We start from the raw sequence: 55,507 nt of genomic DNA, 5'->3' as shown, positions 1-55,507 counted from the left end.
GGAGACTGCTGCCGTGCTGCTGCGGATGTCGACCCTGTTCCTCCGGACCCTTCGGGACGACCCGGCCGACGCCGAGGTCGCCAGCCACCGCCTGCTCGCGCGGGCCGGCTACATCCGGCGGGCGGCCCCCGGCGGGTTCACCTGGCTGCCGCTGGGCTTCCGCGTCTTCCGCAACGTCGAGCGGATCATCCGCGAGGAGATGGACGCGATGGGCGCGCAGGAGGTGCACTTCCCGTCGCTGCTGCCCAAGGAGCCCTACGAGGCCACCGGGCGCTGGACCGAGTACGGCGACAACCTCTTCCGGCTCAAGGACCGTCGCGGCGTCGACCACCTGCTCGGCCCCACGCACGAGGAGATGTTCACGCTCCTGGTGAAGGACCTGTACTCGTCCTACAAGGACCTGCCGCTCTCGCTCTACCAGATCCAGACCAAGTTCCGGGACGAGGCGCGTCCCCGGGCCGGGCTGCTGCGCGGCCGCGAGTTCACCATGAAGGACAGCTACTCCTTCGACGTCGACGACGCCGGGCTGGACACGTCCTACGCCGCGCACCGCGACGCCTACATCAAGATCTTCGACCGGCTCGGCCTGGAGTACGCCATCGTCTCGGCGATGTCGGGCGCCATGGGCGGCTCCAAGAGCGAGGAGTTCCTGCACCCGACCGAGATCGGCGAGGACACCTTCGTCCGCTCGGCCGGTGGCTACGCGGCCAACGTCGAGGCGGTCACCACCGTCGTCCCCGACGGGATCCCGCTGGAGGGCCTGCCCGAGGCGCACGTCGAGGACACCCCCGACACCCCGACCATCGAGACGCTGGTCGCCGTCGCGCAGGAGATGTTCCCCGAGGCCGGCTACACCGCGGCCTCGACGCTGAAGAACGTCGTCGTCACCCTCGTGCACCCCGACGGCACCCGCGAGCCGCTGGTCGTCGGCATCCCCGGCGACCGGGACGTCGACGCCAAGCGCCTCGAGGCGCAGGTGGCCCCGGCGGAGGTCGAGCCGTTCACCGAGTTCGACCGGCACCCGGCGCTGGTCAAGGGCTACATCGGGCCGCAGGTGCTCGGCAGCGGGAGCGAGTCGGGCATCCGTTACCTCGTCGACCCGCGGGTGGTCACCGGCAGCCGCTGGATCACCGGCGCGAACGCACCCGGCAAGCACGTGTTCGACCTGGTCGCCGGCCGCGACTTCACCTGGGACGGCGTCATCGAGGCCGCCGAGGTGCTGGCCGGCGACCCCGCGCCCGACGGCTCCGGCCCGCTGGAGCTCGCCCGCGGTGTGGAGCTGGGCCACATCTTCCAGCTCGGCCGCAAGTACGCCGAGGCGCTGGACCTCAAGGTGCTCGACGAGAACGGCAAGCTGGTCACCGTCACGATGGGCTCCTACGGCATCGGCGTCTCCCGTGCCGTCGCCGCGATCGCCGAGTCGACGCACGACGAGCTCGGGCTGGTCTGGCCACGGGAGGTCGCCCCGGCCGACGTGCACATCGTGGCCACCGGCAAGGACGCCGCCGTCTTCGAGGCCGCCGAGTCGCTGGCGGCCCAGCTCGTCGCCGGCGGCCTCACCGTGCTCTACGACGACCGGCCGAAGGTCTCGCCCGGCGTGAAGTTCAAGGACGCCGAGCTGCTCGGCATGCCGACGATCGTCACCGTCGGCCGCGGCCTGGCCGAGGGCGTCCTGGAGCTGCGGGACCGGGCCACGGGGGAGCGCGAGGAGATCCCCGTCGACGACGCCACCGCCCGCGTGCTGGCCGCCGTCCGCAGCTGACCCCCAGCCACGATCAGGGAACCTGATCATGGCGCGTCCTCCCTCACGGTGTGCGGTGGGGGAGGACGCGCTGCGGCGAGGGTGGACGGCGTCCGGCGGCCGTGGTCGGTGCGCCCGCGCGGCCCGACCCGGCTGCGTGACCGCCCCGTCCGGGCGTCTGGCATCATGGTCGGTCGAACACGGCGTCGGCGGCCCTCTCACCGGTGACGTGCGTGTCCCTGGCTCCGCCCCGGCGTACCCCCACACGTCGCCCGGCGAGCACCCGAAACGCGTTCGAGGAGAACACCACACACCGTGGCCACCAAGATCAAGCTCATGCGCCTGGGCAAGATGCGCGCGCCGTACTACCGCATCGTCGTCGCCGACGCCCGCACCAAGCGTGACGGCCGCTCGATCGAGACGATCGGCAAGTACCACCCGAAGGAGGACCCCTCCTTCATCGAGGTCGACTCCGAGCGGGCGCAGTACTGGCTGGGCGTCGGCGCGCAGCCGACGGAGGCCGTCGCCGCCATCTTCCGGGTGACCGGTGACTGGCAGAAGTTCAAGGGCGAGCCGGCCCCGGCCCCCATGAAGGTCGCTGCCCCGAAGCCGGACAAGAAGGCCCTGTACGAGGAGGCCGTCCGCGCGGGTATGGAGGAGCCGGCCGCCGGCGCCACCACCCCCAAGAAGAAGGCCGCCCCCAAGGCCGAGGCTCCGAAGGCGGACGCCCCTGCGGCCGACGCCCCCGCAGCCGACGCCGCTCCGGCCGACGCCGCTCCGGCCGAGACGCCGGCCGAGTAAGACGTGCTCGAAGAAGCGCTCGAGCACCTGGTCAGGGGCATCGTCGACAACCCCGACGACGTCACCGTCGACCTGCTCACCAACCGCCGCGGCAAGACCCTCGAGATCCGCGTCCACCCGGACGACCTCGGCAAGGTCATCGGCCGCGGCGGGCGCACCGCCAAGGCGCTGCGCCAGGTGATGACCGGGGTCGGCGGACGAGGCCTGCGGGTCGACGTCGTCGACACCGACGGGCGCTGAGCACCGGCTCCTTTGAGCACCCAGAACGAACCCACCGACACCGTGGTGGTCGGCCGCATCGGCCGGCCCCACGGTGTCCGTGGTCTGGCCACCGTCGAGGTGCGCACCGACGACCCGGAGGGGCGCTTCGCCCCCGGGGCGGTGCTGCTGACCGATCCGGCGGAGCGCGGCCCGCTGACCGTCGTCGACCGGCGGTGGCACAGCGGCACGCTGCTGCTCCAGCTCGCCTCACCGGACGGCGCCGTCTTCGACGTCCGCGAGGCCGTCGACGAGCTGCGCAACACCCTGCTGCTGGTCCGGGTCGCCGACCTGCCCGAGCTCGACGACCCCGACTCCTACTACGACCACCAGCTCGTCGGCCTGGCCGCCCGGCTCCCGGACGGCACGGTGATCGGTGAGGTGACCGCGGTCCGCCACGAGGCGCAGGACCTGCTGGTCGTCCGCCGCGTCGAGGGCGGGGACGCGCTGATCCCGTTCGTCACCGCGATCGTGCCGACCGTCGACGTCGCCGGCGGGTTCGTGGTGGTCGACCCGCCCGAGGGGCTGCTCGACCTGTGAGTCACGCCTTCCGGATCGACGTCGTCACGATCTTCCCGGAGTACCTGGCGCCGCTGCGCCAGTCGCTGCTGGGCAAGGCCGTCGAGCGGGGCCTGGTCGAGGTCGGCGTGCACGACCTCCGGCAGTGGACCGACGACGTCCACCGCACCGTCGACGACGCCCCGTACGGCGGTGGCCCCGGCATGGTGATGAAGCCCGAGCCGTGGGGCCGCGCTCTGGAGGCCGTCCGCCCACCCGGCACCCGGCTCGTGGTGCCGACCCCCGCCGGTCGGCCGTTCACCCACGCGATGGCGGTGGAGTGGTCGGCCGAGCCCGGGCTGGTCTTCGCCTGCGGGCGCTACGAGGGCATCGACCAGCGGGTCGCCGACTGGGCGGCCGAGGCCGGGCCGGTCTCCGAGGTCTCGATCGGCGACTACGTGCTCGCCGGCGGTGAGGCCGCCGTCCTGGTGATGACCGAGGCGGTCACCCGGCTCATCCCCGGGGTGCTGGGCAACCGCGAGTCCGCGGAGTACGACTCGCACGCCGACGGTCTGCTCGAGGGCCCCTCCTACACCCGGCCGGCGAACTGGCGGGGCCACGAGGTGCCCCCCGTCCTGCTGTCGGGGGACCACGCCGCCATCGACCGCTGGCGGCGCGCCGAGTCCCTGCGCCGCACGGCGGCCCGCCGCCCCGACCTGCTGGCCGCCCTGCCGGACGACGCGCTCACCGACGCCGAGCGGGCGTCGCTGGCCGGTGGCTGACCGGCCGGTCCAGCGGACGACGGCGCGCGTCGTCGTCCTGGACCCGGAGGGGCGGGTGCTGCTGCTCGGCGCCCGGCTGCCCGATCCCTCCGTGCCGCCCGGCGAGGTGCTGTTCTGGTACACGCCCGGTGGGGGAGTGGAGGACGGCGAGACGCTCCGCGCGGCCGCCGTCCGGGAGCTCGCCGAGGAGATCGGGCTGCACGTCGAGGGGTCCGCGCTCGAGGGGCCGGTGTGGCTGCGGCGGCACGTCGGGCCGTTCGGCGAGCAGGTGTTCGACACCCGCGAGACGTTCTTCGTGCTGCGCGACGTCGTCCACGAGGTCGTCCCCGGTGCGCTCACCGAGCTGGAGCTGCTGGCCGACGAACCGCACCGGTGGTGGACGACCGGCGAGCTGGCGGCGGGGGGAGCCTTCGTCCCGGCCGAGCTCGCCGCCCTGGTGGCGGAGCTGCGGGCGGGGCCGTGGACGGGGCCGCCGCGCATCGTCGCGTGACGATGTGGCACAGTAGAGAGTCGCTGCTGACCGACGGCACCGCTGTCGGGAGCTCCGCACCGGAGCCGCAGCCCCCCGGAACGGACAGCCGGGGCGTTCCGCTGTCCGAACCGAGAACGAGCCACCTGAGACTGAGGACTGCCGAGATGAACACCCTGGACGCACTCGACGCCGACTCGTTGCGCGACGACATCCCCTCGTTCCGCCCGGGTGACACCGTCAAGGTGCACGTCCGCGTCATCGAGGGCAACCGCTCGCGCATCCAGGTCTTCCAGGGTGTCGTCATCCGCCGTCAGGGCGGCGGCATCCGCGAGACCTTCACCGTGCGCAAGGTCAGCTTCGGTGTCGGGGTCGAGCGCACCTTCCCGGTGCACACCCCCGTCGTGGAGAAGATCGAGGTGCTGACCCGCGGTGACGTGCGTCGCGCGAAGCTCTACTACCTCCGCGAGCTGCGCGGCAAGGCCGCCAAGATCAAGGAGAAGCGCGAGACCGTCGCGCGCTGACCTCCCCGCGAGGACACGCCTGCAGCCGGGCCGACCGGCTGGAACTCGGCGGGTCCCCCGGGCCGTACGCTGGCTCCTGATGAGCAGCGACCGGCCCGGGGGGCCCGCCGACGTCGTCCCGGGCGAACCCGACGAGCCCGATCGGACCCCCGCCGCCTCACCCGGCTCCGAGAGGCCCGGGCGCCGGCACCGGAGGGCGAAGGACCCGAAGAAGGGTTCGCTCCTGCGGGAGCTGCCGGTCCTCCTGCTGATCGCCTTCGTGCTCGCGCTGGTGGTCAAGACCTTCTTCGTGCAGGCCTTCTTCATCCCCTCCGGATCGATGGAGCAGACGCTGCACGGCTGCACCGGCTGCACCGGCGACCGGGTGCTGGTCAACAAGGTGCCGTACTGGTTCGGGGAGCCCGAGCCCGGTGACATCGTCGTCTTCCGCGGCCCGGACACCTGGACGCCGGAGATCTCGGTCGAGGAGCCCGGCAACTGGTTCACCGGCGCGCTGCTGTGGCTGGGCCGCACGATCGGCGTCGCGCCGCCCAGCGAGGACGACTTCGTCAAGCGCGTCATCGCCACCGAGGGGCAGACCGTCCAGTGCTGCGACGTCGAGGGCCGGGTCACCGTCGACGGCGAACCGCTCGATGAGCCCTACATCTTCGAGGACATGCCCATCGAGAGCCGGCCGTTCGGCCCGGTGACCGTTTCCGAGGGCCGGCTGTGGGTCATGGGGGACCACCGCTCCGCGTCGGCGGACTCGCGTTCGCACGTGGGTGACGAGTACGCCGGCACCATCGCCGTCGACGACGTCATCGGCAAGGCCGCGGTCATCGTCTGGCCGCTGGACCGGTTCGGGTTGCTCGACTCCCCGGACATCCAGGGCGTCGAGGCGTCGGGAGCGGCGCCCCCGGTCCCCGATGACGGGGTGAGCCCGGTGGGCGCGGTGGCGGTGCTGCCCTACGCCGTCGGACTGGCCGGTGCCGTGCCCCTCACCGCGTGGCGCCGGCGGGCGCGCGCCGTCCCACCGTCCTCCTGATGGTCGTGGCGTTGCAGGAGTGATTCGGGCGCCTTTCACCATCGGCGCGGGCAATCGCACAAGAATTGCCGGGAAAGCATTCAAGCAACCGTTTTCCCCTTCCGATGGAGTGATTGCACGTTCCCGGAAGTGAAACGGAGTCAGTTGTGTCTGCACCCATGGCGAGCACCGCGCGCGGCATCACCCGCGTGCTCCTCCTCGCCGACGCGCCCGTCCTGCGTCGCGGGCTGGTGAGCATGATCAACGAGACCGCCGGCATGCAGGCCGTCGGCACTCCCGGCGAGCTGCGGCGGGCCCTCACCCTGGTCGAGACCGCCCGCCCGGACGCCGTCGTGGTGGAGCTGGGCTCCGGCCGGGCGGCCACGCTGAACGCCTGCCGTGATCTGCGCCGCCGCTTCCCCCGGGTCGCGATCGTCGCGCTGGCCACCTCCGAGGACCCGGCCGTGGTCAACGAGGCCCTGGCAGCCGGCATCCGTGGCTACCTGATGATCAACACGTCCCCGACGCTGCTCGGCTGGGCGATCCTCGCCGCCCGCGCCGGGCGCACCGTGGTCGATCCGCAGATCCGCCGCGTGGAGCCCTCCGCCGTGCCGGCCGCCAAGCCGTTCGCCCCCGAGGTGCCGCTGACCCGCCGCGAGCAGGACGTCCTGGACGAGCTGCTGCAGGGCCAGTCGAACCGGCAGATCGGCCGCAACCTCTTCATCAGCGAGGACACGGTCAAGTCCCACGTCAAGGCCATCCTGCGCAAGCTGGGCGCCCGCGACCGGGCGCACGCCGTCTCGCTGGTCCTCTCCAACCGCGGTCCGGGCTGCGGCTGCGGCGCGCACCCGGCGGCCGCATCCCCCGAGGAGACGGCCGACGTCTGACCGGCTCCTCTCCGGCCCCGCAGGCCGGCTCCCGTTCCCGGGAGTCGGCCTGCGGCGCGTCCGGGGGGCGGCGGCGGTGTCGGCCCGCCGTCGTAGTGTCGTGCGGCGATGGCCGCACCTCCCACCCACACCCGATCCGCGCCGGTGGTCCGCGTCCGGCGCACCCTCGCCGACGACCGGCCCGACGCGCTCTGGGACATGGAGCGCGCGCTGCGCCGGCGGGGGTTCGAGGCGGTCGCCGGGGCCGACGAGGCCGGGCGGGGTGCCTGCGCCGGCCCGCTGGTCGCCGCGGCATGCATCCTGCCCGCGGGACGACGGGGCCGGGTGCCGGGGCTGGCCGACTCCAAGCTGCTCACGGCGGCCGCCCGGGAGCGCGCCTACGACGAGATCCTCGACCGGGCGGTCGCGTGGTCGGTCGTCGTCCTGCCGGTCGAGGACCTCGACGCCCGGGGTATGCACGTGACCAACATCGAGGCGCTGCGCCGAGCGGTGTGCACGCTGGACCCCGGCCCGGACTACGTGCTGACCGACGGCTTCCCCGTGCCGGGCCTCGCCCGCCCGGGGCTGGCCGTCTGGAAGGGCGACCGGGTGGCCGCCTGCGTGGCCGCGGCCTCGGTGCTGGCCAAGGTGACCCGCGACCGGATCATGCTCGAGCTGCACGAGCGCTGGCCGGAGTACGACTTCGCCGGCCACAAGGGCTACATCACCGACGTGCACACCGCCGCGCTGGACCGCCACGGGCCCTGCCCCGAGCACCGGATGCGCTTCGTCAACGTGCGCAGCGCTCGCGACGCGCACGCCGAGCGGACCACCCACCTGACCGGTTCCGGTGTCATGGTCGATGATGGGCCCATGCGCCCTGTGTCCTTAGCCCTGACGAGCACCGAGGACCGATGAGCACCGAAGACCTCGAGAAGTACGAGACCGAGATGGAGCTGCAGCTCTATCGCGAGTACCGGGACATCGTCCGGCAGTTCACCTACGTGGTGGAGACCGAGCGCCGGTTCTACCTGGCCAACTCCGTGGACCTGCAGGTCCGGGAGGCCGCCGGAGAGGTCTACTTCGAGCTGAAGCTCTCCGACGCCTGGGTGTGGGACATGTACCGGCCCGCCCGGTTCGTGCGCAACGTGCGCGTGCTGACGTTCAAGGACGTCAACGTCGAGGAGCTCGACAAGCCCGATCTCGAGCTCCCGGACGGTCCGCGGCTGCCGTAGCCGTCCACACCCGGCGGTCCCGTCCACAGATCGCCCCAGGGGCTCGGCCCGGCGCCCCCGCGGCGGCACGGTCGGGGGGTGCCTCCCACCACCGAACTCGGCGCCCGCGGTGAACGCATCGCCGTCGCCTACCTGACCGACGCCGGCCTGCGCGTCCTCGACCGCAACTGGCGCTGCCGCGAGGGCGAGATCGATCTCGTCGCGCGGGAAGGTGACGCCCTCGTCTTCTGCGAGGTGAAGACGCGGCGGGGCACGGGCTACGGCCATCCCGTCGAGGCGGTCACCCTCGCCAAGCGGCGCCGGATCCGGACGTTGGCGCAGCGCTGGCTGGCCGTGCACGACCACCACGCCCCCGAGGTGCGCTTCGACGTGGTGGGCGTGCTGGTGCGCCCGGAGCGCCCGGCGGTCGTCACGCACCTGCGCGGGGCGTTCTCGTGACGCTGGCCCGCACGTGGTCGGTCGGGCTCGCCGGCGTCCGCGGCGCGATGGTGGAGGTCGAGGTGGACATCGCCGCCGGGCTGCCCGGTGTGGTGCTCGTCGGGCTGCCCGACGCGGTGGTCCGCCAGTCGGTCGACCGGGTGCGCGCCGCGATCGCGAACGCCGGCGGCGAGTTCCCCGTCCGCCGGGTGACCATCGGTCTCTCGCCCGCGTCGATGCCCAAGCAGGGCAGCGGGTTCGACCTCGCCGTGGCCGCCGGGGTGCTGGCCGCCGCGGGCGCGGTGCCCGCCGGCGCCGTCGACCGGCTGGTGCTCCTCGGCGAGCTGGGCCTGGACGGCTCCGTGCGCTCCATCCGCGGCGTCCTGCCGGCGGTCCTCGCGGCGGCGCGAGCCGGGCACTCGCAGGTCGTCGTCCCGGTGGAGAACGCCGCCGAGGCGGCCCTGGTGGACCGGGTCGAGGTGCTCGCCGTCGCGACCCTCACCCAGCTCGTCGCGCACCTGTTGGGCGCGGCGCTACTGACCCCGCACGTCCGCGGGGCGGCGCCCGCGCAGCCGCCGGTGCCGGAGCTCGGGGACGTCGTCGGCCAGGCCGCCGGCCGCCGGGCCGTGGAGGTCGCCGCCGCCGGCGGGCACCACCTCTACCTCGCCGGGCCGCCCGGTGCCGGCAAGACGATGCTCGCCGAGCGGCTGCCCGGGCTCCTGCCCCCGCTGGACGAGGAGGCGGCGCTCGAGGTCACCGCCATCCACTCCATCGCCGGCACGCTGCCGCCGGAGGCGCCGCTGATCACCCGGCCGACCTTCGAGGCGCCGCACCACTCGGCGACGATGGCGGCGCTGATCGGGGGTGGCTCGGGCCAGATCCGGCCGGGCGCGCTGTGCCGGGCGCACCGCGGGGTCCTGTTCCTCGACGAGGCGCCCGAGTTCCCCCGGGCGGTGCTCGACACGCTGCGCCAACCCCTGGAGCGGGGGCAGGTCACCATCCAGCGGGCCGCGGGCGCGGCCACGTTCCCGTGCCGGGCGCAGCTCGTGCTGGCGGCGAACCCCTGCCCGTGCGCCACCGCCGCGGGGGACACCGCTTGCACCTGCAGCCCGCTGGAGCGGCGGCGGTACCAGGCACGCCTCTCCGGTCCGCTGCTCGACCGCGTCGACCTGCGGGTGGAGCTGCCCCCGGTCACCCGGGCGGCCTGGCTCGACGGGCTCCCCGCGCCGGAGTCCACCGCCGTGGTCGCCGCGCGGGTGGCCCGGGCGCGGACCGCGGCGCGGGCGCGGCTCGCCGGCACCGGGCTCGCGCTCAACAGCGAGGTGCCGGGTCGCCTGCTGCGCGACCGGTTCGCGATCCCGCGGGCGTCGCTCCGGCTGGCCGAGCGGGCGCTCGAGCGCGGCTCCATCTCGGTGCGTGGCTTCGACCGGGTGGTGCGCGTCGCGTGGACGGTCGCCGACCTGGCCGGGCGGGGCGTGCCGTGCACCGACGACGTCGCCGAGGCCCTCGGCATGCGGCTGCAGCGGGCCGTGGCGTGACCACCCTCGAGGAGGACCTGGAGGACGCGGCCGGCGCGCCGCCTGTGGCAGGCGAGGTGCACCCGGGGGTCCGCCGGGCGCGGGCGTGGCTCAGCCGGGCGGTCGAGCCGGGGGTCGTCGACCTCTGGCGCTGGGTCGAGGACGTCGGCCCCGTGGAAGCCACCCGCCGCATCCGCGCGGGAACGGCTCCCGACCGGGTCCGGGCCATCGTGGGCGCCCGGGCGGGGCAGGACGCGACGGCGGCAGATCTGCAGCGCGCGGAGCGGTGCGGCGCCCGGCTGGTGGTGCCGGAGGACGACGAGTGGCCGGCCTTCGCGCTGCACGCGCTGACCATGGCTGCGCTGCAGCAGCCGCACGACCGCACGCGGCAGGCGAAGCGCACGCAGGCGCTCGTGCCGCCACTCGCCCTCTGGGTGCGGGGGACGGCCCGGTTGGCCGAGGTCACCGACCGTTCCGTGGCGGTCGTCGGCTCCCGGGCCTCGACCGCGTACGGCGAGCACGTGGCCGCCGAGCTGGGGCACCAGCTCGCCGCTCGCGGCTGGACGGTGGTCTCCGGGGGCGCCTTCGGGATCGACGCGGCCGCCCACCGCGGTGCGCTCGCGGCGCAGGGGCCGACGATCGCCGTCCTCGCCTCCGGCGTGGACCGCCCGTACCCGGCGGGGAACGGGACGCTGCTCGACCGGGTCGCCGCGAGCGGCCTGCTGGTCAGCGAGTGGCCCCCGGGTGCCGCGCCCCACCAGCACCGGTTCCTGGTCCGCAACCGTCTCATCGCGGCGCTGAGCCGCGGCACGGTCGTGGTGGAGGCGGCGGCCCGGTCGGGCGCGCAGGCGACGGCGAACCGCGCTCGCGACCTCGGGCGACGGGTGCTGGTGGTCCCCGGTCCGGTCACCTCGGCGATGAGCGTGGGCTGCCACGAGCTCCTCCGGGACGAGGAGGGTGGCGCTCGGCTGGTGACCTGCGCTGCGCACGTCATCGAGGAGGTCGGCGGCATCGGTGTCGATCTGGCCGAGGCCGCTCCCCGGCCTGCCTCCCCGCGCGACGGGCTCTCCGACCTCGCCGTGCGGGTGCTCGACGCCTGCCCGGTGCGCAGCGGCGTCAGCCCGGAGCGGCTGGCCCGCACCGCCGGCTGCGACGTGCTCGAGGTGCTGCGCGTGCTGCCGGCACTGGAGGTGGCGGAGCTGGTCCAGCGGACGAGCACGGGCTGGCGGCTGGCCCCGCCGCCGAAGCCGCCCGGCGCGGCGGCTTGACCGGGGCCGGGCGCCGACGGACCGTGCCCCCGTGGCCACGCCGAGCACCGACGAGGTCCGCGCCGGGCTGCCGCCCGCGCTGGCCGAGGCGCTGGCCGGCTACGAGGAGCACCTGACCGGGCAGCGCGACCTCTCGGCGAACACCGTGCGCAGCTACGTCGGCGACGTCGCCCGGCTGCTGGACCACCTCGCCCGGCGCAGCGGCACCCAGCCGCACGACCTCGACCTCGCCACCCTGCGGAGCTGGCTCGCCCAGGGGCGCACCCGCGGGCACGGCCGCTCGACGACCGCTCGCCACGCGTCGGCCGCGCGGTCGTTCACCGCCTGGCTGCGCCGCGCCGCCCTCACCCCCGAGGACGTCGGCCAGCGCCTGGTGAGCCCGAAGGCGCACCGCACCCTCCCCGACGTCCTGGCGCCCGAGCAGGCGCGGGCCCTGGTCGAGACGGCGGCGGGCGCCGAGGAGCCGGTGCACCTCCGCGATGCGGTCGTCCTGGAGCTGCTGTACGCCAGCGGCATCCGGGTCAGCGAGCTCGTCGGCCTGGACGTCGACGACGTCGACCGCGGGCGACGGCTGCTGCGCGTGCTGGGCAAGGGCAGGAAGGAGCGCAGCGTGCCGTACGGCGTGCCCGCCGAGCGGGCGCTGGAGGCCTGGCTGACCCGCGGGCGCCCGGCCCTCGCCCGGCCGGACTCCGGGCCGGCGCTCCTGCTGGGCCTGCGCGGCGGCCGCCTCGACGCGCGGGAGGCCCGGCGGACGGTGCACGCCGCGACGGCCGGCGTCCCGGGGGCGCCGGACATCGGCCCGCACGGGCTGCGGCACTCCGCGGCCACGCACGTCCTCGAGGGCGGCGCGGACCTGCGTTCCGTACAGGAGCTGCTCGGCCACGCTAGCCTCGCGACGACACAGATCTACACGCACGTGACGGTCGAGCGGCTCCGTGCGGTCCACGCCCAGGCGCACCCCCGTGCCTGACGCGCGCGGCCGGGTGGCGGGATCTGCGGACGCAGTCAGGACCACGCGGGACCACGGACGGTGCCCGCGCAGCACGACCGAGGAGCGCCACCGTGTCTGAGGCAACCATCCGTCGCATCGACGAGTCCGGTGAGGACGCCGATGCCCTGCTGGCCGACCTGTGGGCGCGGTACGTCGAGGGCCGGGACGCCGGCCTGCGCGACCGGCTGATCCTCCACTACGCGCCGCTGGTGAAGTACGTCGCCGGCCGGGTGGGCAGCGGTCTGCCCGCGCACGTCGAGCAGGCCGACCTCATCTCCTACGGGACGTTCGGGCTCATCGACGCGATCACCCGCTACGAGCCCACCCGTGAGGTGAAGTTCGAGAGCTACGCGATGGCGCGCATCCGCGGCGCGATCATCGACGAGCTGCGCAACACCGACTGGATCCCGCGGTCCGTGCGCGTCAAGGCCCGGGCCTTCGAGCGCACCGTCGCCGAGCTCGAGAGCAGGCTGCACCGGACGCCGACCGACGAAGAGGTCGCCGACGCCATGGACATGGACGTCGAGGACATCCGGAAGTTCCTGGGCCAGCTCTCGCTGGTCAACGTGGTCGCCCTCGACGAGCTGCTGACCGACGACGAGGGCGGCTCCCCGCGCCTCGGCGACACCCTGCAGGACCCCAGCGCCCTGGACCCGCAGGCGATGGCGGAACACGGCGAGGCCCGGCAGCTGCTGGCCCGCGCGGTCGAGCAGCTGCCCGAGCGGGAGAAGGTCGTCGTCTCCCTCTACTACTTCGAGGGCCTCACGCTCGCGGACATCGGGCGGGTACTCGGCGTGACCGAGAGCCGGATCTGCCAGCTGCACACCAAGGCGGTCCTGCACCTGCGCACCAAGCTCGCCGACATCGCCTGACCGGCAGCGGCGCTCCGCGGGGGGACAGCGGTCAGTTGCCGGCCGGGTCGTCGTCCGGACGGGGGCCCAGCAGCGGCTGAGTGCCCGGCGGGTTGCGGTGCCCCTCCTGCCAGGGCAGCCGGCCGGTGGAGTCGGGCCAGATGAGCTGCAGCGCGTCCACGGTGCCGTGCAGCTGCTCGATCACGGTGAGCCGCGCGGTCTCCTCGACGCGGAGGAAGACCACGGGGGACTCCTCGTCGGTCAGCGCCGCCGTGGCGGTACCCGGCGCGAAGCGGGCACCGCCCCGGACCGCCTCGCCGACCAGGTTCAGGTACTTCTCCGCGGCGGGGAAGGGCAGCCCCACCACGACCACCTCGGGGTGCTCCCACGCCGCGAGGCCCACCGTGTAGGAGTAGCGCGGCTCGCCGGGCGTGCCGCCACCGTGCAGCACCGCCCACCCGAAGGTGTCGATCACCTGGCGCAGGCCCCCCAGCACCTCGTCGGCGTCCTGCTCTCTCTCGACCGGCCCGCTCTCGACCGGTGGGGCCGCGATCGCCGGGGCCTGGGCGTCGGCCGGCTGCACGTCGGTCGTCCCGGCACCGGCCTGCTCGACACCGGTGGGCTCGCCCGAGCCCGGGTTGGCGGCACGCTTGCGTCGGAATCGCACACCTGGACGGTAGCGCCGGGGTGCCGGGTCGCCCGGGATCCCTGCAGGGACGGTGCGTACGACCTGTCACCGCGCGCTGACTCGGTGTGGTGCACCGTGGGCACTGCCGGCAAGGGGGAGCAGTCGCACCCGCGGGGGCCGGAGCAGCGACATGGGGTCGAGGTAGACCTCGCCGCGGCGCGCCCCCCAGTGCAGGCAGGCGGCGACCGGGCACCCGTCGTGGCCGGCCAGCAGCACGCCCAGAGGAGCTCCACGGACGACGGACCGGCCGGCGCCCATCGACGGCGTCACCGGCTCGTACGTCGTCCGGAGCCCCCCGGCGTGGTCGACGCTGACCACGGGCCGCCCGGCGACCATCCCGGCGAACACGACGACCCCGTCGCCGGCCGCCAGCACCGGGGAGCCGGGAGCGGCTGCCAGGTCGACCCCGCGGTGCCCGGGCCCGTACCGGTGCGGAGGTGGCTCGAACGGGCGGGTGACCACCGGCTCCCCGGGCAGGGGAGCGCTCCAGAGCGGCTCCGGTCGGGACGGCCCGGCGGTGGTCGGCGACGCCGTGGCGGGGACGACGCCGGCCAGGACGAGCAGACCGATGAACAGGGCGGCCAGCGGACGGGCGCGTAGGGGCATCCCCCGATGCTGGTCGCGGGCGGCGTGCTGGGGGACGGGCGGCCGGGTCGTGTGGAGGCCCGTACCGGCTGTGGACGGGCCTCCGACCGGCGCGACGAGGGTGCCGGTGGACGACGCGTATGCTGTCCGGTGCGGCCCGTGCGAGCGGGTCGACTTCGCGCGTCCTCTTCCCGCCGATCGGCGGGGCAGTCGCCACCTCGGTCCCGGCCCAGCCGGGTGAGTGGCGCCGCAGGACGTCAGGGCGTGCACCACCCGGTGCCCGCGACAACCGGAATCCGCGCGGCCTCGGTCGCGCGCGAGAGCAGAGAGGCTGCGATATGGCAGTCGTCAGCATGAAGCAGCTGCTCGACAGCGGCGTCCACTTCGGGCACCAGACCCGTCGCTGGAACCCGAAGATGAAGCGCTTCATCTTCACCGAGCGCAACGGCATCTACATCATCGACCTGCAGCAGACGCTCGGGTACATCGACTCGGCGTACGAGTTCGTCAAGCAGACGGTCGCCCACGGCGGCTCGATCCTGTTCGTCGGCACCAAGCGCCAGGCGCAGGAGGTCGTCGCCGAGCAGGCGACGCGGGTCGGCATGCCCTACGTCAACCAGCGCTGGCTGGGCGGCATGCTCACCAACTTCCAGACGGTCCACAAGCGCCTCCAGCGCCTCAAGGAGCTCGAGGACATGGAGCAGACCGGCGTGCTGGTCAGCCTCTCCAAGAAGGAGCAGCTGGTCCTCAGCCGGGAGAAGGCCAAGCTCGAGCGCTCGCTCGGCGGTATCCGCGACATGCAGAAGGTGCCCAGCGCCATCTGGATCGTGGACACCAAGAAGGAACACATCGCCGTCGGCGAGGCCCGCAAGCTCAACATCCCGGTCGTCGCGATCCTCGACACCAACTGCGACCCCGACGAGGTCGACTACAAGATCCCGGGCAACGACGACGCGATCCGCAGCATCACCGTGCTGACCCGGGTCATCGCCGACGCCGTCGCCGAGGGCCTCATGGCCCGCTCCGCCGCGCAGGCGAACGCCGGGCGCGAGGACGGCGAGCCCGCCGTCGGCGCCGGCGAGCCGCTCGCCGACTGGGAGCGCGAGCTGCTCACCGGTGGCACCGCCGACGAGCAGGCCGCCGCCACGCCGCTGCCCGAGACCCCCGCGCAGCCGGCCGACGTCACCGTCGGCGAGGTCGCCCCGGTCGAGGGCGTCCCCGCCACCACCGGTGGCAAGGAGACCCCCGAGGTCTGATCGACCGCCGCCGTCCCCACCGCAACGGCGGTGGGGGCGGCGCTGCCGCGGTTCCCCACATCTTCGACACACCCAGAGGAAGTGACATGGCTGAGTTCACCGCGGCCGACGTCAAGCGTCTCCGCGACGCCACCGGCGCCGGCATGATGGACTGCAAGAAGGCCCTCACCGAGGCCGACGGCGACTACGACAAGGCCGTCGAGCTGCTGCGGGTCAAGGGCGCCAAGGACGTCGGCAAGCGTCTCGAGCGCTCCACCACGAACGGCATCGTCGTCAGCAAGGACGGCGCGCTGCTCGAGCTGGACTGCGAGACCGACTTCGTCGCCAAGAACGCCGACTTCATCGCGCTGGCCGAGCGTCTGCTCCAGATCGGCCTGACGAACAAGGCCTCCGACGCCGAGAGCCTGCTCACCAGCGAGGTCGACGGCCAGACCGTGGCCGCGCTCGTCGAGGGCGAGTCCGCCCGCATCGGCGAGAAGCTGGTCCTGAGCCGGTTCGCCGCGTTCGAGGGCACCACCGCCACCTACCTGCACAAGCGGGCCACCGACCTGCCCCCGGCCATCGGTGTCGCCGTGCAGTACTCCGGTGGCAGCGAGGACGCCGCCCGCAGCCTGGCGATGCACATCGCCGCTGCACGGCCGCGCTACCTCACCCGTGAGGAGGTCCCGGCCGAGGCGGTCGAGACCGAGCGCCGCGTGGCCGAGCAGACCGCGAAGGAGGAGGGCAAGCCCGAGCAGGCGATCTCCAAGATCGTCGAGGGGCGGGTCAACGCCTACTACAAGGACTTCGTCCTCCTCGAGCAGCCGTCGATCACCGAGCCCAAGCGCACGGTCAAGCAGATCGTCGACGAGGCCGGCCTGACCGTGGAGCGCTTCGCGCGCTTCGAGGTCGGCCAGGCGTAACGAGCCGTACAGCAGAGGACCCCGCGTCCCCATTCGGCCCCGGTGCAGGGGCCCGCGCCGAGCGTGGGGGGAGCGGGGTCCTTTGCTGTGCGGACGCCCTCGCTCGGCAGGAGCGGGGCACCCGGATGCGGCAGGATCACTCCACCGACAGCACCCATCGACTCCACCCAGGGATGAACCGTTGACCGACACCACCACCGCGCCGCTGTCCGCCCCCACCGCCTTCCAGCCGGCCGACGGGGACGGCTACAAGCGCGTGCTGCTCAAGCTCTCCGGTGAGTCCTTCGGCGGCGGCAAGGTCGGCGTCGACGCCGACATCGTCAAGGGGATCGCGGAGCAGCTCGCCGAGGTCGTCTCCCGGGGCACCCAGGTCGCCGTCGTCATGGGCGGCGGCAACTTCTTCCGCGGCGCGGAGCTCTCCCAGGCCGGCATGGACCGCACCAAGGCCGACTACATGGGCATGCTCGGCACGGTCATGAACTGCCTGGCGCTGCAGGACTTCTGCGAGAAGGCGGGGCTGGAGACCCGGGTGCAGTCGGCCATCACGATGGGCCAGGTCGCCGAGCCCTACATCCCGCGCAAGGCGATCCGGCACCTGGAGAAGGGCCGGCTGGTCATCTTCGGCGCCGGCGCCGGCATGCCGTACTTCTCCACCGACACCGTCGCCGCCCAGCGGGCGCTGGAGATCGAGTGCCAGGTGCTGCTCATGGGCAAGAACGGTGTCGACGGCGTCTACGACGACGACCCCCGCACCAACCCCGACGCCGTCATGTACGACGACCTCGACTACGCGACCGTGCTGGCCAAGCAGCTCAAGGTCGCCGACGCGACGGCGATCAGCCTCTGCATGGACAACGCGATGCCGATCGTCGTGTTCGACCTGCTGCGCGACGGCAACATCGCCCGCGCGACCGCAGGTGAGAAGATCGGCACGTTGATCAGCCAGCCGGCGTGACGCCGGCTGCACCGATCGGGCACAGACGAGGACGCCGGCGGAACGAGAACCGCCGCAGGAGGGACACCCCGTGATCGACGACACCCTGCTCGACGCCGAGGAGCGGATGGACAAGGCCCTCTCGGTGGCGCGCGAGGACCTGGGCTCGGTCCGCACCGGCCGCGCCACGCCCTCGATGTTCAGCAAGATCATGGTCGACTACTACGGCGCCTACACCCCGGTGCCCCAGATGGCCTCGATCACCGTGCCCGAGGCGCGGATGGCGGTCATCAAGCCCTACGACATGTCGCAGCTGACGGCCATCGAGAGGGCCATCCGCGACAGCGACCTGGGTGTCAACCCGACCAACGACGGCCAGATCCTGCGCGTGGTGTTCCCGCAGCTCACCGAGGAGCGCCGTCGCGACCTGGTGAAGCAGGCCCGCGCCAAGGGCGAGGACGCGAAGGTGGCGCTCCGCAACATCCGCCGCCGCGCGAAGGAGGAGCTCGACCGAATCGCCAAGGACGGCGAGGCCGGCGAGGACGACGTGCGCCGCGCGGAGAAGGAGCTCGACGACCTCACCGCCCAGCACGTCGCGCACGTCGACGAGGCGATGAAGAACAAGGAGACCGAGCTCCTCGAGGTCTGACCTCCACTTCGGCCGCCGCTCCGATGACACCTCCCCCCGCCGACCGCCCGGGCTCCCTGCGCCCGGGGGGTCAGTCCTACCCGCGGGTGGGTGACCGGGGGTCGGGCGGGCGCCGGCGCGACGGCGATACCGGGCCGGTGCCGGTCGCGGCGTCCCGCCCGCTCCCGCCGCTCCCGTCCCGCTCGCCGCTTCCGGTCCCCGACGAACCCGGGCCGAGCCCCGATGCCGCCGACGACGTCCCCACGGCCACGGCCATGCCGCTGCCCGAGGCGGTCGCCCAGCTGCCCACCACGGAGCAGCCGGTGAGCCGCGCCGGCCGGAACCTGCGCGCGGCCATCGGCGTCGGCGTCGGGCTGGTCGCGGTCATCGTCGTGTCACTGTTCGTCTGGCGCCCGGCGTTCCTCGGGGTGCTCGTCGCGGCGATCCTCGTCGCCGTCGTGGAGCTCACCCGCGCCCTGGGCAAGGGCGGGTACTCCGCGCCGCTCGTGCCGCTGCTCGTCGGCGCCTTCGCCATGGAGGCGCTCGCCTGGACGCGCGGCCCCACCGGCCTGCTCACCGGCTTCCTCCTGACCGCCCTGGCGGTGCTCCTGTGGCGACTGGCCGCCGGCCCGGTCGGCTACCGGCGGGACGCGGCCGCCGGCGTCCTGGTCGCGCTCTACGTCCCGCTGCTGGCCGGCTTCGCCGTCCTCCTGCTGGTGCCCGAGGACGGCGCCGTGCGGGTGCTGGCCTTCATCGCCACGGTCATCGCCAGCGACGTCGGGGGTTACGCCGCCGGGGTGCTGTTCGGCAAGCACCCGATGGCGCCCTCGATTAGCCCCAAGAAGTCGTGGGAGGGCATGGCCGGGTCCGTGCTCGCCTGCATGCTGATGGCCACGCCGATCCTGGTGCTCGGCCTCGGCGCACCCTGGTGGGGCGGGCTGGTCTTCGGGGCCGCGATCGCCGTCTCGGCGACCGTGGGGGATCTCGCCGAGTCGCTCATCAAGCGCGACCTCGGCATCAAGGACATGGGGAACCTGCTGCCCGGTCACGGCGGCATCATGGACCGGCTGGACTCGCTGCTTCCGTCCGCGGCGGCGGCCTACCTGCTCCTGGCGGTCCTCGCGCCCGTCTAGGGCTCCCGGTCGACGGACCAGGTCGTCCCCAGCTCCGCGAACCCGCGCCGGGCGTACCAGTGCCGCGGCCAGTCGTCGCCCGCGGCCTCCAGCACGACCAGGTCGCAGCCGGCCTCGGTGGCGAGCTCGAGCACCCGGGCGAGCACCGCGTCGCCGTACCCGCGCCCGCGGGCGTCCGGATCGGTCATCACCGACTCCACGGCCGCGGTGGCGCCGTCCACCCGCAGCTCCGCGGCGGCCACCACCCGGCCGTCCTCCTGCACCACCACGTCGGTCACCGCGACCACCCGGTCGTTGAGCTGCTCCCGGCCGATGAGCTGCCGCACCACCGGGTCCAGCCGGTCGCCGAGGGCGGCGAGGTCGCGGCGCCAGCCCCGGTCCCACAGGCCGTGGACCTCCCGCTGGTCGACCACCTCGGCCCGCACGACCGCGGCCGGCACGGCGAGCGCCGTGGGGCGGCCCATGAGCACGAGCTCCTCGGCGGTCCAGCCGCGGGCGGCGAGCTCGGCGGCGACCGACGCGGCGCCGGGCCAGGTCAGGAGTGCTGCCAGGTGCGGCCACCCGGCGTTGCCACCGACCTCCTCGGCGGAGGCCTCGACGGTCGCCGCGTCGACCGGCCCGGTGAGGACCAGCCGGTTGTTGTCCCGGGAGTGCGGGACGTCCGGGTCCAGCACCGCCACGCCACCCGGTACGTCCCCCACGCCGACGGCCCGCCGGACCGGCACCGAGGCGTAGAGCGCCACCGCGCGGGCGAGGGCGTCGCCCGGTGCGGGCAGCGCGAGCGGCGCCGGCGGCCGGTAGGGGACGACCGCCACGACCGATGACGCCGGCAGCGGGCCGTGGAGGTGCGGGAACAGCGTCCCCGCCGGGTCGTCAGGATGCCCGGGGTCCCACCGCACCGGGTGGGGGAGCCGTGCGGGGTCGACGACGAGCAGCGCCAGGTCACGGCGGCCGGGGAACAGCCGCTGCGCGGGCAGGTGCACCTGCTCCGGCGTCGAGAGGTGCACGAAGCCCTCCGCCGCCGGGGCGATCGCGCCCCTGCCCAGGGCGGCGCGCCACGCGGCCGGCTCGACCAGGTGCACGAGGACGTCGTCGGTCACCCTGCGATCCTCCCTGGGTGCACGAGGACGAGCAGCCCGGCCCCACCGACTGGGGCGCGACGGTCGGCGTGGGCCCGTGGGCGGGGCCGTGGCCGGACGACCCCCGCTACGACCCGCAGCTGCTCGCCGAGGGCGACCGGCGCAACGTCGTCGACCGGTACCGCTACTGGACGGTCGAGGCGATCGTCGCCGACCTCGACCGGCGCCGGCACCCCTTCCACGTCGCCATCGAGAACTTCGGCCACGACCTGAACATCGGCACGGTGGTGCGCACCGCCAACGCCTTCCTCGCCGCCGAGGTGCACGTGGTGGGCCGGCGACGGTGGAACCGTCGCGGCGCCATGGTCACCGACCGGTACCAGCACCTGCGCCACCACGACGACGTCGGCGGGCTGCTGGCGTTCGCGGCGGAGCGGGCGCTCGCCGTCGTCGCCGTCGACAACGGGCCCGGCGCCGTCCCCCTGGAGACCGCCGAGCTGCCGGAGCGCTGCGTGCTGCTGTTCGGCCAGGAGGGGCCGGGGCTCACGGAGGAGGCGCGGGCCGGGGCGGCCCTGACGGTCTCGATCGCCCAGTTCGGCTCGACGCGCTCGATCAACGCCGGCGTCGCCGCGGGCATCGCCATGCACACCTGGGTACGCCGGCACGCCGACCTGGGGGCCGCGCGCTAGTCCTGATCCCCGGTCAGCGGCGGGTCGGGGTCGATGCCGCGGGCGTGCAGCGCCGCCTCGACCGCCTCGCAGACCGTCCGGACGACGGCGACCCGGGCCCACCGCTTGTCGTCGGCGGGGATCACGTGCCACGGCGCCTCGGGGGTGTCGGTGCGCTCGAGCATCTCCTCGACCGCCGCCTCGTACTCGCCGCGCTTCTCCCGGTTGCGCCAGTCCTCGTCGGTGAGCTTCCAGGCCTTGTACGGGTTCGCGCGGCGCGACTCGAAGCGGTGCAGCTGCTCCTCGGGGGAGACGTGCATCCAGAACTTCACCAGCACCGTGCCCTCGGCGGCCAGCGAGGTCTCCAGGTCCACGATCTCCTGGTAGGCCCGGCGCCACGCCTCCTCCTCGGCGAAGCCCTCCACCCGCTCGACCAGCACCCGGCCGTACCAGGAGCGGTCGAGCACGGCCATACCGCCCCAGCCCGGCAGCACCGGCCAGAACCGCCACAGGAAGTGGTGCCGTTTCTCGTCGGGGGTGGGGGCGGCGAACTGCGCCACGCGCACGTGCCGCGGGTCGAGCTCGCCGACCAGCCGCTGGATCGCCCCGCCCTTGCCCGAGGCGTCCCAGCCCTCGAAGAGCACCAGCAGCGGCGGGCCGAGCTCGCCGGGCCCGATCTGGCCGCCGAGCAGCAGGCGCAGGTGCACCAGCCGCTCCTGGGCGGCGGCGAGCTGCTTCTTGGCCCCCTTCTTGTCCAGGTGGAGGCTCAGGTCGACGTCGTCCAGCCTGCTCATGCACCCGGAGACTGCCAGGGATCCGGCCCGTCCGCGTGAGTTGCCTCTCCGGACCGGGTCCCCGGCCCGGGGGAGTGGGACGATGGGGAGCGCCATGACTGCCCTCCCCCTGGTCTTCGACGCCCCCCGCCGCGGCAAGCCCCCGCGCCACCTCGCCGACCTCACCCGCGAGGAGGCCCGCGCGGCGGTGGTCGAGCTCGGCCAGCCGGCCTTCCGCGCCGACCAGCTCGCCCGGCACTTCTACCGCGGGGTCACCGACCCGGCCGAGATGACCGACATCCCGGCCGCCGTCCGCGAGACGCTGCGCGAGGCGCTGCTGCCCGGCCTGCTCACCGTGGTCCGCCACCAGACGGCGGACAACGGCCGCACCCGCAAGACCCTCTGGCGGCTGCACGACGGCGCCCTGGTGGAGAGCGTGCTCATGCGCTACCCCGACCGCGCCACCGTCTGCATCTCCAGCCAGGCCGGCTGCGGCATGGCCTGCCCGTTCTGCGCCACCGGCCAGGCCGGCCTGACCCGCAACCTGTCCGCCGCCGAGATCATCGGGCAGGCGGTGGCGGCGTCGGCGGCGATGGCGAACGGCGAGATCGCCGGCGGGCCCGGGCGGCTCTCCAACGTGGTCTTCATGGGCATGGGGGAGCCGCTGGCCAACTACGCCCGCGTGCGGGCCACCCTCGACGCGCTGCTCGGCGCCGCCCCCTACGGGCTGGGCCTCTCGCAGCGGTCGGTGACGGTCTCCACCGTCGGCCTGGTGCCGGCCATCCGGCGGCTCACCGAAGAGGGGCGCAACGTCACCCTCGCGGTGAGCCTGCACGCCCCCGACGACGAGCTGCGCGACACCCTGGTGCCGATCAACACGCGCTGGAAGGTCGGCGAGGTCGTCGACGCCGCCGACGCCTACGCGCAGCGCACCGGGCGCCGCTACTCGGTGGAGTACGCGCTCATCCGCGACGTCAACGACCAGCCGTTCCGCGCCGACCTGCTCGGCAAGCTGCTGGCCGGGAAGCTCGCGCACGTGAACCTCATCCCGCTCAACCCCACGCCGGGCAGCCCCTGGGACGCCAGCCCGCTCCCCGCCCAGCGGGAGTTCGTCGCCCGGCTGCGGGCGGCCGGCGTCGCCACCACGGTGCGCGACACCCGCGGGCAGGACATCGACGGCGCCTGCGGGCAGCTCGCCGCCGCCGACCGGGTCGAGGGCGTGCCCGCGGTGGCGCTGCCCACGCCGTCCGCCGAGGCGCCTGTCCCGCTCGGCGCGGAGGCCGACCAGGCGTGAGCACGGCGCCGCGCGAGGCCGAGGCGCACGAGCACACCCACGCCGACGTCTCCGGTGGCTGGCTGCGGGCCGCCGTCTTCGGGGCCATGGACGGCCTGGTCACCAACACTGCGCTCGTCGCCGGCGTCGCGGGCGGGGGTGCCGCCCCCCGTGCCATCGTGCTGGCCGGTGTCGCCAGCCTCGTCGCCGGCGCGGTGTCGATGGCGCTCGGCGAGTACACCTCGGTGAAGACGCAGAACGAGCAGCTCGACCTCGAGGTCGAGAAGGAGCGGCGCGAGCTGACCCGCAACCCCGCCGGCGAGCTCGCGGAGCTGACCGCGATGCTGCAGGACCGCGGGGTGGACGCCCGGCTGGCCCGGCAGGTCGCCGTCCAGCTCTCGGCGGACCCGGAGGTCGCGCTGCGGTTGCACGTGCTGGCCGAGCTCGGCGTGAGCACCGACGACCGGCCCTCGCCACGGGTCGCCGCGGTCTCGTCGTTCCTGACCTTCGGCACCGGTGCCGTGCTGCCGTTGCTGCCGTACTTCCTCGGCGTGCCGGTCCTCTGGGTCGCCCTGCTCAGCGGCGGGCTGGGGCTGCTGCTGGCCGGTGCCCTCTCCTCGCGCTTCACCCCGCGGCCGTGGTGGTACGCCGGTCTGCGCCAGCTCCTGTTCGGGGCGGCCGCGGCCGGGGTGACCTACCTGATCGGCGCGGCGATCGGGGTCGCGGTCACCTGAGCGGCCGCCGGGCGTCGCCCGGGGCCGCGTGCAGGGGTGCGGAGCCGGTCTAGCGGCTGCGCCAGGAGTTCTTCCGGCGGCGCCAGTCCATGAACAGCACCAGCGCGCCCAGGGCGGTGAGGGCGAGGACCCAGACGTGCCCGGTGCTGATCAACGGCTCGTTGCCGGCCAGCATGAGCAGGAGGAAGCCCAAGGCGACGACGGCGCCGATCCGGCCCCAGGCGCCGGTCTCGCCGTGCCAGCCCCAGTCCTGGGGCTCCTCGTGCTCGACGGGGTGCTCGCCGGCGCGGACGACGGCCTCTTCACGGCCGGGCTGGTTGACCCGCTGGGTCGACGGGGAGTGCAGTGCCTCGGTCACCCGACCATTCTGGCAGGAGCCGGCGCGCTCCACGCTCCGAGGTGGTGGCCCGGCGGGTCGTCAGCCGTCGCAGGAGAGCCCGGCGCCCGCGACGGCGGCGGTGGTCGCGGCCGTCGGGAGGCGGGTCAGCCCGTCCCCCACCGGGTCGCCCACGGGCAGCACGGAGACCTCGCCGACGTCGGAGAGGGCCAGGTCGAGCAGGTCGGCCACCGAGGTGCCGGGATCGACGGCGACGGCGCCCGAGGCGGTCCAGATGACCGACTGCAGCAGCCAGGGGCGTGCGGCCGACGCCCGCACCTGGGTGGCCAGCGCGGCGAGGACGTCGCCGGCCGCGTCCGCCCGCGCATCCGGGTCGACGGCAGCGGGGGCCCAGGCGCCGTCCACCAGGTGCTGCGGGTGGCGGGAGCGGACCATGGCCAGCGCGGTCGTCCCGTCGACGTGGGTACGCCCAGCGGTCTCCAGCAGCAACCCCGCAGCGGGGTCGCGGACCGGCCGGGGGACGTCCACGCGCAGCCCGCCGACCGCGTCGACGACCGCGGCGAAACCGGCGAGGTCGACGCTCACCAGGTGGTCGGTGGGGATGCCGAGGGCGCAGAGCGCGTCCACCGTGGCCTGGGGGCCGTCGAGCCAGGTCAGGGCGAGCCGGTCGACGCTGCGGCCGTGCAGGACGAGGACGTCGCGGGGGACGGAGAACACCGTGGTCCCGGCGTCCGTTCGGTGCACGACCAGGACGACGTCCGCACGGCTGCCCGGCACCGCCTCGATCGTGCCGAAGTCACGCGCGTCGGTTCCCTGGGGCAGCCGCTCGCGTGAGTCCACGCCGACGAGGACCCAGGTCCGGCCGTCGGCGGCCCCGGAGCCGTTCGCCAGGTCGGCATCCAGGCGCTCGACCCGCGCCGCGACCGCGACGACGTCGACGGCGACGACCCCGAGGAGCGCGAGCAGCGCCACCAGCACCGCCGGCAGCCGCCGTCGGGCCCCGGAACGCGCCGGAAGCCGGCCAGGGGTTCCCTGGCCGGCTTCCGGGTCGTGCGGAGAGGTCATGCTCAGACCTGCGAGGCCCCCGCGCGGCGACGGGAGAGGGCCAGCGCGCCGCCACCCGCGACGAGCAGGCCGGCGCCGAGGGCCAGCGGCAGGCCAACGCTGGCACCGGTGTAGGCCAGGCTGCCGGTGCTGCTCGTGGCGGCCGCCACCTGCAGGGACTCCTGGAAGTAGGTGCCCTGGTCGCCCTCGAGCACCAGCGTGTGGGTGCCCGCGGTCGTGCCCGCGGGAAGCGTGAACTCGGCGGTGACGACGCCCTCGGCGGTCGCGGTGAAGGTGCCGATCGTGGTCGGGGTCGAGTGCATGGTCAGCGTGACCTTCTCGAAGGGCTGGAAGCCCTTGTAGACCTTGACGACCTTCTGGCCGAGGACGGCGTCCTTCGTGGTGGCACCCGTGGTCTGGGCGGCGACCCCGGGGGTGTTCGCCGAGGTGCCGCGGATGGCGCCGGGAACCGGGGCGTCGGTCTTCGGCGCGGCCGGCGGCGGGGTGGGAGTGGTCGTGGCGGGCGCGGTGACGTCGACCCGGACCAGCGGGTAGAACTGCTCCTCCTCCGCGCCGAGGTACACGTTCAGGCAGGAGATGTCGAGGAAGTGCTCGCCGGTGTCGCCGACCGGGAAGAAGACCTCGGCGCTCCAGGTGCCATCGTTGTCGGGCTCGGCGGCGAAGACGACCTCCTCGGGCTTCTGCGAGCCGCTGTCGGTGATGATGCCGATGGTCGCCCCGAAGTCCTCGTCGCGGGTGAAGCAGCCGATGCCGCTGACCGTGAACTTCTCCCCGGCGACGACGGTGCCGGGTGCGTTCACGGCGGGGAGCTCTGCGGCGAGGGCGGCGGGCGCGAAGGCCATGCCGAGGGAGACCGTGGCGACGGCGAAGCCGGTGGCGGCGGCGACGCGCTTGGTGGTGCGGTGCGACATGGCGAGCTCCGATGGTCGGGGGCCCGGATCTCCGAGCCGTCGCGGTGAGTATCGGCACGCAGCGGGGCCAGATGTAGCGGATAGACGACGACACGCCGCTCGACCTGCAGATCCTCGTCGATCCACACCTGTCCGAGGCGCTCGAGCGCGGCGCCTAGATCCGAAACTGCCCAACTCCGATGCGGCTGATGGCGTAACTTGCCGTTCCGCCAGGCGGGGGCCGAGGCGGCCTGTGGGGCGGCCGGTGGCGGGGGGCTTGGCAGGATGCCCGCATGAGCGAGCCGCGCGAGGTCACCGTCCTGGGCTCCACCGGCTCCATCGGCCGCCAGGCGCTGGCGGTCGCCGCGCAGAACCCCGACCGGCTGCGGATCACCGGCCTGGCCGCCGGGGGAGGAGACGTCGCGCTGCTGGCGGAGCAGGCGCTGGCGCTGGGGGTGCGGACGGTCGCCGTCGCGCGAGCGACCGCCGCCCAGGACCTGCAGTTGGCCTTCTACACCGCGGCGCAGCAGCGCGGCTGGGCGAAGGGGGAGTTCGCGCTGCCGGAGATCCTGGCCGGCCCGCGCGCCGCCGAGGAGCTCGCTGCCCGCCCGGCCGACGTCGTCCTCAACGGGATCACCGGCTCGATCGGCCTGGGGCCCACGCTGTCGGCGCTGCGGGCCGGGCGCACCGTCGCCCTGGCCAACAAGGAGTCGCTCGTGGCCGGTGGTGACCTGGTGCTGGCCGCCGCCGCCCCCGGTCAGCTGGTGCCGGTCGACTCCGAGCACTCCGCGCTCGCACAGTGCCTGCGCGGCGGCTCGCGGGCCGAGGTCGCCCGGCTGGTGCTCACCGCGAGCGGAGGGCCCTTCCGCGGCCGGACGGCCGCCGAGCTCGCGGAGGTCACCGTCGAGCAGGCGCTCGCCCACCCGACCTGGGCGATGGGGCCCGTCGTCACCATCAACTCGGCGACGCTCGTGAACAAGGGGCTGGAGCTGATCGAGGCCCACCTGCTCTTCGGCGTCCCCTACGCCGACATCGACGTCGTCGTGCACCCGCAGTCGATCGTGCACTCCATGGTCACCTTCTCCGACGGCGCGACGATCGCGCAGGCCAGCCCGCCGGACATGCGGCTGCCCATCGCCCTGGGGCTGGCGTGGCCCGACCGGCTGCCGGTCGTGCAGCCGGCGCTGGACTGGTCGGCAGCGAGCACCTGGGAGTTCCTGCCGCTCGACGAGGAGGCCTTCCCCGCTGTGCGGCTGGCCCGCGCGGCGGGGGAGGCCGGCGGCGTGGTCCCGGCCATGTACAACGCCGCGAACGAGGAGGCGGTCGCCGCGTTCACGGCGGGTCGGCTCTCGTTCCCAGGGATCGTCCAGCTCGTCGCGCGTACCCTCGACGCCGCGCCGGACCTCGGCGCCCCCACCTGCGTCGAGGACGTCCTGGCGGCGGAGAAGTGGGCCCGGGAGCACGCCCGGGGTGTGATCGGCGGAGGCTGAGCTGAGCGGATTCCTGCTGACGATCCTGGGGATCGTCCTGTTCGCCCTCGGCCTGATGTTCTCCATCGCCTTCCACGAGGCCGGGCACTTCTACTGGGCCCGGAAGTTCGGCATGCGGGTGCCGCAGTTCATGGTCGGCTTCGGGCCCACCGTCTTCTCCCGGCGCCGCGGCGAGACCGAGTACGGCATCAAGGCCGTCCCGCTCGGGGGCTACATCCGCATCGTCGGCATGATCCCGCCGGCCGAGGAGAACGAGAGCAAGCGCGCCACGCGCATGCGCAGCTTCATCGCCGAGGTGCGCGGGCAGGCGCTCAACGACGTCCGGCCCAGCGACGGCGACCGCGTCTTCTACAAGAAGCCCTGGTGGCAGCGGGTCGTCGTGATGTTCGCGGGGCCGTTCCACAACCTGGTGCTCGCCGTCATCTTCTTCGCGGTCGTGCTGATGGGCTTCGGCATCCCGGAGATCACCACGACGATCCGCCAGGTGCCCGACTGCGTCCTCCCCGCCGGCGCCGCGAGCGCCGGTGCCGAGGACCCCTGCTCGATCCCCATCACGTCCGAGGGGGAGCTGTGCGAGGCCGGCGCCGCGGGCTGCGCCCTGCCGGCACGCAGCCCCGCCGCGCGGGCCGGCCTGCAGCCGGGCGACACCGTGCTCGCGCTCGACGGCGAGCCCGTCTCGCAGGAGACCGACGTGGGCTGGCAGCAGGTGCAGGACGCGATCCGCACCAGCGCCGACGAGCCGGTGGTCTTCACCGTCGAGCGCGACGGGGAGCGGCGCGACCTCACCGTCACCCCGATCGAGAACGTCGTCTACGCCGACGAGGAGGGCGAGGCGACGCAGGTCGTCGGCTTCGTCGGCATCAGCCCGCTGCAGCGCGAGGTGCGCCAGCCGCTGAGCGAGGTGCCGGGTCACTTCGGCGACATCCTGGTGCGGTCGGTGGATCGGCTGGTGGAGATCCCGGAGCGGGTGCCGCAGCTGTTCCGCGCGGCGTTCCTCGGCGAGGAGCGCGACCCGCTCGGCCCGATCGGCGTGGTCGGCGTCAGCCGCATCTCCGGTGAGGTCTTCGCCCTGGACCAGCTCTCGCCGGTGCAGAAGATCGGCTACTTCATCCAGCTGCTGGCCGGGCTGAACCTGGTGCTGTTCCTGTTCAACCTGCTGCCGATCTACCCGCTCGACGGGGGCCACGTGGCCGGCGCGCTGTACGAGAAGGCGCGCTCGACGGTCGCGCGGCTCCGGGGGCGGCCCGATCCCGGGCCGTTCGACATCGCCCGGCTGATGCCGGTGGCCTACGCCGTCGCAGGCCTCTTCCTGGGGCTCTCGCTGCTGCTGCTGATCGCGGACGTGGTCAACCCGGTCAGGCTGGCTGGGTGATCGGCGCGGCCGGCGTCGCGGCACCGCGGGCCGGCCGGGAGGCGACGAGCACGCCGCCCACCACCAGGACGCCGGCGACCAGCTCCACCGGGTCCAGCACCTCGCCGAACGCCAGCCACGACGCGAGCACGCCGACCACCGGCACGAGCATGGAGAACGGCGCCACCACGTTCGACGGGTGCCGGGAGAGCAGCGTGTTCCAGATGCCGTAGCCGACCAGCGTGGCGACGACGACGACGTAGAGCAGCCCCAGCACCGCCGGCAGCGCCTCGGCCGTCGCAGCGGTCGCCAGCGAGCGCACGATCCGGTCGGGCCCCTCGACGGCCAGCGCGAGCACCAGCATCGGCACGGGCGGGATCGCCGCCGTCCAGAGCGTCAGGTGGAACGCGTTCGGCGCCTGGGCCCGGCGGCTGCAGACGTTGCCGATCGCCCAGCCGAGCGCCCCGCAGAGGGTGAGGACGACGGGCAGCCACGCGGCCGTCTGCGCCCGGTGCACCGCGATCGCGGCGAGACCGAGGACGGCGAGCACCACCCCGCCGAGCTGCCGGGCGGACAGCCGCTCGTGCAGCCAGACCCCGGCGATCAGGACGGTGAACGGCGCCGACGCCTGCAGCACCAGGGAGGCCAGGCCGCTGGGCATGCCGGCGGCCATCCCGGCGTAGAGGAAGGCGAACTGCAGGATCCCGATGCCCACCCCGACGCCGATCAGCCAGCGCAGGGGGACGGCCGGCCGGGGGATCAGCAGGAGCGCGGGCAGCCCCACGAGCGCGAAGCGCAGCGCGACCATGAACAGCGGCGGGAACTGCTCGAGGGCGAGGGCCGTGGCCGGGAAGTTGAGCCCCCAGCACACCGCGACGAAGCAGGCGAGGAGGCGGTCGCGGAGCGGCACACCGCGAGCCTGCGGTCGACGCTCGTGAAGGACAAGCGCACGGTCGTGGACGGTGGTTGCAGGGGCCCTTCGTGGTCGGCGACCCCGGCGGGCTGTGGCAGCGGGTGGACCCCGCGTACCCAGCCCGAGGCGCCGGCGCACGCCCTGCGCCCTGCGGACGTGCACGTCACAGCGGCCCGGCCGTCCGGCGGGGGATACTGGGGACATGGCGATCCCCGTCGGCCTCGGCATGCCCGCTGCCCCTCCGCCCGTGCTGGCCCCGCGTCGGAAGACCCGGCAGCTGGACGTCGGCGGTGTCGGTGTCGGCAGCGACTTCCCGGTCAGCGTGCAGTCGATGTGCACGACGAAGACCGCGGACATCAACGCGACGCTCCAGCAGATCGCCGAGCTGACGGCGTCGGGCTGCCAGATCGTGCGGGTCGCGGTGCCCGACACCGACGACGCCGAGGCGCTGCCGATCATCGCGAAGAAGTCGCAGATCCCGGTCATCGCCGACATCCACTTCCAGCCGCGGTACGTGTTCGCCGCGATCGACGCCGGCTGCGCCGCCGTCCGCGTGAACCCCGGCAACATCAAGAAGTTCGACGACAAGGTCGGCGAGATCGCCCGGGCGGCCAAGGGCGCCGGCATCCCGATCCGGATCGGCGTCAACGCCGGCTCGCTGGACAAGCGGCTGCTCGCCAAGTACGGCAAGGCGACTCCGGAGGCGCTGGTCGAGTCCGCGCTGTGGGAGTGCTCGCTGTTCGAGGAGCACGACTTCCGGGACATCAAGATCTCGGTCAAGCACAACGACCCGGTGGTCATGGTGCGCGCCTACGAGCTGCTGGCCGCGCAGTGCGACTACCCGCTGCACCTCGGCGTCACCGAGGCCGGGCCCGCCTTCCAGGGCACGATCAAGTCCGCCGTCGCGTTCGGCGCCCTGCTGAGCAAGGGCATCGGCGACACCATCCGGGTGTCCCTCTCGGCCCCGCCGGCGGAGGAGGTGAAGGTCGGCAACCAGATCCTGGAGTCGCTGAACCTCAAGCAGCGCGGCCTGGAGATCGTCAGCTGCCCCTCCTGCGGGCGCGCCCAGGTCGACGTCTACAAGCTCGCCGACGAGGTCACCGCCGGCCTCGAGGGCATGGAGGTGCCGCTGCGGGTGGCCGTCATGGGGTGCGTCGTCAACGGCCCCGGTGAGGCCCGCGAGGCCGACCTCGGGGTGGCGTCCGGCAACGGCAAGGGGCAGATCTTCGTCAAGGGCGAGGTCGTGAAGACCGTGCCCGAGTCGCAGATCGTCGAGACCCTCATCGAGGAGGCCATGCGGATCGCCGGCGAGCACGTCGACGCCGGTGAGCCCTCCGGGCCGCCGGTCGTCTCCGTCAGCTGACCCGTGCTCCGTACGCCTGCCGCCCGCGTCCTCGACGAGGCCGACGAGCCGGCCGTGCACCGGCTGCTCGCGACCGACCCCGTCGCGGCCTGCGTGATCGCCGGCCGGGTCGAGGCCTCGGGTACGGCGGCGGTCTCGCTGGGCGCCCCGCTCTGGGGCATCGGCAGCGGCCGGGAGCTGGACGCGGTCTGCCTGGCCGGCGCGAACCTCATCCCCTTCGCGCTGCCCGGGAGCGAGCGCGCCGCCGCCGTCGCCTTCGCCGAGCGGGCCCGCCGGGCCGGGCGCCGCTGCTCCACCATCGTGGGCCCCTCCGCCGCCGTGGCGCCGCTGTGGGACCTGCTGGCGCCCTCGTGGGGGCCGCCCCGCGACCACCGGCCCCGGCAGCCGCTCATGGCGATCGACGGTCCGCCTGCCGTCGCCCCCGAGCCGCGGGTGCGGCCGGTGCGCCCCGGGGAGCTCGACGTGCTGCTCCCGGCCGCGGTCGCGATGTTCACCGAGGAGGTCGGCGTGAGCCCGCTGCGGGTCGACGGCGGCGCCGGCTACCGCGCACGGGTCGACGAGCTGGTGCGGGCCGGCCAGTCGCTGGCCTGGATCGAGGACGGGCGGGTCCTGTTCAAGGCCGAGATCGGCGCGGCCTGCCGGGCCGCGTGCCAGGTGCAGGGCGTCTGGGTCGCGCCGGCGCTGCGCGGCCAGGGCATCGGCACGGCCTGCACCGCCGCGGTCGTCGAGTACGCCCGCGCGGTCATCGCCCCGGTGGTCAGCCTCTACGTCAACGACTACAACGCGCGGGCCCGCGCCTCCTACCGCCGGGTGGGTTTCCGCGAGGTCGGCGAGTACGCCAGCGTCCTGTTCTGAACCGTCGCTCCCGTCTGGGAACCTGTGTGGGTGCGCACCCGCCAGGCCCCCGCTCTGCTGATCCCGATCCTGCTGGCCGTCCCGGTGCTGGCCGGCTGCTCGGGCAGCGAGGACGACGTTCGCGCGGCGGCGGAGGCCTTCCTCGAGGACTGGACGGCGGGTGACCTCAGCGCCGCGGCCGGTGCCACGACCGACCCCGCCGCCGCCACCGCGCTGCTCGAGCAGACCGCCGCCGACCTCCCCGGCGCGGCCCTGACCGCCGAGATCGGCGAGGTGGCCGTCGGCGACGGCGCCGCCACCGTCGGCTGGACCGCCACCTGGGACCTGGAGGCGGCGCCGGAGTGGAGCTACGAGGGCACCCTGCGGCTGCGCGAGGGTGACGACGCGTGGCAGGTGGTCGCCGAACCGGCGGTCGTCCACCCCGAGCTGGGCGAGGGGCAGCACCTGGAACTGGACCGGCAGCTGCCCGAGCGGGCGGCGATCACCGATGCCTCCGGTGCCCCGCTGTTCACGCCGACCGAGGTGGTCCGGGTGGGCGTCGACCCGGCCCAGGTGACCGACCTGCCGGCGCTGGCGGCGGCGCTCTCGGCGGCGACCGGCGTCGCCGCCGAGGAGATCGTCGCCGACGTGCAGGCCGCGCCGGAGGGGCAGTTCGTGCCGGTCATCGACCTGCGCCGGCCGCAGTTCGAGCAGATCCGCGGCCAGGTGTTCGACCTGCCCGGCGCCGTCTTCCCGACCGAGACCCGGTCGCTGGCGCCCTCGTCGAGGTTCGCCGTCGCGCTGCTGGGCCGGGTCGGCGCGGCGACGGCGGAGCTCCTGGAGGAGACGGCGGTCGACGGGGAGCCCCGCTACGCCGCCGGAGACCAGCTGGGGCTGTCCGGGCTGCAGCGGGCCTACCAGGAGCAGTTGACCGGGACCGCCGGCTTCACCGTCGAGGTGGCCGGTACGGAGGAGGGGTCCGGCCGGGAGATCGCCTCCGTGCCGCCCGTCGCGGGGGAGCCGGTGCGGACGCCGCTCGTCCCGGCCATCCAGACCGCCGCCGAGGCCGCCGTCGCCGCCCAGCCCCTGCCCGCCCACCTCGTCGTCGTCCGCCCCGGGACCGGCGAGATCCTCGCGGTGGCCTCGAACGAGGCGGCCAACCCCGCCAACGCGCTCACCGGGCAGTTCCCGCCGGGGTCCAGCATGAAGGCGGTGACGGCGACCGCGCTGCTGGACCAGGGCGGACTCACCCCGCAGACACCGGTGCCCTGCCCGGCGACAACGGTCGTCGAAGGGCGCGAGTTCGAGAACCAGGACCAGTTCGACCTCGGCACGGTGCCCTTCACCGAGGCCTTCGCGCAGTCCTGCAACACCACGTTCATCCAGCAGGGCCTGCAGCTGCCGGACGCCGCGCTGGCCGAGGCGGCGGCCGCCTACGGCGTCGGCACCGACTGGGACCTGCCGGTCGACGTCTTCAGCGGCAGCGTCCCGGGCGACAGCACCGGGACGACGAAGGCGGCGAACGCGATCGGGCAGGGGCAGGTACTCATGAGCCCCGCCCAGCTGGCCCTGGTCGCCGCGGGCATCGCCGGGGGCACCCCGGTGGCTCCGGTCGAGGTCGTGGGCGCCGAGGCGGCGGGGCCGGTGCCCAGCGGCCCGGCCGCCGGGGTGCTCGACGGCCTGCGGCCCATGATGCGCCAGGTCGTGCTGTCGGGGACCGCGCAGGCGCTGGCCGACCGCGGCGAGGTCTACGGGAAGACGGGCACGGCCGAGTTCGGCACGGCCAGCCCGCCGGAGTCGCACGGCTGGTTCATGGGCTACCAGCTGGCCGGCCCGCAGGGGGACATCGCCTTCGCGACCCTCGTCGAGGCCGGGCAGTCCAGCAGCGCCGCGGTCGCCGTCACCGACGCCTTCCTCGGCAACCTGGGCTGACCTCGGCCCCGGCCTACCCCGCGGAGAGCCCCGGGAGGGCGCTCGTCACGGGGCTCAGGCCCGCGGCCTGGCGCCACGCGACGGCCCGCACCTCGGCGGCGGTGAGCGCCTCCATGGCCAGCGCGCGCGTGGTCCGCTCCACCGCCCGGTCCAGGACCCGCACCCAGGCGGCGGCGACGCCCTCCTCCAGGACGGCGGCGAGCGCTGCGGCGTCCACCGGCGACAGCACCGGGAAGGGCAGCGCGTACCCGGGCTCGGGCAGCGCCGGATCGGCTCCGCGCTCGCCGAGGAGGGTGGTCACCCGGTCCCGCACCTGGCGGTGACCCGTCTCGGCGGTCGCGGCCGCGCCACGCTGCTCCGGCGGCAGCGCGGCCCCGACCACGCCGTAGCCCCACACCGCGGCGTGCTCGGCGGCGAGCGCGGCATCCAGCGCGGCGTCCTCGGCGGAGGTGGCGGTGGTGTCCTCGTCAGCCATGGCCGTCCTCCGTCATGCCAGTCGTGCCTCGTGCCCGCGCAGCCCCGCGGCGATGGAGCCCATGAGGGCGGCCCGCGCACCGGCCTGGCCCAGCGCCGCGGCGGCGTGGGAGGTGGCCGCGACGGCGACCTGCGCCCGCAGCCAGGCCTGCCCCTCCCCGGGCGGGGGCGCGTCCGCCGGCGGGGCGGCCGAGGGGCTGCTGCCGGGCGCCGCCGCGCGCAGCCGGTCCAGCTGCTCGGCCGCCTGGTCGGCGAGGACGCCGACCGCCGCGGCGAGCGCGGGATCGGCGGCGAAGGCCAGCTCGTAGGCCCGGACCAGGGTCTCCTGGACGCCGACCTGCGCGGCCAGCTCGTCGGCCTGCGCGCTGGTCACGGTGTCGCGCTCCTCCACCGCGGGAGAGGAGGTGCACCCGGTGGCCACGGCGGCGACGCCGGCGGCGGAGGCCACCAGCAGGGTCCGGCGCGTGAGCGTCCGCGGGCCGGGACGGGGGGTGGAAGACATCACCCCCATCCTCGCAGCCGCCGGCCCCCGCAGCCGGTCCTCCGGTCGGACGGGCGTGCCGCGTGGACGTGAGGTGCACCGCACCCGCCGTGCCCGCCGGTGGGCGCACCACCCGGCCGGTCCCGTCCGGCCGCCCCGCGCCGGGCCGGGGTGCCGGTGCGGGCGGTAGCCTGAGCACTTCCCCTCGACACCGGGCCCGGCCAGCGACGCAGGTCCGCGGCGCCGGGCCGCAGAACTGCGCGCACGGCACCGTGCCGCCGACCGAGCCTGAGGAGGCCAGCGTGTCCGCCTCTCGCGGAACCCAGCGGAGCGATCCCGCCACCGACCGGCTGACCGGCTGGATCCACCCGGTCGTCACCGAGGCGGGGTACGACCTCGAGGAGCTCGTCGTCACCCCCGCCGGCCGGCGCAGCGTCGTCCGCGTCGTCGTCGACCGCGATGCGGGGATCACCCTCGACGACATCGCCGAGGTCAGCCGGGCGGTCTCCGACGTGCTGGACCGCAACGACGACGGCATGGGCCGCACCCCCTACGTGCTGGAGGTGACCAGCCCCGGGGTCGACCGCCCGCTCACCGAGCCGCGCCACTGGCGTCGGAACTCCGGACGGCTCGTGGTGGTCGCGGTCGGTGCCGCCGGGGCGGCCGAGCAGCTCACCGGGCGGATCACCGAGGTCGACGGCGACGGCGTCACGCTGGCCGTCGAGGCCAAGGGCAAGCCGGGGGCGAAGAAGCGTCCGCCGCAGCCGCGCCGCGTGCCCTGGGCCGAGCTGGGCGCGGGGCGGGTGCAGGTCGAGTTCGGCCGGGCCGACTCCCACGCCGACGACAGCACCGACGAGATCGCGGGCGACACCGCGGAGCACGACGCCGACGAGCGCGACGACCTGGACCAGGCCGCGCTCGCGGACGACGACGGAGGAGAGAAGTGAACATCGACGTCACCGCGCTCAAGGCGGTGGAGCGGGAGAAGGGCATCCCGGTCGACACGGTCATCGAGGCGCTCGAGACCGCCCTGGTGACCGCCTACCGGCACGCCGACGGGGCGGCCAAGCACGTGCGCGTGCACGTGGACCGCAAGAGCGGCGAGGTCGCCGTCCTGGCGCAGGAGATCGGCCCCGACGGCGAGGTCGTCCGCGAGTGGGACGACACCCCCTCGGACTTCGGCCGGATCGCCGCGAGCACCGCCAAGCAGGTGATCGTCCAGCGGCTGCGCGACGCCGAGCACGAGCAGACCTTCGGCGAGTACGCCGGCAAGGAAGGCGACATCGTCAGCGGCATCGTCCAGGCCGACCAGCGGCGCAACGCCAGCGGCATCGTGATGATCGACATCGGCAAGGTCGAGGCCGTGCTGCCCTCCGCCGAGCAGGTGCCGGGGGAGTCCTACCCGCACGGCAGCCGGATCAAGGCCTACGTCGTCGCGGTCTCCCGCACCTACCGGGGCCCGCAGGTCACCGTGTCGCGGACCCACCCGAACCTGGTCCGCAAGCTGTTCGCGCTCGAGGTCCCGGAGATCGCCGACGGCAGCGTCGAGATCGTCGCGGTCGCCCGCGAGGCGGGGCACCGCACGAAGATCGCGGTGCGCACCTCCGTCCCCGGGTTGAACGCCAAGGGCTCCTGCATCGGGCCGATGGGCCAGCGGGTGCGCAACGTCATGAGCGAGCTGCACGGCGAGAAGATCGACATCGTCGACTGGTCGGAGGACCCGGCGTCCTTCGTGGCCTCCGCGCTCAGCCCGGCCCGGGTGTCCAGCGCCCAGCTCGTCGACCCGCAGGCCAAGGCGGTCCGCGTCGTCGTCCCCGACTACCAGCTGTCGCTGGCCATCGGCAAGGAGGGGCAGAACGCCCGCCTGGCCGCGCGGCTGACCGGCTGCCGGATCGACATCCGCAGCGACGCCCAGGACGAGGACGCCGGCGCAACCCCCTCGCCGGGGGTGGGCCGCCCGCCGCTGCGCTCCGGCCTGCCGCCTCACCCGGGCGGGGGGCGCGGCGGGGCTCCGGGGTCCCGCGCGCAGGCTCCCGCGGGCGGTCCGCGCTCGGCTCCACGCCGCGCGGAACACCGCGGGCCGGCCACGCGCTAGAGTGACGGGTGGCCGAAAAGTCGGATCCGGTCCGCACCTGCGTGGGGTGCCGGAAGCGAACCTCGGTCGATGACCTGCTGCGCGTGGTCGTCGTGGACGGGAACCTGGTTCCCGATCCGCGGCGGCGGCTCCCCGGTCGCGGTGCCTCGCTGCACCCGACGGCGGAGTGCCTGCGCGCAGCGGAGCGACGCCGGGCCTTCCCGCGGGCGCTGCGCACCAGCGCCCCCGTGGAGGTCGGTCCGCTCCGGGCCCACGTCCTGGGCGCCTCCGCGGAGGTCGCCGGGGCCGGGCCGGGAGAGGGCGACAGCACTGCACAGTCGGGTCGGCACCAGGCCGGTCCGCACGTCGACAGGACACCGTCGGATGACTCAGCCGTGAAGTTCTCACGATGACCATGCGCCACTAACGACGAGGTCGAGCGGGCAAGCCGCCGGCCTCACCAAGAGGAGACCCGTGCCAGGCAAAGCCCGCGTACACGAACTCGCCAAGGAGTTCGGTGTCGACAGCAAGACCGTGCTCGCCAAGCTCAAGGAGCAGGGCGAGTTCGTGAAGTCCGCGTCCTCCACCGTCGAGGCCCCCGTGGCCCGGCGGCTGCGCGAGGCGCTCGGCGCCGCCACCGGCGGCGGCAACGACGGGGCCGCTGCCCCGCGCCCGAGCGCGCCCGCTCCCCGTCCCGCCGCTCCGGCGCCGCAGGCCGCCCCGCAGGCCCCTGCTGCTCCGCAGGCCCCGGCGGCGTCGGCCCCGTCCCGCCCGGCCGCTCCCGGACCCCGTCCGGGTCCGCGCCCCGCGGCGCCCGCCCCGCAGGCCCCGGCCGCCCAGGCCCCGGCTCCGCAGGCCCCGGCTCCGCAGGCCCCGGCTCCGCAGGCCCCGGCTCCGCAGGCCCCGGCCGCACAGGCCCCGGCCGCGCAGGCTCCTGGGGCCCCGGTGCAGCAGCCGTCCGCTCCCCGTCCCGCGGCATCCCGGCCGGCTCCCGCCGGTGGCGCTGCCCCGGGTGGTCCGCGTCCCGGCCCGCGGCCGGCTCCGCGCCCGGGCAACAACCCCTTCAGCAGCACGCCGCGTCCCGGCCCCGCGGCCGGTGGCGCGCGTCCGGGCCCCGCTGGTGGTCCCCGTCCCGCGCCCGGCGCGGGCGGCCCCCGTCCGGCGCCCGGTGCGGGTGGTCCGCGCCCCGGTCCGGGCGGTCCCCGTCCCGGCGCCGGTGCCGGTGGTCCCCGTCCGGCGGCCGGTCCCGGCGGTCCGCGCCCGAACCCGGGCATGATGCCGCAGCGCCCCTCGCCCGGCATGATGCCGCCCCGACCCGCCGGTGGCGGCCGACCGGGCGGTGGGCCTGGCGGTGCCGGTCGCGGTCGTCCGGGTGGTCCCGGCGGTGGCGGTGGCGGTGGCGGTGGCTTCCGTCCCGGCGGTGGCGGTGGCGCTCCCGGCGCCGGCGCGCCCGCCGGCGGTGGCTTCCGCGGCGGTGGCGGCGGTCGTGGCCGTGGTCGCGGTGGCTCGGGTGCCGGTACGGCCGGTGCCTTCGGGCGTCCCGGCGGCCGGGGTCCGGTCCGCGGGCGCAAGAGCAAGAAGCAGCGGCGTCAGGAGTTCGACTCCATGGCGGCGCCCAGCATGGGCGGCGTCAGCCTGCCGCGCGGCAACGGGCAGACCGTCCGGCTGCCCCGTGGCGCCTCGCTGACCGACCTGGCCGAGCGCATCAACGCGCAGCCGGCCGCGCTGGTCACCGCCCTGTTCCACCTGGGCGAGATGGTGACCGCCACGCAGTCGGTCAACGACGAGACGCTGCAGCTGCTCGGCGCCGAGATCGGCTGGGTCATCCAGGTCGTCAGCCCCGAGGACGAGGACCGCGAGCTGCTCGAGACCTTCGACCTCACCTTCGGTGACGAGGAGGGCGACGAGGAGGACTGGTCCGCCCGTCCGCCGGTCGTGACCGTCATGGGTCACGTCGACCACGGGAAGACCAAGCTGCTGGACGCGATCCGCGACGCGAACGTCGTGGCCCGCGAGGCCGGCGGCATCACCCAGCACATCGGCGCTTACCAGGTCGTCACCGAGCTGGACGGCAACGAGCGTCCCGTCACCTTCATCGACACCCCGGGCCACGAGTCGTTCACGGCGATGCGTGCCCGCGGCGCGAAGGTCACCGACATCGTGATCCTGGTCGTCGCGGCCGACGACGGCGTCATGCCGCAGACGGTCGAGGCGCTCAACCACGCCCAGGCCGCCGAGGTCCCGATCGTGGTCGCGGTGAACAAGGTGGACAAGGAGGGGGCCAACCCCGCCAAGATCCGCCAGCAGCTCACCGAGTACGGCCTGGTCGCCGAGGAGTACGGCGGCGACACGATGTTCGTCGACGTCTCGGCGATCACCCGGCAGGGCCTCGACGACCTGCTCGCGGCGGTGCTCCTCACCGCCGACGCCTCGCTGGACCTGCGCGCGAACACCGAGCAGGACCCGCAGGGCGTGGTCATCGAGGGCAAGCTGGACAAGGGTCGTGGCCCCGTCGCCACGGTGCTCGTCCAGCGCGGCACGCTGCGCCAGGGCGACTCGATCGTGGCCGGCGACGCCTACGGCCGCGTCCGGTCGCTGCTCGACGAGCACGGCAACAAGCTGAAGGAGGCCCTGCCGGCCCGCCCCGTGCAGGTCGTGGGTCTCACCTCGGTGCCCCGCGCCGGCGACACCTTCCTCGTCGTCGACGAGGACCGCGTCGCCCGGCAGATCGCCGACCGCCGCCAGGCCCGCATCCGCAACGCGCAGAACGCCTCGATGCGCAAGCGGATCAGCCTGGAGGACCTCGACGCGGCGCTCAAGGAGAACCGTCAGCTCAACCTGATCATCAAGGGCGACAACTCGGGCACCGTCGAGGCGCTCGAAGAGGCGCTGATGAAGATCGAGGTCGACGACGAGATCTCGCTGCGGGTCATCCACCGCGGCGTCGGCGGCATCACCAAGAGCGACATCGACCTGGCGCTGGCCGACGACGTCATCGTCCTCGGCTTCAACGTCCGGGCCGAGGGCCAGGCCACCGAGCTCGCCAACCGCGAGGGGGTGGACGTCCGGTACTACACGGTCATCTACCAGGCGATCGACGAGATCGAGGCCGCGCTCAAGGGCATGCTCAAGCCGATCTACGAGGAGGTCCAGCTGGGCACGGCGGAGGTCCGCGAGGTCTTCCGGGTGCCCAAGGTCGGCAACGTCGCCGGCTCGCTGGTCCGCAGCGGCACGATCGTGCGCAACTCCAAGGCGCGCCTGATCCGTGACGGTGCCGTGGTCGCTGACAACCTGTCGGTGGAGTCCCTCCGCCGGTTCAAGGAGGACGCGACCGAGGTCCGCGAGGGCTACGAGTGCGGTATCGGCCTGGGGTCGTACAACGACATCAAGGTCGACGACGTGATCGAGACCTTCGAGCTGCGCGAGAAGCCGCGCGACTGAACCAGATGATCCCTTGCCCCCCACTGCGAGCGGGTGACGTGCTGGAACGGCCCTCCTGCAGGGTTCCGGCGCGAGCTCGCGAGCGGTGGGGGGCAGGAGGGTCCTTCTAGTGTTCACCGGCGCGCTCACCGCCGACCTGCTGCTGGGCGACGTGCACTCGCTCAAGGGCAAGCGGTCGGTCGTCCGGCCGATCGTGGCCGAGCTGCGGAGGCGGTACGCCGTCGCAGCTGCGGAGGTCGGTGACCAGGACCTGCACCGCCGCGTGCAGATCGGGGTCGCCACCGTCGCGGGGGACGCCGCCCAGGTCTCCGACGTCCTCGACGCCTGCGAGCGGTTGCTGGCCGAGCGGCCGGAGGTGACCCTGCTGTCGACGCACCGGCAGCTCGTCAGCGACACCGATTGAGGACCTCGTCGCCCTCCACCCCCTCGCAAGCTCGGGGGCGGGCCCTGCGACGAGGCCGCCCGACCCACCCAGGTAGCGACCTGGCAGTCCCAAGGAGGTCCCTGATGGCCGATCCGGCCCGCGCCCGCAAGCTGGCGGTGCGCATCCGACAGATCGTCTCCGCGGCGATCGAGTCCCAGATCAAGGACCCCCGGCTGGGCATGGTGACCGTCACCGACGCCCGGGTGACCAGCGATCTCCGCGAGGCCACGGTCTTCTACACCGTCTACGGCGACGAGACGCAGGTCGCCGACTCGGCCAAGGCGCTCACCAGCGCCACCGGGGTGCTCCGCTCCACGGTCGGCCGGCAGACCGGGATCAAGTTCGTCCCGTCGCTGACCTTCGTCGCCGACATCGTCCCCGACACCGCGCGCGAGCTCGAGGAGGCGCTGGAGCGCGCCCGGCACGCCGACGCGGAGCTGGCCCGCGCCCGCGAGGGCGCCAGCTACGCCGGCGAGCCAGATCCCTACCGCCGCCCAGCGGAGGACGAGGACGACGACGGCCCCGCCGGCGACGGGGCTGCCGATGACAGCGGCGAGGACCTGACGCCCCGGACGAGGAGTGCGCTGTGAGCGAGAACGACCCCGACCCGAACCTGCCCGACGAGGGTCACGGCCGCTCGGAGTTCGGCGGCCGCCCGGCCCCCGACGCCGGCGACCCCACCCAGGGCGGCAAGCGCGGCGAGATCGGGGAGGCGCCGAGCATCGCGGAGGACGAGCCGGACGACGGCGGCCCGGGCTATCCCGTGGGCGGCGGCGACATCACCGAGCACCAGGGCGGCCGGGTCGCCGACCCCGACCCCGCGGGGTGACCCCCGCCAACCCCGGCGGCGGTGCGGTCCCGGACCTCACCACCGCCACGAGGTCGGCCGCCGCCGTGCTCGCCGAGGCGGCGCATGCGCGGGCGACCGTGGTCCTCTCGGGGCACGTCCAACCCGACGCCGACGCCCTCGGTAGCACCCTGGCGCTCGCCGAGGGGCTGCGCCGGCGCGGTGCCCGGGTGCTCGCCACCTTCCCGGGCCCGTTCACCCTCCCGGCGTCGCTCGGATGGATCCCCGGCGCGGAGGGGCTGGTGCCCTCGGGCGCCGTCCCCTCGTCCCCGGACGTCTTCGTCAGCCTCGACGCGGCCTCCCCGGGGCGCCTCGGCGAGCTGGCTCCGCTGCTCGACCGCGCCGGCACCTCCGTGGTCGTCGACCACCACGCCAGCAACCCCGGCTTCGGCCACCTGCGGCTCGTGGACCCGGCCGCCCCCGCCACGGTCACCCTCGTCGCCGACCTCCTCGACGGCCTCGGCGTGGCGCTCGACGCCCAGCTGGCCACCTGCCTGTACGCCGGGCTCGCCGCCGACACCGGTTCCTTCCGGTTCGGCAGCACGCGGCCGGAGACCCACGAGCTCGCCGCGCGACTGCTCGCCACGGGCATCGACCACGCCGCGATCAGCCGCCGGCTGTTCGACACGGCCCCCTTCGGCTGGCTCGGCCTGCTCTCGGTCGTCGCCGGGCGCGCGGTGCTCGAGCCGGAGGTGGGCGCCGGGCTGGTGTGGACGTGGTCCAGCACCGCCGAGGCGGCCGAGCACGGCCTGCCCGGGGAACAGCTCGAGGCGCTGGTCGACGTCGTCCGCTCGACCCAGGAGGCGGACGTCGCCTGCGTGCTCAAGGGCCAGGACGACGGGTCCTGGTCGGTCTCCCTGCGGTCCCGCGGGGGGAGCGACGTCGCGCGGGTCGCGACGGCGCTCGGCGGCGGCGGGCACCGGGCGGCCGCTGGGTACACCTCGCACCTCGACCGCGAGGGCACCGTCGCGGCGCTGCGCCGGGAGCTCTGCGATCTGTCGGCCGCGGGCCGGCCACCGCGACCAGGTGCGTAGGAGGATCTCGGTGCCCCCCACGCCTCGCCGGCTAGGCGTGGGCCCCCGCACCGGGGCCGATCAGGCCGCTGAGCCGGATCCGGGAACCGGATCGGTAGGCGTCCGGCCCCCGCGATCCGGTTCCCCGTCCGTCCTCGCCCTCGCCGCCCCGGCGCTCGTCGTCCTCGCGGCCGAGCCGCTGTACCTCCTCGTGGACACCGCCGTCGTCGGCAACCTGGGCACGGTCGCGCTCGGTGGGCTCGCCGTCGGTGGCGGCCTGCTGGCGTGGGCAGCCGCGCTGCTGAACTTCCTGGCGTACGGCACGACCGCGCGCGCCGCCCGCCGCGCCGGCGCCGGTGACCGGGCCGGCGCGGTCGAGGAGGGCGTGCAGGCGACCTGGCTCGCGCTCGCCCTGGGGGTGCTCGTGCTCGCCCTCTTCCAACTGCTGGCCGGGCCGCTGACCCGGGTCCTCGCCGGGGGCGCGGGGCCGGTCGCGGAGGCGGGGGAGGGCTGGCTGCGGGTGGCCTCGCTCGGGGCCCCGCTGCTGCTGGTGTCGCTGGCCGGGAACGGCTGGCTGCGCGGTGTCCAGGAGCTGCGCCGCCCGGTGCGCTACGTCGTCGCGGGCAGCCTGCTCAGCCTCGTCCTCTGCCCGCTGCTCGTGCACCCGGTGGGGCTGGGCCTGGTCGGCTCGGCGGTGGCGAACGTCGCCGGGCAGGCGCTCACCGCCGCCCTCTTCGTGCGGGCGCTGCTGCGCGAGGGCGCCGACTGGGGCGCGCACCCGCGGGCGATCGTGCGGCAGCTGGTCATCGGCCGCGACCTGCTGCTGCGGGCGGCGGTGCTGCAGCTGTCCTTCCTGGTCGCCGCCGGGGTTGCCGCGCGGGCCGGGACGGCGGCCCTGGGTGCCCACCAGATCGCGTTGCAGCTCTTCTTCTTCCTCGCCCTGGTGCTCGACGCCTACGCCATCGCGGCGCAGACCCTGGTCGGCCACGCCCTCGGCGCCGGGCGGCCCGACGAGGCCCGCGCGACGGCGCGCCGCGTCGTGGGTTGGGGCCTGGCCACCGGTTGCCTCGTGGCCGCCGTCCTCATCGCGCTGCGGGACGTCCTGCCGCCGCTGTTCACCGACGACCCGGCGGTGCTGGCGCAGGCCGCCCTCGTCTGGTGGTTCCTCGCCTGCTTCCAGCCGCTGGCGGGGGTGGTGTTCGCCCTGGACGGCGTGCTGATGGGGGCCGGCGACGTCGGCTACCTGCGGACCGTCACCATCGCGGCCGCGCTCGTCGGATTCCTGCCGCTGTCGCTGCTCGCCGGGCCGCTGGACCTCGGCCTCGCCGGGATCTGGACCGGGCTCACGCTCTTCATCGTGCTGCGGCTGGTCGCGGTGCTGGTGCGGGTGGCGGGTGACCGGTGGGTGGGCGCGCCTGAGACGGTTGCCCCGTGAGCACCGCGAGAACGACGCCCGAGCGAGCATCGCAGGGAGCGCCAGCGACCGAGGAGCGGAACGAGGGCGGAGTCGAGCAATGAGCCGACGCCCGGATGCCGACGTCCCGCCCGGACTGCTGCTGGTGGAGAAGCCGGGCGGCATGACCTCCCACGACGTCGTCGCCCGGGCCCGCCGCGCGCTGTCGGTGCGCAAGGTCGGGCACGCCGGGACGCTCGACCCCATGGCCACCGGGCTGCTGGTCCTGGGCGTCGGCACCGCGACCCGGCTGCTCGGGTACGTCGGCGGGCACGGCAAGACCTACGAGGCCAGGATCCGGCTGGGGCAGGCGACGGTCACCGACGACCGCGAGGGCGAGGTGCTCACGACCACCTCCGCGGCGCACCTCGACGACGACACCGTCCGCGCGGCCCTCGCCGCGCAGACCGGACCGCTGCAGCAGGTGCCCTCGGCGGTGAGCGCGGTCAAGGTCGACGGCCGTCGGTCCTACGACCGCGTGCGGGCGGGGGAGGCCGTCGAGCTCGCCCCCCGCTCGGTCACCGTGCACCGGCTGGAGGTGCACCGCCTCAGCCGGCCGGAGCCGGACCTGCTGGACGTCGACGTCACGGTCGAGTGCACCGCCGGGACCTACATCCGCGCCATCGCCCGCGACGCGGGCGCGGCGCTGGGCGTCGGCGGCCACCTGACGGCGCTGCGCCGCACCGCCTCGGGGCCGTTCGCGGTCGCGCAGTCCGGCACGGTCGAGGACGCAGCCGCCTCGCTGGTCGCCGGCGGCGGGCCCGGGTTCCTCGGGCTCACGGAGGCGGCGCGCCTGGTCTTCCCCGAGCGGCCGCTCACCCCGGAGGAGGCGCGGGCGCTCGGCTACGGCCAGCGCATCCCCGCGACCGGGGGGGCCGGGCTGCACGCCGCCGTGGACCCCGACGGCCGGCTGGCGGCCCTCGTCGAGGACGCCGGTCGCACGGCGCGCGTCGTCGTCGGCTTCCCGCCGGCCTGAGGCGGTGGCAGCCTGGCCACCGTGACCCTCGACGCCCGCCTGGCCGACCTCGACGCGCTCCTGCGCCCGCTGCCCGGGGTGCTCGTCGCGTTCTCCGGCGGGGTCGACTCCGGCGTCCTGCTCGCCGCCGCGGTACGCGCGCTCGGCGCCGGCCGGGTGGTCGCCGCCACCGCCGTCTCGCCGAGCCTGCCGGCCGCCGAGCTCGCCGGCGCGGGGGAGTTCGCCGCGTCGCTGGGGGTGCGGCACGAGCGGCCGCGCACCGACGAGCTCTCCCGCGAGGGCTACCGGGCCAACGGCGGGGACCGGTGCGCCTTCTGCAAGACCGAGCTGGTCGAGGTGCTGCGCCCGCTGGCCGACCGGCTCGGCATCGCCGACGTGGTCACCGGCACCAACGCCGACGACGTCGTCGCGGGGTTCCGGCCGGGCATCCGCGCGGCGGCCGAGCGCGGCGCCTGGACGCCGCTGGCGCGGGCCGGGCTCACCAAGGACGACGTCCGCGCCGCCGCCCGCCGCTGGGGGCTACCGCTGGCCGACAAGCCCGCGGCCGCCTGCCTGGCCAGCCGGATCGCCTACGGGGTGCCGGTGTCTGCCGCGGGGCTGGCCCGCGTGGAGCACGCGGAGGCCGCGTTGCGCACCGCACTCCTCGCGGCCGGGCTGCCGGTGCGCGACCTGCGGGTGCGCGACCTCGGCGACGACGTCGCCCGGGTGGAGGTCGACGCCGCGCTGGTGGCCGACCTCGCGGCGCGGGTGGACCTGCACGCCGCCGTCCCCGGCTTCGCCCGGGTCGAGCTCGACCCGCGCGGCTTCCGGTCGGGGGCGATGAACGAGCTGCTGCCCGACCCCGTGCGCTACCGCTGAGCCGAGCGGACGATCCGCGCGGCGGCCACCCCGGCCCCGAACCCGTTGTCGATGTTGACGACGAGCACCCCCGGGGCGCAGGCGGTGAGCATGGTCAGCAGGGCGGCCAGCCCCTCGAAGGCGGCGCCGTAGCCCACCGACGTGGGGACGGCGACGACGAGCCGGTCGGTGAGCCCGGCGACCACGCTGGGCAGCGCACCGTCCATGCCGGCGACGACGACCACGGCGTCGGCCGCCCCGAGGTCCGGGGCGACGCCGAGGACGCGGTGGATCCCCGCCACGCCGACGTCGTCCACCCGGCGGCAGCCCACGCCGGACGCGCGCAGCGTGGCCGCCACCTCCGCGGCCACCGGGCCGTCCGAGGTGCCCGCGGTCAGCAGGAGCACCTCGCCGACCGGGTCCGGCAGGGTGCCCACGAAGGCGCACCGCGCCTCCGCGTCGACGACGGCGTCAGGCCACCGCTCGAGGACCGCCGCCGCGGTGGTGTCGTCGACCCGGCTGGCCCAGGCGAACGGCGCCGGTGACCCCTCCAGCAGGGCGGCCAGGCAGGCCACGGTCTGGGCGGGGGTCTTGCCGGCCGCGAACACGACCTCGGGCGTACCCGTCCGGGTCTCGCGGTCGAGGTCCAGGCGGGCGAAGCCCAGGTCTGCGGTGCGGGGTGCGCTCACCTGCACCAGCCTGCCGCACGCGGGGGGTGGTCGTGCGGTTGGCGGCCACCCCGCCCGGGAAGGGCACGACCATGAGCGTCGTCAAGATCAACGCGATCACCGTGCCGAAGGACAAGCAGGAGCGCTTCGAGGAGCGGTTCCGCGGGCGCGCCGGAGCCGTGGAGACCACCCCCGGCTTCGAGTGGTTCGAGCTGCTGCGGCCGGTGGAGGGCACCGACCAGTACCTGGTGTACACGCGGTGGAGCAGCGTCGAGGCCTACGAGGCCTGGCAGTCCGGCCAGGACTTCGACCGGGCCCACTCCGGTGGCGGTGACACCCTCGCCTCGGCCGCGCCGCACTCGGCGCACGTCTGGACCTACGAGGTGCTGGAGACCGCCGGCCCGAAGGGCGAGCACGAGGACGGGGCCTGAGCCGGGTTAGTGTGACGGCACCGGCCCCGCACGCCCGCGGGCTGGTGCCGTTCCCTCGCACGCCCGGGTAGGAGCCATGACCGACACCCTCGCCGACAGCCGAACCACGTCCCGGACGTTCGTCGAGGGCGTGCCGGTGGTCGTGGAGGACGTGCAGCGCCGCTCCACCAGCGAGCGCGAGGAGCTGCTGGCCGACCCCGGCTTCGGCCGCTACTTCACCGACCACATGTTCGTGGCCCGGTACCAGGTCGGCCGCGGCTGGTACGACGCCCGGCTGACGCAGTACGGCCCGCTGCCGATGGACCCCGGCACCGCCGCCCTGCACTACGCCCAGTCGATCTTCGAGGGGCTCAAGGCCTACGCCCAGCCCGACGGCAGCGTGGCCACCTTCCGGCCGCAGGCCAACGCGGCGCGCTTCATCCGCAGCGCCGAGCGCCTGGCGATGCCGCCGGTGCCCGAGGAGGCGTTCCTCGCCGCCGTCGACGCCCTCGTCGACGCCGACCGCGCGTGGGTGCCCACGGGGCCGGACCAGACGTTGTACCTGCGCCCCTACCAGCTGGCCAGCGAGTCCTTCCTCGGCGTCCGCCCGGCGCACGAGTACCTCTTCCTGGTGATCGCGAGCCCCGCCGGCGCCTACTTCCCGCGCGGCGTGCACCCGGTCTCCGTCTTCGTCTCCGAGGACTACGTGCGGGCCGCGCCCGGGGGCACCGGCGACGTGAAGTGCGCCGGCAACTACGCGGCGAGCCTCCGGCCCCAGCAGCAGGCGAGCGAGCTCGGCTGCGACCAGGTCGTCTACCTCGACGCCGTGGAGCGGCGCTACATCGAGGAGCTGGGCGGGATGAACCTGTTCTTCGTCCTGGGCTCCGGCGAGGACGCCGAGCTGGTCACCCCCGAGCTCTCCGGCACCCTGCTGCCGGGCATCACCCGCGACTCGCTGATCACCGTCGCCCGGGAGCTCGGACACCGGGTGACCGAGCGCAAGGTGACCCTCGACGAGTGGCGCAGCGGCGCGCTCGACGGCTCGATCACCGAGACCTTCGCCTGCGGGACGGCCGCCGTCATCACCCCGGTCGGTCAGATCCGCGCCCGCACCGGCGACTTCACCGTGGGCGACGGCGAGCCCGGCCCGATCACCATGCGGCTGCGCGAGACGCTGCTCGACATCCAGCACGGGCGGGTGGCCGACACCCACGGCTGGCTGCACCAGGTCTCCTGACCGCGGCGGGGGTTGTCGCGTGCTGCGCTGGCGGGGGCTCGAGGCCACCCCCGGTGATCTCGGGCGCACGGTGGTCACCGTCGGGATGTACGACGGCGTCCACCGCGGGCACCAGAAGCTCATCGGGGCCGCCGTCGCGCGGGCCCGGGCCATGCGACGCCCTTGCCTGCTGCTGACCTTCGACCCCCACCCGGCGGAGGTCGTGCGGCCCGGGTCGCACCCGGCGATCCTCACCTCGCTGGACCGCAAGGCCGAGCTCGTCGCCGACCTCGGCGTGGACGCCATGTGCGTGCTGCCGTTCACCGCGGAGTTCATGAAGCTCCCGCCGGAGACCTTCACCCACACCGTGCTGGTCGAGCGGCTGCACGCCGCGCAGGTGGTGGTGGGGGAGAACTTCACCTACGGCCACCGCGCCGCCGGCACGGTCTCCTCGCTCACCGCGGAGGGGCGCCGCTTCGGCTTCGCCGTCGAGGGGGTGTCGCTGGCGCAGGACGCCTCGGAGGACGGCGAGGTCACCATCTCCTCGACCTACGTCCGCGCCTGCGTCGCCGCGGGGGACATGGTCCCGGCGGCCCGCGCGCTCGGCCGGCCGCACCGGGTCGACGGCGTCGTCGTGCGCGGTGACCGCCGCGGCCGCGACCTGGGGTACCCGACCGCCAACGTGGAGACCCCGCCGTACACCGCCATCCCCGCCGACGGCGTCTACGCCGGGCACCTGGTCACCCGCGACCCGCGCAGCGGGGCCAGCCGGGAACGGTTCCCCGCGGCGATCTCCGTGGGGACCAACCCCACCTTCCAGGGCAGCCGCCGCACGGTCGAGGCCTACGTCCTCGACTACGACGGCGACCTCTACGGCGAGCACGTCGGCGTCGAGTTCGCCCACCGGCTCCGGCCGATGGCCGCCTTCGCCGACGTCGACGGGCTCCTGGCCGCCATGGCCAAGGACGTGGCCGACACCCGGGCGCTGCTGGGCCTGTGACGGCGTCGTCCTCCGGACGGCACCCCGGCCGGCGGCCACTCGGTCCGACCGGCTGATCACCGCTGGTAGTCTCGTGCCAGCCGTGCACGCACGGCTGTGTGAACGCTGCCCTCGTGAGTCAGACCGGGGGCCACACGTGACCCGCCCAGGAGGCGAACCATGGCGCTCGACAGCGCGACGAAGCAGCAGATCATGACCGAGTACGCGACGGTCGACAAGGACACCGGTTCGCCCGAGGTGCAGGTCGCGATGCTGACCCGCCGGATCAGTGATCTGACGGAGCACCTCAAGGCGCACAAGCACGACCACCACAGCCGGCGGGGCCTGCTCCTGCTGGTGGGCCGGCGTCGCCGGCTGCTGAACTACCTGGCGAAGACCGACATCAACCGCTACCGGTCGCTGATCGAGCGGCTCGGCCTGCGCCGCTAGCACGTCGAGGGGACCGCTCCCGGATCGATCCGGGACGGTCCCCTCTCTCGTACGGCACCCGCCGTCCGAGTTCGAGGCCCTCCGGCCGACCGCCCCGCCAAGGGCCGGTCCTCGGTAGTGGCCCCCGGGACGCATCGGTTCCCCACCTCCGGGGAACAGCACCGCCCGAGGGCTTCGATCGAAGACCGGTCGCCCCGGAAGCAGGTCGGCGCGAGGCGCCGCAAGAGGAACGTCGCGGTATGCGACGAAGAGAGAAGGACACGTGTCCGCACCCACCACCCAGGGCAGCATCGCTGCCGAGTTCGACCCCGAGGACGGGGTCACCACCGCCACCGCGGTCATCGACAACGGCAGCTTCGGCAGCCGCAGCATCACCTTCGAGACCGGCCGGCTGGCCAAGCAGGCCGCCGGCTCGGTCGTCGTGACGATGGGCGACAGCATGCTGCTGTCGGCCACCACGGCGGGCCGCCAGCCCAAGGAGCACTTCGACTTCTTCCCGCTGACCGTCGACGTCGAGGAGCGGATGTACGCCGCGGGCCGCATCCCCGGCTCGTTCTTCCGCCGCGAGGGCCGGCCGTCCGAGGACGCGATCCTCACCTGCCGGCTGATCGACCGCCCGCTGCGGCCGACCTTCGCCAAGGGGCTGCGCAACGAGGTCCAGGTCGTCATCACCGTCATGGCCCTGGACCCCGAGCACCTCTACGACGTCATGGCCATCAACGGCGCGTCGGCCTCGACCCAGCTGTCGGGCCTGCCGTTCTCCGGCCCGATCGGCGGCACCCGGGTCGCGCTCATCCGCGGCCAGTGGGTCGCCTTCCCGACGCACTCAGAGCTCCAGGAGGCCGTCTTCGACATGGTCGTCGCCGGTCGCCTGCTCCCGGACGGCGACGTCGCGATCATGATGGTCGAGGCCGAGGCCACCGAGAAGACGATCGAGCTCGTCGCCGGGGGCGCCAGCGCCCCGACCGAGGAGGTCGTGGCCCAGGGCCTCGAGGCCGCCAAGCCCTTCATCAAGGCGCTGTGCGAGGCGCAGAGCGCGATGGCCGCCAAGGCCGCCAAGCCGGTCGCGGAGTTCCCGCGCTTCCTGGACTACCAGGACGACGTCTACGCCGCCGTCGAGTCCGCCGCCCTGACCCGCCTCGGCGAGGTGCAGGCCATCGCGGGCAAGCAGGAGCGCGAGGACGCCACCGAGGCGCTCAAGGACGAGGTCAAGGCGTCGCTCGCCGACCAGTTCGAGGGTCGCGAGAAGGAGGTCTTGGCCGCCTTCCGCGCCGTCACCAAGAAGGTCGTCCGGCAGCGCATCCTGCGCGACAAGGTCCGCATCGACGGCCGCGGCGTCACCGACATCCGGCCGCTGTCGGCCGAGGTCGAGGTCGTCCCGCGCGTGCACGGCTCGGCGTTGTTCGAGCGCGGCGAGACCCAGATCCTGGGGATCACCACGCTGAACATGCTCCGCATGGAGCAGCAGCTCGACACGCTGTCGCCGGACAACCGCAAGCGCTACATGCACAACTACAACTTCCCGCCGTACTCCACCGGCGAGACCGGTCGCGTGGGCTCGCCCAAGCGGCGCGAGATCGGCCACGGCGCGCTCGCCGAGCGCGCGCTCCTGCCGGTGCTGCCCGACCGCGAGGAGTTCCCCTACGCGATCCGGCAGGTCTCCGAGGCGCTCGGCTCCAACGGCTCGACCTCCATGGGGTCGGTCTGCGCCTCGACGCTGGCGCTGCTCAACGCCGGCGTGCCGCTCAAGGCCCCGGTCGCCGGCATCGCCATGGGCCTGGTTTCCGACCAGGTCGACGGCAGGACCGAGTACGTGGCGCTGACCGACATCCTCGGTGCCGAGGACGCGTTCGGTGACATGGACTTCAAGGTCGCCGGCACGCGGGAGTTCGTCACCGCGCTGCAGCTGGACACCAAGCTCGACGGCATCCCGTCCGACGTGCTCGCCCAGGCGCTGACCCAGGCCCGCGCCGCCCGGCTGCACATCCTCGACGTGATGAACGAGGCCATCGACGCCCCCGACGAGATGAGCCCGTACGCCCCGCGGGTGACCACGGTGCGCATCCCGGTCGACAAGATCGGCGCGGTGATCGGCCCCAAGGGTCAGATGATCAACGCGATCCAGGACGAGACCGGCGCGGACATCACGATCGAGGACGACGGCACGATCTACGTGGGCGCGTCCGACGGCCCCTCGGCCCAGGCCGCGGTGGACCGGATCAACGCCATCGCCAACCCGCAGATGCCCAAGGTCGGCGAGCGCTTCCTCGGCACGGTCGTCAAGACGACGCCGTTCGGCGCCTTCGTCTCCCTGCTCCCGGGCAAGGACGGGCTGGTCCACATCAGCAAGCTCGGTGCGGGCAAGCGCATCGGCAAGGTCGAGGACGTCGCCAACGTCGGCGACAAGATGCAGGTGGAGATCACCGACATCGACGCCCGCGGCAAGATCAGCCTCGCGCCGGTCGCCGCCGACGGTGCCGACGGCGCCGAGGCCCCCGCCGAGGCCCCGGCCGAGTCCGCCCCTGCGGGTGAGTGACCACGACTGATCTGATCCGGGCCGGGGTGGGCGCCGCTTCTCCGGGAGCGGCCCCCACCCCGGTTCCCGTCGGGACGACCGCGCTGCTGGACCTCGACGAGGTCGGCGGCCGGGTGGAGCGCACCGAGCTCCCCGGGGGCCTGCGGGTGCTCACCGAGACGATGCCGGGGGTGCTGTCGGCGACCCTGGGCATCTGGGTGGGCGTGGGCTCGCGCGACGAGACGCCGGCCGTCGCGGGGGCCTCGCACTTCCTCGAGCACCTGCTGTTCAAGGGGACGACGTCGCGCGGGGCGCTGGAGATCGCGACCGCCATGGACGCCGTCGGCGGTGAGATGAACGCGTTCACCGCCAAGGAGCACACCTGCTACTACGCCAACGTGCTCGCCAGCGACCTCCCGCTCGCGGTGACGCTGCTGGCCGACCTGGTCACCGAGGCGACCAACACGGCGGCGGACCTGGAGTCCGAGCGCACGGTGGTGCTCGAGGAGATCGCCATGCGCGACGACGAGCCCTCGGACGCCGTCCACGACCTCTTCGCCGAGACGTTGTACGGCGACACCTCGCTCGGGCGCTCGGTCCTGGGCACCGTCGAGTCGATCGAGGGGCTCACCCGGGAGGACGTCGACGGCTGGTACCGCTCCCGCTACGCCGTGCCCTCGATCGTGGTGACCGCGGCCGGGCGGGTGGACCACCAGCAGGTGCTCGACCTGGTGACGGCGGCATTCGGCGACCGGCTCTCCGGTGCGGCCCGTCCCGCGCCGCTGCGCACCGGCGACGTGGCGCTCGAGCGGCCCGCGCGGCCGGCCGGGCTCATCTCGCGCCGGACGGAGCAGACCCACCTGCTGCTCGGCACGCCCGCCATGGGGCGCCTGGACGAGCGCCGGTACGTCGCCGCCGTGCTGGACGCCGCCGTCGGAGGTGGCATGAGTTCGAGGCTGTTCCAGGAGATCCGGGAGAAGCGCGGGCTGGTGTACAGCGTCGGGTCGGCGCTCACCCACTACGCCGGCGCGGGCGCCTTCTCCGTCTACGCGGGCTGCTCCAAGAAGCGCGTGCCCGAGGTGCTCCGCCTGGTGCGGGAGGAGCTCGGGCGGGTCGCCGCCGAGGGGCTCACCACCGAGGAGGTGGCCCGGGCGCGCGGTCAGCTGAAGGGCGGGCTGGTGCTCGGGCTGGAGGACACCGGCTCGCGCATGAGCCGGCTGGGCAAGAGCGAGCTGTCCTACGGGGAGTACGTCCCGGTGCGGGACGTGCTCGCGCGCATCGAGTCCGTCGACGAGGCGCAGGTCCGGTCGGTGGCAGGGGAGCTGTTCGGCCGGGAGACCTGCCTGGCCGTGGTGGGGCCCTACCGCGAGTCGGACCTCGACCGGCTCTGACCTCGCGGATGCCGACGACCCGGACCTCCCTGCCGCAGGCCGCCTTCGCGCTCGCGGTGCTGGTCTCGGTCGTCGTGCTCTTCCTGCCGGCCTCGGGGGTGCCGACCGCGCCCCCGGGGACCGACAAGGCGGTCCACCTGCTCGTCTTCGGCGCCCTGGCGCTGACCGGCCGGTGGGCCGGGATGCAGGGGGTGCCGCTGGCGACGGGGCTGGTGGCCTACGCGGTGGCCAGCGAGCTGGTGCAGGGGCTCACGCCGCTCGGCCGCTCGATGTCCCTCGCCGACGTCGTCGCCGACGTCGCGGGGATCCTCGTGGGGCTGCTCGCGTGGGCCGCCCTCGCCCGGCGGACGCGCTGACCGGGGCCCTGTCTTGCATCGCGGGGCCGGGCCGGGAAACCTGACCGCGTGACCACGAGCGCGCCCGGCCAGCAGCCCGCCTCCGTCGAGGGGGAGTCCCCCCTCATCCCGGTGGGAGTGCTCGGCGCCCGCGGCCGGATGGGCACCGAGGTGGTCAGGGCGGTGAACGACGCCGACGACCTCGAGCTGGTGGCCATGGTGGACGACGGCGACTGGCTGTTCAACGTCGCCGACGCCGGCGCCCAGGTGGTCGTCGACTTCACCCGTCCCGACGTGGTGATGGACAACATCCGGTTCTGCATCGACAACAACATCCACTGCGTCGTGGGCACCACCGGGTTCGACGAGGCCCGACTGGCGACCGTCGCCGAGTGGCTCGAGCCGAAGCCGGAGCTCGGGGTCGTCATCGCCCCCAACTTCGGCATTGGGGCGATCCTGCTGATGCGCTTCGCCCAGGAGGCGGCTCGCTTCTTCCCGTCCGTGGAGGTCGTCGAGCTGCACCACCCGAACAAGGTGGACGCCCCCTCGGGGACGGCGGTGCGGACCGCGCGCCTGGTGGCCTCGGCGCGCCGCGCGGCCGGGCTCCCTCCGGCGCCCGACGCCACGACCGACGAGCTGCCGGGGGCGCGCGGCACCGACGTCGAGGGGGTGCGCGTGCACGCCGTGCGGCTGGCCGGTCTGGTTGCGCACCAGGAGGTGCTGCTCGGGGCGGCGGGGGAGTCGCTGACGCTGCGGCACGACTCGTTCGACCGTGCCTCGTTCATGCCCGGGGTGCTGCTCGCCGTCCGGGAGATCGGGCGGCGGCCCGGTCTCACCGTCGGCATCGAGGGCTTCCTGGGGCTCTAGAAGGACCCCGTCCTCCTCACGCCTCGCAGGCTCGGCGCGAGCCTCTGGACGGGGCCGACCCCAGGCGGCGGGGGGCGTGGCGCGCGTCACCTGCAGCTCGTTTGACACGGCCTGCGGGGGCACGTAACTTTCTCTCTGCGCCGCGCGGCCCGGGAGGGCCGCCGGACCAGCCCCCCGCTAGACGGGCTGCTGGAAACCGGCGTAGAGTGGGACATCCAGCCAGGGACGAAGCCCGGAAGGGTCGAGTTTCTGCGCGTCCGCTCCTTGAGAACTCAACAGCGTGCCGAAAGTCAGTGCCAAGTAATACCCCGTGCCGCGATTCTTGTGGTCGTGGCTGGGATTCCTTTGGTTGATTGATATCGCGAGTGTCAGCTCGCGGTTCTCAGCTGGTATCAAATCATCTACGGAGAGTTTGATCCTGGCTCAGGACGAACGCTGGCGGCGTGCTTAACACATGCAAGTCGAACGGTGAACCGCTTCGGTGGGGATCAGTGGCGAACGGGTGAGTAACACGTGGGCAACCTGCCCCTGGCTCTGGGATAACTCCAAGAAATTGGGGCTAATACCGGATATGACCGCTGACCGCATGGTCTGGTGGTGGAAAGAT

59 protein-coding genes, 1 rRNA gene and 1 pseudogene are annotated in these 55,507 nt (G+C 74.5%); 50 read left to right on the top strand and 11 right to left on the bottom strand.

The annotated features are described in order from the left end of the window. Nucleotides 1-13: 13 nt before the first annotated feature. From ACI79P_RS00305 to whiG, 16 genes are all read left to right on the top strand, one after another. Nucleotides 14-1,762 (top strand): proline--tRNA ligase, encoded by a 1,749-nt coding sequence (locus ACI79P_RS00305; protein WP_456579045.1) that lies wholly within the window; start codon nucleotides 14-16, stop codon nucleotides 1,760-1,762. 294 nt (nucleotides 1,763-2,056) lie between these two features. After that, on the top strand, nucleotides 2,057-2,542 hold the full coding sequence (gene rpsP, locus ACI79P_RS00300; RefSeq protein ID WP_456579044.1) for a 30S ribosomal protein S16: 486 nt from the start codon (nucleotides 2,057-2,059) through the stop codon (nucleotides 2,540-2,542). Nucleotides 2,543-2,545: 3 nt separating this feature from the next. After that, complete coding sequence (locus ACI79P_RS00295; protein WP_104529572.1) at nucleotides 2,546-2,782, top strand: RNA-binding protein; 237 nt, start codon at nucleotides 2,546-2,548, stop codon at nucleotides 2,780-2,782. 12 nt (nucleotides 2,783-2,794) lie between these two features. Beyond that, complete coding sequence (gene rimM, locus ACI79P_RS00290) at nucleotides 2,795-3,340, top strand: ribosome maturation factor RimM (RefSeq protein WP_456579043.1); 546 nt, start codon at nucleotides 2,795-2,797, stop codon at nucleotides 3,338-3,340. Further along, complete coding sequence (gene trmD / locus ACI79P_RS00285; protein WP_456579042.1) at nucleotides 3,337-4,080, top strand: tRNA (guanosine(37)-N1)-methyltransferase TrmD; 744 nt, start codon at nucleotides 3,337-3,339, stop codon at nucleotides 4,078-4,080. The genes rimM and trmD overlap by 4 nt, the downstream gene beginning before the upstream one ends. Beyond that, the gene (locus ACI79P_RS00280; protein WP_456579041.1) at nucleotides 4,073-4,570 is read left to right on the top strand and encodes an NUDIX hydrolase; all 498 of its coding nucleotides are present in this window, start codon (nucleotides 4,073-4,075) and stop codon (nucleotides 4,568-4,570) included. The genes trmD and ACI79P_RS00280 overlap by 8 nt, the downstream gene beginning before the upstream one ends. A gap of 146 nt (nucleotides 4,571-4,716) precedes the next feature. Continuing rightward, a complete protein-coding gene (gene rplS / locus ACI79P_RS00275) occupies nucleotides 4,717-5,073 on the top strand; it encodes a 50S ribosomal protein L19 (RefSeq protein ID WP_091933693.1) in 357 nt (118 codons plus the stop codon). A 79-nt stretch (nucleotides 5,074-5,152) separates the two neighbouring features. Then, on the top strand, nucleotides 5,153-6,097 hold the full coding sequence (gene lepB, locus ACI79P_RS00270) for a signal peptidase I (RefSeq protein WP_456579040.1): 945 nt from the start codon (nucleotides 5,153-5,155) through the stop codon (nucleotides 6,095-6,097). A gap of 158 nt (nucleotides 6,098-6,255) precedes the next feature. Continuing rightward, nucleotides 6,256-6,963 carry a LuxR C-terminal-related transcriptional regulator gene (locus ACI79P_RS00265; protein ID WP_456579039.1) on the top strand — a complete coding sequence of 236 codons (708 nt, stop codon included), beginning with the start codon at nucleotides 6,256-6,258 and terminating at the stop codon, nucleotides 6,961-6,963. Between the two features lie 108 nt (nucleotides 6,964-7,071). Further along, entirely contained in the window at nucleotides 7,072-7,860 is a 789-nt protein-coding gene (locus ACI79P_RS00260; protein WP_456579038.1) for a ribonuclease HII, read from the top strand. After that, nucleotides 7,857-8,177, top strand: a complete 321-nt coding sequence (locus ACI79P_RS00255) for a DUF2469 domain-containing protein (protein WP_456579037.1) — start codon at nucleotides 7,857-7,859, stop codon at nucleotides 8,175-8,177. Before ACI79P_RS00260 ends, ACI79P_RS00255 begins: the two co-directional genes overlap by 4 nt. A gap of 78 nt (nucleotides 8,178-8,255) precedes the next feature. Next, nucleotides 8,256-8,615, top strand: coding sequence for a YraN family protein (locus tag ACI79P_RS00250; RefSeq protein WP_456579036.1), 360 nt, complete (start codon nucleotides 8,256-8,258; stop codon nucleotides 8,613-8,615). After that, a complete protein-coding gene (locus ACI79P_RS00245) occupies nucleotides 8,612-10,132 on the top strand; it encodes a YifB family Mg chelatase-like AAA ATPase (RefSeq protein WP_456579035.1) in 1,521 nt (506 codons plus the stop codon). The genes ACI79P_RS00250 and ACI79P_RS00245 overlap by 4 nt, the downstream gene beginning before the upstream one ends. Continuing rightward, nucleotides 10,129-11,379 (top strand): DNA-processing protein DprA, encoded by a 1,251-nt coding sequence (gene dprA / locus ACI79P_RS00240; RefSeq protein WP_456579034.1) that lies wholly within the window; start codon nucleotides 10,129-10,131, stop codon nucleotides 11,377-11,379. Before ACI79P_RS00245 ends, dprA begins: the two co-directional genes overlap by 4 nt. A 31-nt stretch (nucleotides 11,380-11,410) precedes the next feature. Then, nucleotides 11,411-12,349 (top strand): tyrosine recombinase XerC, encoded by a 939-nt coding sequence (locus ACI79P_RS00235; RefSeq protein ID WP_456579033.1) that lies wholly within the window; start codon nucleotides 11,411-11,413, stop codon nucleotides 12,347-12,349. Nucleotides 12,350-12,441: 92 nt separating this feature from the next. Continuing rightward, nucleotides 12,442-13,242, top strand: coding sequence for an RNA polymerase sigma factor WhiG (whiG, locus tag ACI79P_RS00230; protein WP_456579032.1), 801 nt, complete (start codon nucleotides 12,442-12,444; stop codon nucleotides 13,240-13,242). 31 nt (nucleotides 13,243-13,273) lie between these two features. On the opposite strand, the gene ACI79P_RS00225 is transcribed toward whiG, so the two are convergent. Together ACI79P_RS00225 and ACI79P_RS00220 are read right to left on the bottom strand one after the other, a co-directional pair. Continuing rightward, the gene (locus ACI79P_RS00225; protein WP_456579031.1) at nucleotides 13,274-13,888 is read right to left on the bottom strand and encodes a DUF4262 domain-containing protein; all 615 of its coding nucleotides are present in this window, start codon (nucleotides 13,886-13,888) and stop codon (nucleotides 13,274-13,276) included. 66 nt (nucleotides 13,889-13,954) lie between these two features. Further along, nucleotides 13,955-14,515 (bottom strand): M23 family metallopeptidase, encoded by a 561-nt coding sequence (locus ACI79P_RS00220; RefSeq protein WP_456579030.1) that lies wholly within the window; start codon nucleotides 14,513-14,515, stop codon nucleotides 13,955-13,957. 317 nt (nucleotides 14,516-14,832) lie between these two features. Between ACI79P_RS00220 and rpsB the strand changes: the two genes are divergently transcribed. The 5 genes from rpsB to ACI79P_RS00195 all read left to right on the top strand — a co-directional run bounded on the left by rpsB (nucleotide 14,833) and on the right by ACI79P_RS00195 (nucleotide 19,347). Then, a complete protein-coding gene (gene rpsB, locus ACI79P_RS00215) occupies nucleotides 14,833-15,750 on the top strand; it encodes a 30S ribosomal protein S2 (RefSeq protein WP_456579029.1) in 918 nt (305 codons plus the stop codon). Between the two features lie 86 nt (nucleotides 15,751-15,836). Next, a complete protein-coding gene (gene tsf, locus ACI79P_RS00210) occupies nucleotides 15,837-16,652 on the top strand; it encodes a translation elongation factor Ts (RefSeq protein ID WP_456579028.1) in 816 nt (271 codons plus the stop codon). A gap of 181 nt (nucleotides 16,653-16,833) precedes the next feature. Continuing rightward, nucleotides 16,834-17,607, top strand: a complete 774-nt coding sequence (pyrH, locus tag ACI79P_RS00205) for a UMP kinase (protein ID WP_456579027.1) — start codon at nucleotides 16,834-16,836, stop codon at nucleotides 17,605-17,607. A 70-nt stretch (nucleotides 17,608-17,677) separates the two neighbouring features. After that, on the top strand, nucleotides 17,678-18,235 hold the full coding sequence (gene frr, locus ACI79P_RS00200) for a ribosome recycling factor (RefSeq protein ID WP_456579026.1): 558 nt from the start codon (nucleotides 17,678-17,680) through the stop codon (nucleotides 18,233-18,235). Between the two features lie 254 nt (nucleotides 18,236-18,489). Continuing rightward, a complete protein-coding gene (locus ACI79P_RS00195; protein WP_456579025.1) occupies nucleotides 18,490-19,347 on the top strand; it encodes a phosphatidate cytidylyltransferase in 858 nt (285 codons plus the stop codon). Here ACI79P_RS00195 and ACI79P_RS00190 read toward each other — a convergent pair. Then, the gene (locus ACI79P_RS00190; protein ID WP_456579024.1) at nucleotides 19,344-20,447 is read right to left on the bottom strand and encodes a GNAT family N-acetyltransferase; all 1,104 of its coding nucleotides are present in this window, start codon (nucleotides 20,445-20,447) and stop codon (nucleotides 19,344-19,346) included. The two genes, ACI79P_RS00195 and ACI79P_RS00190, sit on opposite strands and share 4 nt — an antisense overlap. Nucleotides 20,448-20,464: 17 nt before the next feature. Between ACI79P_RS00190 and ACI79P_RS00185 the strand changes: the two genes are divergently transcribed. Beyond that, complete coding sequence (locus ACI79P_RS00185) at nucleotides 20,465-21,115, top strand: TrmH family RNA methyltransferase (RefSeq protein ID WP_456579023.1); 651 nt, start codon at nucleotides 20,465-20,467, stop codon at nucleotides 21,113-21,115. On the opposite strand, the gene ACI79P_RS00180 is transcribed toward ACI79P_RS00185, so the two are convergent. Then, complete coding sequence (locus ACI79P_RS00180) at nucleotides 21,112-21,888, bottom strand: polyphosphate kinase 2 family protein (protein WP_456579022.1); 777 nt, start codon at nucleotides 21,886-21,888, stop codon at nucleotides 21,112-21,114. The two genes, ACI79P_RS00185 and ACI79P_RS00180, sit on opposite strands and share 4 nt — an antisense overlap. Nucleotides 21,889-21,982: 94 nt before the next feature. On the opposite strand from ACI79P_RS00180, the gene rlmN reads away from it, so the two are divergent. Both rlmN and ACI79P_RS00170 read left to right on the top strand, forming a co-directional pair. Further along, complete coding sequence (rlmN, locus tag ACI79P_RS00175) at nucleotides 21,983-23,161, top strand: 23S rRNA (adenine(2503)-C(2))-methyltransferase RlmN (protein ID WP_456579021.1); 1,179 nt, start codon at nucleotides 21,983-21,985, stop codon at nucleotides 23,159-23,161. Continuing rightward, entirely contained in the window at nucleotides 23,158-23,874 is a 717-nt protein-coding gene (locus ACI79P_RS00170; protein ID WP_456579020.1) for a VIT1/CCC1 transporter family protein, read from the top strand. Before rlmN ends, ACI79P_RS00170 begins: the two co-directional genes overlap by 4 nt. 49 nt (nucleotides 23,875-23,923) lie before the next feature. On the opposite strand, the gene ACI79P_RS00165 is transcribed toward ACI79P_RS00170, so the two are convergent. From ACI79P_RS00165 to ACI79P_RS00155, 3 genes are read right to left on the bottom strand one after another with little or no spacing between them, the layout of a single operon-like run. Continuing rightward, a complete protein-coding gene (locus ACI79P_RS00165) occupies nucleotides 23,924-24,232 on the bottom strand; it encodes a DUF2631 domain-containing protein (protein WP_456579019.1) in 309 nt (102 codons plus the stop codon). Between the two features lie 60 nt (nucleotides 24,233-24,292). After that, complete coding sequence (locus ACI79P_RS00160) at nucleotides 24,293-25,276, bottom strand: LCP family protein (protein WP_456579018.1); 984 nt, start codon at nucleotides 25,274-25,276, stop codon at nucleotides 24,293-24,295. Nucleotides 25,277-25,278: 2 nt separating this feature from the next. Beyond that, a complete protein-coding gene (locus tag ACI79P_RS00155; protein ID WP_456579017.1) occupies nucleotides 25,279-26,187 on the bottom strand; it encodes a hypothetical protein in 909 nt (302 codons plus the stop codon). Between the two features lie 272 nt (nucleotides 26,188-26,459). Between ACI79P_RS00155 and dxr the strand changes: the two genes are divergently transcribed. Together dxr and ACI79P_RS00145 are read left to right on the top strand one after the other, a co-directional pair. Beyond that, nucleotides 26,460-27,656 (top strand): 1-deoxy-D-xylulose-5-phosphate reductoisomerase, encoded by a 1,197-nt coding sequence (dxr, locus tag ACI79P_RS00150; protein WP_456579016.1) that lies wholly within the window; start codon nucleotides 26,460-26,462, stop codon nucleotides 27,654-27,656. Between the two features lies 1 nt (nucleotide 27,657). Further along, entirely contained in the window at nucleotides 27,658-29,028 is a 1,371-nt protein-coding gene (locus ACI79P_RS00145) for a M50 family metallopeptidase (protein WP_456579280.1), read from the top strand. Here the strand turns inward: ACI79P_RS00145 and ACI79P_RS00140 are convergent. Beyond that, nucleotides 29,012-29,917: an EamA family transporter gene (locus ACI79P_RS00140; protein WP_456579015.1), complete on the bottom strand. Its 906-nt coding sequence runs from the start codon at nucleotides 29,915-29,917 to the stop codon at nucleotides 29,012-29,014. The genes ACI79P_RS00145 and ACI79P_RS00140 overlap by 17 nt on opposite strands. A gap of 205 nt (nucleotides 29,918-30,122) precedes the next feature. On the opposite strand from ACI79P_RS00140, the gene ispG reads away from it, so the two are divergent. Genes ispG through ACI79P_RS00125 form a run of 3 tightly spaced genes read left to right on the top strand, consistent with a single transcriptional unit; the run spans nucleotide 30,123 to nucleotide 34,049 of the window. Further along, complete coding sequence (ispG, locus tag ACI79P_RS00135) at nucleotides 30,123-31,283, top strand: flavodoxin-dependent (E)-4-hydroxy-3-methylbut-2-enyl-diphosphate synthase (RefSeq protein WP_456579014.1); 1,161 nt, start codon at nucleotides 30,123-30,125, stop codon at nucleotides 31,281-31,283. Between the two features lie 3 nt (nucleotides 31,284-31,286). Further along, nucleotides 31,287-32,138 carry a GNAT family N-acetyltransferase gene (locus ACI79P_RS00130; RefSeq protein ID WP_456579013.1) on the top strand — a complete coding sequence of 284 codons (852 nt, stop codon included), beginning with the start codon at nucleotides 31,287-31,289 and terminating at the stop codon, nucleotides 32,136-32,138. 30 nt (nucleotides 32,139-32,168) lie between these two features. Beyond that, complete coding sequence (locus tag ACI79P_RS00125) at nucleotides 32,169-34,049, top strand: penicillin-binding transpeptidase domain-containing protein (RefSeq protein WP_456579012.1); 1,881 nt, start codon at nucleotides 32,169-32,171, stop codon at nucleotides 34,047-34,049. A gap of 13 nt (nucleotides 34,050-34,062) precedes the next feature. On the opposite strand, the gene ACI79P_RS00120 is transcribed toward ACI79P_RS00125, so the two are convergent. Both ACI79P_RS00120 and ACI79P_RS00115 read right to left on the bottom strand, forming a co-directional pair. Then, a complete protein-coding gene (locus tag ACI79P_RS00120) occupies nucleotides 34,063-34,524 on the bottom strand; it encodes a ferritin-like domain-containing protein (RefSeq protein ID WP_456579011.1) in 462 nt (153 codons plus the stop codon). A 12-nt stretch (nucleotides 34,525-34,536) separates the two neighbouring features. Continuing rightward, on the bottom strand, nucleotides 34,537-35,025 hold the full coding sequence (locus ACI79P_RS00115; protein WP_456579010.1) for a twin-arginine translocation signal domain-containing protein: 489 nt from the start codon (nucleotides 35,023-35,025) through the stop codon (nucleotides 34,537-34,539). A 281-nt stretch (nucleotides 35,026-35,306) separates the two neighbouring features. Here ACI79P_RS00115 and rimP point away from each other — a divergent pair, with 281 nt between their 5' ends. The 12 genes and pseudogenes from rimP to larE all read left to right on the top strand — a co-directional run bounded on the left by rimP (nucleotide 35,307) and on the right by larE (nucleotide 46,090). Then, on the top strand, nucleotides 35,307-35,951 hold the full coding sequence (rimP, locus tag ACI79P_RS00110; protein ID WP_456579009.1) for a ribosome maturation factor RimP: 645 nt from the start codon (nucleotides 35,307-35,309) through the stop codon (nucleotides 35,949-35,951). Continuing rightward, nucleotides 35,948-37,099, top strand: coding sequence for a transcription termination factor NusA (gene nusA, locus ACI79P_RS00105; RefSeq protein ID WP_456579008.1), 1,152 nt, complete (start codon nucleotides 35,948-35,950; stop codon nucleotides 37,097-37,099). Before rimP ends, nusA begins: the two co-directional genes overlap by 4 nt. Before the next feature lie 8 nt (nucleotides 37,100-37,107). Then, nucleotides 37,108-37,491, top strand: coding sequence for a YlxR family protein (locus ACI79P_RS00100; RefSeq protein WP_456579007.1), 384 nt, complete (start codon nucleotides 37,108-37,110; stop codon nucleotides 37,489-37,491). Between the two features lie 61 nt (nucleotides 37,492-37,552). Continuing rightward, a pseudogene (locus tag ACI79P_RS00095) lies at nucleotides 37,553-37,696 on the top strand (translation initiation factor IF-2 N-terminal domain-containing protein); the annotation flags it as partial. Nucleotides 37,697-38,683: 987 nt separating this feature from the next. Next, the gene (infB, locus tag ACI79P_RS00090) at nucleotides 38,684-40,519 is read left to right on the top strand and encodes a translation initiation factor IF-2 (RefSeq protein WP_456579279.1); all 1,836 of its coding nucleotides are present in this window, start codon (nucleotides 38,684-38,686) and stop codon (nucleotides 40,517-40,519) included. A 109-nt stretch (nucleotides 40,520-40,628) separates the two neighbouring features. Beyond that, nucleotides 40,629-40,922: a DUF503 domain-containing protein gene (locus ACI79P_RS00085; RefSeq protein WP_456579006.1), complete on the top strand. Its 294-nt coding sequence runs from the start codon at nucleotides 40,629-40,631 to the stop codon at nucleotides 40,920-40,922. Nucleotides 40,923-41,026: 104 nt separating this feature from the next. Then, nucleotides 41,027-41,533 carry a 30S ribosome-binding factor RbfA gene (gene rbfA / locus ACI79P_RS00080; protein ID WP_456579005.1) on the top strand — a complete coding sequence of 169 codons (507 nt, stop codon included), beginning with the start codon at nucleotides 41,027-41,029 and terminating at the stop codon, nucleotides 41,531-41,533. Beyond that, nucleotides 41,530-41,772 (top strand): hypothetical protein, encoded by a 243-nt coding sequence (locus ACI79P_RS00075; protein ID WP_456579004.1) that lies wholly within the window; start codon nucleotides 41,530-41,532, stop codon nucleotides 41,770-41,772. Before rbfA ends, ACI79P_RS00075 begins: the two co-directional genes overlap by 4 nt. Next, entirely contained in the window at nucleotides 41,769-42,824 is a 1,056-nt protein-coding gene (locus tag ACI79P_RS00070) for a DHH family phosphoesterase (RefSeq protein WP_456579003.1), read from the top strand. Before ACI79P_RS00075 ends, ACI79P_RS00070 begins: the two co-directional genes overlap by 4 nt. 10 nt (nucleotides 42,825-42,834) lie before the next feature. Then, complete coding sequence (locus tag ACI79P_RS00065) at nucleotides 42,835-44,238, top strand: MATE family efflux transporter (RefSeq protein WP_456579002.1); 1,404 nt, start codon at nucleotides 42,835-42,837, stop codon at nucleotides 44,236-44,238. A 79-nt stretch (nucleotides 44,239-44,317) separates the two neighbouring features. Further along, entirely contained in the window at nucleotides 44,318-45,232 is a 915-nt protein-coding gene (gene truB, locus ACI79P_RS00060; RefSeq protein WP_456579001.1) for a tRNA pseudouridine(55) synthase TruB, read from the top strand. 21 nt (nucleotides 45,233-45,253) lie between these two features. Continuing rightward, on the top strand, nucleotides 45,254-46,090 hold the full coding sequence (gene larE / locus ACI79P_RS00055; protein WP_456579000.1) for an ATP-dependent sacrificial sulfur transferase LarE: 837 nt from the start codon (nucleotides 45,254-45,256) through the stop codon (nucleotides 46,088-46,090). Here the strand turns inward: larE and larB are convergent. After that, on the bottom strand, nucleotides 46,081-46,758 hold the full coding sequence (gene larB, locus ACI79P_RS00050; RefSeq protein ID WP_456578999.1) for a nickel pincer cofactor biosynthesis protein LarB: 678 nt from the start codon (nucleotides 46,756-46,758) through the stop codon (nucleotides 46,081-46,083). The two genes, larE and larB, sit on opposite strands and share 10 nt — an antisense overlap. Before the next feature lie 71 nt (nucleotides 46,759-46,829). Between larB and ACI79P_RS00045 the strand changes: the two genes are divergently transcribed. From ACI79P_RS00045 to ACI79P_RS00005, 9 genes are all read left to right on the top strand, one after another. Beyond that, nucleotides 46,830-47,168 (top strand): antibiotic biosynthesis monooxygenase family protein, encoded by a 339-nt coding sequence (locus tag ACI79P_RS00045; protein ID WP_456578998.1) that lies wholly within the window; start codon nucleotides 46,830-46,832, stop codon nucleotides 47,166-47,168. Between the two features lie 76 nt (nucleotides 47,169-47,244). Then, nucleotides 47,245-48,384 carry a branched-chain amino acid aminotransferase gene (locus tag ACI79P_RS00040; RefSeq protein ID WP_456578997.1) on the top strand — a complete coding sequence of 380 codons (1,140 nt, stop codon included), beginning with the start codon at nucleotides 47,245-47,247 and terminating at the stop codon, nucleotides 48,382-48,384. 19 nt (nucleotides 48,385-48,403) lie between these two features. Beyond that, entirely contained in the window at nucleotides 48,404-49,363 is a 960-nt protein-coding gene (locus ACI79P_RS00035) for a bifunctional riboflavin kinase/FAD synthetase (protein WP_456578996.1), read from the top strand. A 159-nt stretch (nucleotides 49,364-49,522) separates the two neighbouring features. After that, complete coding sequence (gene rpsO / locus ACI79P_RS00030) at nucleotides 49,523-49,792, top strand: 30S ribosomal protein S15 (protein ID WP_456578995.1); 270 nt, start codon at nucleotides 49,523-49,525, stop codon at nucleotides 49,790-49,792. A gap of 262 nt (nucleotides 49,793-50,054) precedes the next feature. Continuing rightward, nucleotides 50,055-52,328: a polyribonucleotide nucleotidyltransferase gene (locus ACI79P_RS00025; protein WP_456578994.1), complete on the top strand. Its 2,274-nt coding sequence runs from the start codon at nucleotides 50,055-50,057 to the stop codon at nucleotides 52,326-52,328. Beyond that, nucleotides 52,325-53,698, top strand: coding sequence for a M16 family metallopeptidase (locus ACI79P_RS00020; protein WP_456578993.1), 1,374 nt, complete (start codon nucleotides 52,325-52,327; stop codon nucleotides 53,696-53,698). The genes ACI79P_RS00025 and ACI79P_RS00020 overlap by 4 nt, the downstream gene beginning before the upstream one ends. An 8-nt stretch (nucleotides 53,699-53,706) precedes the next feature. Continuing rightward, entirely contained in the window at nucleotides 53,707-54,054 is a 348-nt protein-coding gene (locus tag ACI79P_RS00015; protein WP_456578992.1) for a VanZ family protein, read from the top strand. Between the two features lie 48 nt (nucleotides 54,055-54,102). Next, complete coding sequence (gene dapB, locus ACI79P_RS00010; RefSeq protein WP_456578991.1) at nucleotides 54,103-54,900, top strand: 4-hydroxy-tetrahydrodipicolinate reductase; 798 nt, start codon at nucleotides 54,103-54,105, stop codon at nucleotides 54,898-54,900. Between the two features lie 400 nt (nucleotides 54,901-55,300). Then, nucleotides 55,301-55,507, top strand: a 16S ribosomal RNA gene (locus tag ACI79P_RS00005); the annotation flags it as partial.

It is taken from the genome of Blastococcus sp. SYSU DS0510 (genome assembly GCF_054050835.1).
This window is presented reverse-complemented; position numbering and strand designations above follow the sequence as displayed.

Excerpts from the sequence above, each read along its gene's own strand:
- rplS (WP_091933693.1), top strand. The coding sequence starts at position 4,717 with ATGAACACCCTGGACGCACTCGACGCCGACTCGTTGCGCGACGACATC.
- lepB (WP_456579040.1), top strand. The coding sequence starts at position 5,153 with ATGAGCAGCGACCGGCCCGGGGGGCCCGCCGACGTCGTCCCGGGCGAA.
- ACI79P_RS00265 (WP_456579039.1), top strand. The coding sequence starts at position 6,256 with ATGGCGAGCACCGCGCGCGGCATCACCCGCGTGCTCCTCCTCGCCGAC.
- ACI79P_RS00260 (WP_456579038.1), top strand. The coding sequence starts at position 7,072 with ATGGCCGCACCTCCCACCCACACCCGATCCGCGCCGGTGGTCCGCGTC.
- ACI79P_RS00255 (WP_456579037.1), top strand. The coding sequence starts at position 7,857 with ATGAGCACCGAAGACCTCGAGAAGTACGAGACCGAGATGGAGCTGCAG.
- ACI79P_RS00220 (WP_456579030.1), bottom strand. The coding sequence starts at position 14,515 with ATGCCCCTACGCGCCCGTCCGCTGGCCGCCCTGTTCATCGGTCTGCTC.
- rpsB (WP_456579029.1), top strand. The coding sequence starts at position 14,833 with ATGGCAGTCGTCAGCATGAAGCAGCTGCTCGACAGCGGCGTCCACTTC.
- tsf (WP_456579028.1), top strand. The coding sequence starts at position 15,837 with ATGGCTGAGTTCACCGCGGCCGACGTCAAGCGTCTCCGCGACGCCACC.
- ACI79P_RS00195 (WP_456579025.1), top strand. The coding sequence starts at position 18,490 with ATGCCGCTGCCCGAGGCGGTCGCCCAGCTGCCCACCACGGAGCAGCCG.
- ACI79P_RS00180 (WP_456579022.1), bottom strand. The coding sequence starts at position 21,888 with ATGAGCAGGCTGGACGACGTCGACCTGAGCCTCCACCTGGACAAGAAG.
- rlmN (WP_456579021.1), top strand. The coding sequence starts at position 21,983 with ATGACTGCCCTCCCCCTGGTCTTCGACGCCCCCCGCCGCGGCAAGCCC.
- ACI79P_RS00160 (WP_456579018.1), bottom strand. The coding sequence starts at position 25,276 with ATGACCTCTCCGCACGACCCGGAAGCCGGCCAGGGAACCCCTGGCCGG.
- ACI79P_RS00155 (WP_456579017.1), bottom strand. The coding sequence starts at position 26,187 with ATGTCGCACCGCACCACCAAGCGCGTCGCCGCCGCCACCGGCTTCGCC.
- dxr (WP_456579016.1), top strand. The coding sequence starts at position 26,460 with ATGAGCGAGCCGCGCGAGGTCACCGTCCTGGGCTCCACCGGCTCCATC.
- ispG (WP_456579014.1), top strand. The coding sequence starts at position 30,123 with ATGGCGATCCCCGTCGGCCTCGGCATGCCCGCTGCCCCTCCGCCCGTG.
- ACI79P_RS00120 (WP_456579011.1), bottom strand. The coding sequence starts at position 34,524 with ATGGCTGACGAGGACACCACCGCCACCTCCGCCGAGGACGCCGCGCTG.
- ACI79P_RS00115 (WP_456579010.1), bottom strand. The coding sequence starts at position 35,025 with ATGTCTTCCACCCCCCGTCCCGGCCCGCGGACGCTCACGCGCCGGACC.
- infB (WP_456579279.1), top strand. The coding sequence starts at position 38,684 with ATGGCGGCGCCCAGCATGGGCGGCGTCAGCCTGCCGCGCGGCAACGGG.
- rbfA (WP_456579005.1), top strand. The coding sequence starts at position 41,027 with ATGGCCGATCCGGCCCGCGCCCGCAAGCTGGCGGTGCGCATCCGACAG.
- truB (WP_456579001.1), top strand. The coding sequence starts at position 44,318 with ATGAGCCGACGCCCGGATGCCGACGTCCCGCCCGGACTGCTGCTGGTG.
- ACI79P_RS00045 (WP_456578998.1), top strand. The coding sequence starts at position 46,830 with ATGAGCGTCGTCAAGATCAACGCGATCACCGTGCCGAAGGACAAGCAG.
- ACI79P_RS00040 (WP_456578997.1), top strand. The coding sequence starts at position 47,245 with ATGACCGACACCCTCGCCGACAGCCGAACCACGTCCCGGACGTTCGTC.
- rpsO (WP_456578995.1), top strand. The coding sequence starts at position 49,523 with ATGGCGCTCGACAGCGCGACGAAGCAGCAGATCATGACCGAGTACGCG.
- ACI79P_RS00015 (WP_456578992.1), top strand. The coding sequence starts at position 53,707 with ATGCCGACGACCCGGACCTCCCTGCCGCAGGCCGCCTTCGCGCTCGCG.